Source organism: Pseudanabaena sp. FACHB-2040, assembly GCF_014696715.1.
Classification (GTDB): domain Bacteria; phylum Cyanobacteriota; class Cyanobacteriia; order Phormidesmidales; family Phormidesmidaceae; genus JACVSF01.
The window spans coordinates 112,415-169,451 of the sequence record NZ_JACJQO010000012.1; the positions used below are offsets into that span (position 1 = coordinate 112,415).

General features: G+C 54.9%; 50 protein-coding genes (1 of these 50 only partly in view). 23 read left to right on the forward strand and 27 right to left on the reverse strand.

All coding sequences use genetic code 11. The annotated features are described in order from the left end of the window. Positions 1-86: 86 nt before the first annotated feature. The 3 genes from H6G13_RS15245 to H6G13_RS15255 form a co-directional block, all read right to left on the reverse strand. Entirely contained in the window at positions 87-647 is a 561-nt protein-coding gene (locus H6G13_RS15245; protein ID WP_190484141.1) for a hypothetical protein, read from the reverse strand. 150 nt (positions 648-797) lie between these two features. Further along, on the reverse strand, positions 798-2,645 hold the full coding sequence (gene ilvB / locus H6G13_RS15250) for a biosynthetic-type acetolactate synthase large subunit (RefSeq protein WP_190484143.1): 1,848 nt from the start codon (positions 2,643-2,645) through the stop codon (positions 798-800). Between the two features lie 307 nt (positions 2,646-2,952). Next, on the reverse strand, positions 2,953-3,582 hold the full coding sequence (locus tag H6G13_RS15255; RefSeq protein WP_190484145.1) for a hypothetical protein: 630 nt from the start codon (positions 3,580-3,582) through the stop codon (positions 2,953-2,955). A 636-nt stretch (positions 3,583-4,218) separates the two neighbouring features. Here H6G13_RS15255 and H6G13_RS15260 point away from each other — a divergent pair. Further along, the gene (locus tag H6G13_RS15260; RefSeq protein ID WP_190484147.1) at positions 4,219-4,575 is read left to right on the forward strand and encodes a hypothetical protein; all 357 of its coding nucleotides are present in this window, start codon (positions 4,219-4,221) and stop codon (positions 4,573-4,575) included. Positions 4,576-4,744: 169 nt separating this feature from the next. Further along, positions 4,745-6,400 carry a HAMP domain-containing sensor histidine kinase gene (locus H6G13_RS29170; protein WP_190484149.1) on the forward strand — a complete coding sequence of 552 codons (1,656 nt, stop codon included), beginning with the start codon at positions 4,745-4,747 and terminating at the stop codon, positions 6,398-6,400. 66 nt (positions 6,401-6,466) lie between these two features. Here the strand turns inward: H6G13_RS29170 and H6G13_RS15270 are convergent, their stop codons facing one another. The 3 genes from H6G13_RS15270 to H6G13_RS15280 form a co-directional block, all read right to left on the reverse strand. Continuing rightward, positions 6,467-7,942, reverse strand: coding sequence for an ATP-binding protein (locus H6G13_RS15270; RefSeq protein WP_190484151.1), 1,476 nt, complete (start codon positions 7,940-7,942; stop codon positions 6,467-6,469). Between the two features lie 194 nt (positions 7,943-8,136). After that, positions 8,137-9,651 (reverse strand): UDP-N-acetylmuramoyl-L-alanyl-D-glutamate--2,6-diaminopimelate ligase, encoded by a 1,515-nt coding sequence (locus tag H6G13_RS15275; RefSeq protein WP_190484152.1) that lies wholly within the window; start codon positions 9,649-9,651, stop codon positions 8,137-8,139. Positions 9,652-9,685: 34 nt separating this feature from the next. Further along, entirely contained in the window at positions 9,686-9,970 is a 285-nt protein-coding gene (locus H6G13_RS15280; RefSeq protein ID WP_190484369.1) for a glutaredoxin family protein, read from the reverse strand. Positions 9,971-10,302: 332 nt separating this feature from the next. Between H6G13_RS15280 and cysH the strand changes: the two genes are divergently transcribed. The 5 genes from cysH to opcA all read left to right on the forward strand — a co-directional run bounded on the left by cysH (position 10,303) and on the right by opcA (position 17,554). Further along, entirely contained in the window at positions 10,303-11,034 is a 732-nt protein-coding gene (gene cysH, locus H6G13_RS15285; protein WP_190484155.1) for a phosphoadenosine phosphosulfate reductase, read from the forward strand. A 188-nt stretch (positions 11,035-11,222) separates the two neighbouring features. Then, the gene (mnmG, locus tag H6G13_RS15290; RefSeq protein ID WP_190484157.1) at positions 11,223-13,148 is read left to right on the forward strand and encodes a tRNA uridine-5-carboxymethylaminomethyl(34) synthesis enzyme MnmG; all 1,926 of its coding nucleotides are present in this window, start codon (positions 11,223-11,225) and stop codon (positions 13,146-13,148) included. 246 nt (positions 13,149-13,394) lie between these two features. Beyond that, positions 13,395-14,456, forward strand: coding sequence for a class 1 fructose-bisphosphatase (fbp, locus tag H6G13_RS15295; RefSeq protein WP_190484160.1), 1,062 nt, complete (start codon positions 13,395-13,397; stop codon positions 14,454-14,456). Positions 14,457-14,546: 90 nt separating this feature from the next. Then, on the forward strand, positions 14,547-16,076 hold the full coding sequence (gene zwf / locus H6G13_RS15300; RefSeq protein WP_190484162.1) for a glucose-6-phosphate dehydrogenase: 1,530 nt from the start codon (positions 14,547-14,549) through the stop codon (positions 16,074-16,076). Positions 16,077-16,225: 149 nt separating this feature from the next. Next, entirely contained in the window at positions 16,226-17,554 is a 1,329-nt protein-coding gene (gene opcA / locus H6G13_RS15305; protein ID WP_190484165.1) for a glucose-6-phosphate dehydrogenase assembly protein OpcA, read from the forward strand. 113 nt (positions 17,555-17,667) lie between these two features. Here the strand turns inward: opcA and H6G13_RS15310 are convergent, their stop codons facing one another. The 6 genes from H6G13_RS15310 to H6G13_RS15335 all read right to left on the reverse strand — a co-directional run bounded on the left by H6G13_RS15310 (position 17,668) and on the right by H6G13_RS15335 (position 22,599). Further along, positions 17,668-18,522: a BMC domain-containing protein gene (locus H6G13_RS15310; protein ID WP_190484167.1), complete on the reverse strand. Its 855-nt coding sequence runs from the start codon at positions 18,520-18,522 to the stop codon at positions 17,668-17,670. Positions 18,523-18,560: 38 nt separating this feature from the next. Next, entirely contained in the window at positions 18,561-19,199 is a 639-nt protein-coding gene (locus H6G13_RS15315; protein WP_190484169.1) for a carbon dioxide concentrating mechanism protein, read from the reverse strand. Between the two features lie 15 nt (positions 19,200-19,214). Continuing rightward, a complete protein-coding gene (locus tag H6G13_RS15320) occupies positions 19,215-21,266 on the reverse strand; it encodes a ribulose bisphosphate carboxylase small subunit (RefSeq protein WP_190484170.1) in 2,052 nt (683 codons plus the stop codon). A 231-nt stretch (positions 21,267-21,497) separates the two neighbouring features. Then, a complete protein-coding gene (locus tag H6G13_RS15325) occupies positions 21,498-21,800 on the reverse strand; it encodes a EutN/CcmL family microcompartment protein (protein ID WP_190484172.1) in 303 nt (100 codons plus the stop codon). An 11-nt stretch (positions 21,801-21,811) separates the two neighbouring features. Continuing rightward, positions 21,812-22,150, reverse strand: a complete 339-nt coding sequence (locus H6G13_RS15330; RefSeq protein WP_080806052.1) for a carbon dioxide-concentrating mechanism protein CcmK — start codon at positions 22,148-22,150, stop codon at positions 21,812-21,814. 140 nt (positions 22,151-22,290) lie between these two features. Further along, complete coding sequence (locus tag H6G13_RS15335) at positions 22,291-22,599, reverse strand: carbon dioxide-concentrating mechanism protein CcmK (protein ID WP_190484174.1); 309 nt, start codon at positions 22,597-22,599, stop codon at positions 22,291-22,293. Between the two features lie 672 nt (positions 22,600-23,271). Here H6G13_RS15335 and H6G13_RS15340 point away from each other — a divergent pair. From H6G13_RS15340 to H6G13_RS15355, 4 genes are all read left to right on the forward strand, one after another. Then, positions 23,272-25,107 carry an NAD(P)H-quinone oxidoreductase subunit F gene (locus H6G13_RS15340; RefSeq protein ID WP_190484176.1) on the forward strand — a complete coding sequence of 612 codons (1,836 nt, stop codon included), beginning with the start codon at positions 23,272-23,274 and terminating at the stop codon, positions 25,105-25,107. A 16-nt stretch (positions 25,108-25,123) separates the two neighbouring features. Then, positions 25,124-26,695: an NADH-quinone oxidoreductase subunit M gene (locus H6G13_RS15345; RefSeq protein WP_190484178.1), complete on the forward strand. Its 1,572-nt coding sequence runs from the start codon at positions 25,124-25,126 to the stop codon at positions 26,693-26,695. Continuing rightward, positions 26,692-27,831 (forward strand): CO2 hydration protein, encoded by a 1,140-nt coding sequence (locus tag H6G13_RS15350; RefSeq protein ID WP_190484180.1) that lies wholly within the window; start codon positions 26,692-26,694, stop codon positions 27,829-27,831. Before H6G13_RS15345 ends, H6G13_RS15350 begins: the two co-directional genes overlap by 4 nt. Before the next feature lie 67 nt (positions 27,832-27,898). Then, positions 27,899-28,576, forward strand: a complete 678-nt coding sequence (locus tag H6G13_RS15355) for a Uma2 family endonuclease (protein ID WP_190484181.1) — start codon at positions 27,899-27,901, stop codon at positions 28,574-28,576. A 24-nt stretch (positions 28,577-28,600) separates the two neighbouring features. Here the strand turns inward: H6G13_RS15355 and ligA are convergent, their stop codons facing one another. Further along, positions 28,601-30,730, reverse strand: coding sequence for an NAD-dependent DNA ligase LigA (gene ligA / locus H6G13_RS15360; protein WP_190484183.1), 2,130 nt, complete (start codon positions 30,728-30,730; stop codon positions 28,601-28,603). A 337-nt stretch (positions 30,731-31,067) separates the two neighbouring features. Here ligA and H6G13_RS15365 point away from each other — a divergent pair, with 337 nt between their 5' ends. From H6G13_RS15365 to H6G13_RS15375, 3 genes are all read left to right on the forward strand, one after another. Continuing rightward, on the forward strand, positions 31,068-32,252 hold the full coding sequence (locus H6G13_RS15365; protein ID WP_190484185.1) for a BMP family ABC transporter substrate-binding protein: 1,185 nt from the start codon (positions 31,068-31,070) through the stop codon (positions 32,250-32,252). Positions 32,253-32,335: 83 nt separating this feature from the next. Continuing rightward, a complete protein-coding gene (locus H6G13_RS15370; RefSeq protein WP_190484187.1) occupies positions 32,336-33,421 on the forward strand; it encodes an ABC transporter permease in 1,086 nt (361 codons plus the stop codon). Positions 33,422-33,485: 64 nt separating this feature from the next. Next, positions 33,486-34,436, forward strand: coding sequence for an ABC transporter permease (locus H6G13_RS15375; protein WP_190484189.1), 951 nt, complete (start codon positions 33,486-33,488; stop codon positions 34,434-34,436). Between the two features lie 86 nt (positions 34,437-34,522). Here H6G13_RS15375 and H6G13_RS15380 read toward each other — a convergent pair whose 3' ends face one another. Next, positions 34,523-35,506: an RNA polymerase sigma factor, RpoD/SigA family gene (locus H6G13_RS15380; protein ID WP_190484191.1), complete on the reverse strand. Its 984-nt coding sequence runs from the start codon at positions 35,504-35,506 to the stop codon at positions 34,523-34,525. 933 nt (positions 35,507-36,439) lie between these two features. Between H6G13_RS15380 and H6G13_RS15385 the strand changes: the two genes are divergently transcribed. Next, the gene (locus H6G13_RS15385) at positions 36,440-36,643 is read left to right on the forward strand and encodes a chlorophyll a/b-binding protein (RefSeq protein ID WP_190484193.1); all 204 of its coding nucleotides are present in this window, start codon (positions 36,440-36,442) and stop codon (positions 36,641-36,643) included. Positions 36,644-36,980: 337 nt separating this feature from the next. On the opposite strand, the gene H6G13_RS15390 is transcribed toward H6G13_RS15385, so the two are convergent. From H6G13_RS15390 to H6G13_RS15415, 6 genes are all read right to left on the reverse strand, one after another. Then, positions 36,981-37,349, reverse strand: coding sequence for a hypothetical protein (locus H6G13_RS15390; RefSeq protein WP_190484195.1), 369 nt, complete (start codon positions 37,347-37,349; stop codon positions 36,981-36,983). 86 nt (positions 37,350-37,435) lie between these two features. Next, complete coding sequence (locus H6G13_RS15395; RefSeq protein ID WP_190484197.1) at positions 37,436-38,056, reverse strand: HPF/RaiA family ribosome-associated protein; 621 nt, start codon at positions 38,054-38,056, stop codon at positions 37,436-37,438. A gap of 377 nt (positions 38,057-38,433) precedes the next feature. Further along, positions 38,434-38,874 (reverse strand): hypothetical protein, encoded by a 441-nt coding sequence (locus H6G13_RS15400; protein ID WP_190484199.1) that lies wholly within the window; start codon positions 38,872-38,874, stop codon positions 38,434-38,436. A gap of 256 nt (positions 38,875-39,130) precedes the next feature. Next, the gene (locus tag H6G13_RS15405) at positions 39,131-41,122 is read right to left on the reverse strand and encodes a hybrid sensor histidine kinase/response regulator (RefSeq protein WP_190484201.1); all 1,992 of its coding nucleotides are present in this window, start codon (positions 41,120-41,122) and stop codon (positions 39,131-39,133) included. A 445-nt stretch (positions 41,123-41,567) separates the two neighbouring features. Further along, entirely contained in the window at positions 41,568-42,092 is a 525-nt protein-coding gene (locus H6G13_RS15410) for an orange carotenoid protein N-terminal domain-containing protein (protein ID WP_190484202.1), read from the reverse strand. A 92-nt stretch (positions 42,093-42,184) separates the two neighbouring features. After that, positions 42,185-42,439: a hypothetical protein gene (locus H6G13_RS15415; protein WP_190484204.1), complete on the reverse strand. Its 255-nt coding sequence runs from the start codon at positions 42,437-42,439 to the stop codon at positions 42,185-42,187. Positions 42,440-42,840: 401 nt separating this feature from the next. On the opposite strand from H6G13_RS15415, the gene H6G13_RS15420 reads away from it, so the two are divergent. Further along, positions 42,841-43,374: a Dps family protein gene (locus H6G13_RS15420; protein ID WP_190484206.1), complete on the forward strand. Its 534-nt coding sequence runs from the start codon at positions 42,841-42,843 to the stop codon at positions 43,372-43,374. An 83-nt stretch (positions 43,375-43,457) separates the two neighbouring features. Here the strand turns inward: H6G13_RS15420 and H6G13_RS15425 are convergent, their stop codons facing one another. Continuing rightward, positions 43,458-44,531, reverse strand: a complete 1,074-nt coding sequence (locus H6G13_RS15425; RefSeq protein ID WP_242028341.1) for a succinylglutamate desuccinylase/aspartoacylase family protein — start codon at positions 44,529-44,531, stop codon at positions 43,458-43,460. A 375-nt stretch (positions 44,532-44,906) separates the two neighbouring features. Here H6G13_RS15425 and H6G13_RS15430 point away from each other — a divergent pair, with 375 nt between their 5' ends. From H6G13_RS15430 to H6G13_RS15445, 4 genes are all read left to right on the forward strand, one after another. Further along, positions 44,907-46,028, forward strand: a complete 1,122-nt coding sequence (locus H6G13_RS15430) for a WG repeat-containing protein (RefSeq protein WP_242028342.1) — start codon at positions 44,907-44,909, stop codon at positions 46,026-46,028. A gap of 150 nt (positions 46,029-46,178) precedes the next feature. After that, positions 46,179-46,868 (forward strand): SH3 domain-containing protein, encoded by a 690-nt coding sequence (locus H6G13_RS15435; RefSeq protein ID WP_190484207.1) that lies wholly within the window; start codon positions 46,179-46,181, stop codon positions 46,866-46,868. Positions 46,869-47,141: 273 nt separating this feature from the next. Continuing rightward, a complete protein-coding gene (locus H6G13_RS15440; protein ID WP_190484209.1) occupies positions 47,142-47,420 on the forward strand; it encodes a hypothetical protein in 279 nt (92 codons plus the stop codon). A 388-nt stretch (positions 47,421-47,808) separates the two neighbouring features. Further along, the gene (locus H6G13_RS15445) at positions 47,809-49,242 is read left to right on the forward strand and encodes a cation:proton antiporter (RefSeq protein WP_190484211.1); all 1,434 of its coding nucleotides are present in this window, start codon (positions 47,809-47,811) and stop codon (positions 49,240-49,242) included. Positions 49,243-49,253: 11 nt separating this feature from the next. Here H6G13_RS15445 and H6G13_RS15450 read toward each other — a convergent pair whose 3' ends face one another. Both H6G13_RS15450 and H6G13_RS15455 read right to left on the reverse strand, forming a co-directional pair. Next, entirely contained in the window at positions 49,254-50,048 is a 795-nt protein-coding gene (locus H6G13_RS15450) for a PhzF family phenazine biosynthesis protein (protein WP_190484214.1), read from the reverse strand. Between the two features lie 167 nt (positions 50,049-50,215). Next, a complete protein-coding gene (locus tag H6G13_RS15455) occupies positions 50,216-50,485 on the reverse strand; it encodes a hypothetical protein (RefSeq protein WP_190484216.1) in 270 nt (89 codons plus the stop codon). A gap of 215 nt (positions 50,486-50,700) precedes the next feature. Here H6G13_RS15455 and H6G13_RS15460 point away from each other — a divergent pair, with 215 nt between their 5' ends. Continuing rightward, positions 50,701-52,164 carry an aminotransferase class I/II-fold pyridoxal phosphate-dependent enzyme gene (locus tag H6G13_RS15460; protein WP_190484220.1) on the forward strand — a complete coding sequence of 488 codons (1,464 nt, stop codon included), beginning with the start codon at positions 50,701-50,703 and terminating at the stop codon, positions 52,162-52,164. Positions 52,165-52,199: 35 nt separating this feature from the next. On the opposite strand, the gene H6G13_RS15465 is transcribed toward H6G13_RS15460, so the two are convergent. From H6G13_RS15465 to trpS, 3 genes are all read right to left on the reverse strand, one after another. After that, on the reverse strand, positions 52,200-53,183 hold the full coding sequence (locus H6G13_RS15465) for a M48 family metallopeptidase (protein WP_190484223.1): 984 nt from the start codon (positions 53,181-53,183) through the stop codon (positions 52,200-52,202). Positions 53,184-53,215: 32 nt separating this feature from the next. Beyond that, positions 53,216-54,208 (reverse strand): methylenetetrahydrofolate reductase, encoded by a 993-nt coding sequence (locus tag H6G13_RS15470; RefSeq protein WP_190484226.1) that lies wholly within the window; start codon positions 54,206-54,208, stop codon positions 53,216-53,218. 85 nt (positions 54,209-54,293) lie between these two features. Further along, complete coding sequence (gene trpS, locus H6G13_RS15475; protein ID WP_190484227.1) at positions 54,294-55,304, reverse strand: tryptophan--tRNA ligase; 1,011 nt, start codon at positions 55,302-55,304, stop codon at positions 54,294-54,296. A gap of 109 nt (positions 55,305-55,413) precedes the next feature. On the opposite strand from trpS, the gene H6G13_RS15480 reads away from it, so the two are divergent. Further along, the gene (locus H6G13_RS15480) at positions 55,414-55,716 is read left to right on the forward strand and encodes a hypothetical protein (protein ID WP_190484230.1); all 303 of its coding nucleotides are present in this window, start codon (positions 55,414-55,416) and stop codon (positions 55,714-55,716) included. 387 nt (positions 55,717-56,103) lie between these two features. On the opposite strand, the gene H6G13_RS15485 is transcribed toward H6G13_RS15480, so the two are convergent. Further along, positions 56,104-56,493 carry a DUF3592 domain-containing protein gene (locus H6G13_RS15485; protein WP_190484232.1) on the reverse strand — a complete coding sequence of 130 codons (390 nt, stop codon included), beginning with the start codon at positions 56,491-56,493 and terminating at the stop codon, positions 56,104-56,106. 195 nt (positions 56,494-56,688) lie between these two features. On the opposite strand from H6G13_RS15485, the gene H6G13_RS15490 reads away from it, so the two are divergent. Next, a protein-coding gene (locus H6G13_RS15490; RefSeq protein WP_190484235.1) for a heterodisulfide reductase-related iron-sulfur binding cluster crosses the window boundary here: on the forward strand, positions 56,689-57,037 show its start. The gene runs 1,010 nt beyond the window's last position; only the first 349 of its 1,359 coding nucleotides appear in the window; the start codon lies at positions 56,689-56,691; its stop codon lies beyond the right edge, outside the window.

Sequence of the window (57,037 nt, forward strand, 5' to 3'; positions counted from 1 at the left end):
TTAAAGAGGGGCTTTTTGAGAGAGGGAGAATCTGCAGAACTCGCCATAGCTGAACCAGAAATCCACAAACCGATCTCATTCAAAGCCTAGTAACCGAGAGGGGCTAACTGCGACACTGGTTTGGCCTCTGCCGGGGCCGGTGCCTCAACACTAGAAGGGGTTCGCTGTTGAGCCGGTTTGAGGAAGATCACATTGGCGGGCCGGGGTGGCTGTAGCCCAGTGCTGGGGCGCTCCGCCTGATCTGCCATATAGGTCTTTAGCACCTCGTTCATTGTTGTGAGCTGCTGCCCGTTGCTCTGCAGGCTGTTTAAGCGAGCCGAAGACTCATCCAGCTGCCGGTCTACGTAGACGGTATAGCCGTAACCTCCCAGCGCCGTCACCACCAGCAAGCTAGTCAGCATCGAAATGCCGGTGTTAAAAGCAGCCAGCAGTTGACTGCGGCGAGACCATACCGGAGCAGAGGGTACAGCCTGTAGGTGCCGAGGCGGAGGAACCGCTGCTAGCACAGTGCTGTTAAGCCCCACTGGCCCTGCTGACCGTTGGCCTGTACAAGAAAGATTGGCCAGTGCCGTAACCCGATCCGCTGTCTGCTGGAAATTATGCGGACGGCTTGGGGTTGAAATACGGGGTTTAAGGGCAGCAGACATCGATTCACTCCGCACCACGCGAGAACTGCAGCCAGGATACTGCATTCTGATGAAAATGCATCGCCCATATAAATAAAGTGGAGCGCTATTCAGCACCCCACTTTAAAGGATTGAGAGAATTAGCTTCAAGGCGCTAGAACCGCTCGCCTGCTAGAGTTTTGTGCCGCACTCAGGGCAGAACTTGTTAGTCGAGAGGGTTTCGCTACCACAGCTACTGCACTGGAGCTGCTCCACAGGCCGCCCTTGTTGGGGCAGTACCGGCAGACCAATCATCTGAGCGTTGCTCTTACCAGGAGCCACCATTGGATAGCAGTTTTCGTCTCGGCGAACGTGTACATCCATCAGCACCGGCCCGTCATGGGCCAGCATGTCGGCGACAGCGGCTGAGAGATCGGCCCGATCATGAACGACAATGCCCTTGATGCCGTAAGCCTGAGCCAGTATTTCAAAATTGGGCATCCCGATTTCCATGTTGGAGCAGGAATAGCGCTCCCCATGAAATGCCTGCTGCCACTGACGCACCATACCCTGCCAGCCGTTGTTGACAACAACGGTTTTGACAGCAATGCCGTACTGAGCCAGCGTCCCCAGCTCCTGCAGGTTCATTTGGAAGCTGGCATCGCCACTAATGCAGATGACCGTTTCCTCGGGCAGAGCCGTTTTCGCGCCCATTGCAGCGGGCAGGCCAAAGCCCATCGTGCCCAAACCGGCGCTGGAGATCCAGCGGCGAGGACCGTTCTTCAAAAACTGAGCAGACCACATCTGATGCTGCCCCACGTCAGTTGTGTAGTAGGCCTGGGGAGCCTGTCGCCCCAGCTCTACAATGACTTCCTGAGGAGACAAAATCTTGTCGTAGGAGGGCACGACTAGGGGATAGTCTTGCCGCCAGCGATTGACGCGCTCTCGCCAAGCTAGGGTCTGATCCGGTAGCGGCAGCTGCTCCTCCTGCAGGCGGCGCAGCAGCTCGGTTAAAACTGTTTTGACGTCGCCAACAATCGGCACGTCGGGGGCTCGGTTTTTGCCGACTTCTGCCGGATCGATATCGATGTGAATGACTTTGGCTCGGGAGGCAAACTCGTCTAGCTTGCCGGTCACCCGATCGTCGAAGCGAGCTCCGACGGCAATGAGCAGGTCGCACTCGCTCACTGAGAAGTTGGCGTAAGCGGTGCCGTGCATGCCTAGCATGCCAACTGCTAAGGGATGGTGTTCGTCAAAGGCACCTTTGCCCATCAGCGTGGTGGTCACAGGCATTTGGAAGTGCTCGGCCAGCTGCTTAATTTGCTCATGGGCGTTGGATGCGATCGCACCGCCACCCACATAGAGCAGAGGCCGCTCTGCCTGTCGCAATAGCCGAATGGCGTGGTTAATCTGCCGGGGATTGCCCTTCACAGTAGGCCGATAGCCGGGCAGACGAACCGTGTTGGGGGGCACCGGCTCGTAGTCAAACTCTACCAGGCCAATATCTTTGGGTACATCAATTAGCACCGGACCCGGTCGCCCTGTGCTGGCGATGTAGAAAGCCTCGGCCACAATGTGAGGGATCTGGTGGGCTTCTCGAGCCACATAGGAGTGCTTCACAATAGGCAGGGTGATGCCGTAGATGTCGGTCTCCTGAAAGGCATCACTGCCAATGGCATGCGAAGGCACCTGCCCGGTAATGATCACCATTGGAATAGAGTCCATTTGGGCAGTGGCGATGCCAGTCACCAGGTTAGTCGCGCCTGGCCCAGAGGTGGCAAAACAGACGCCTACCTTGCCGGTTGCCCGCGCATACCCATCGGCTGCATGGGCTGCGCCCTGCTCGTGGCGAACCAGAATATGCTTAACGTCGCCTGCTGCCTCAGCTCGGTACAGTTCATCGTAAATCGGCAGAATAGCTCCACCAGGGTAGCCAAAAATGTGCTGAACCCCGTGACGTTTCAGGCTATCAATCAGGGCAAAAGCACCTGTTGCACGGCGGACAAGAACGTTACTTTGGGCTTGAACGGGAGAAGTCATGGGACAGCAGCTCGACTCTTTAGTGTGACCACCAATACATTAAAAAAATTATTTTTATTTATCATGCCCTGAAATTGGGCTTCCTTGCGACCCTAACAGGGGGCATTTAATCGCTGGAGGCTCTGCAGGGATAGCGCGCCATGGGTGCATCGATATACCGCGTCTTGCCCTGCCTGACTGAATCAGAGAGGACGTGCTTTGGTGGCTTTGCACCCCTTAGCTTTAGGAAAATCAGCCTCAAAATGGCTAGCTGATGTTAATTAATGATGACATTGATCGAATTATTCTATCAGCATCTTGACTTCTTTTAGCATCCTGACTGTGCTGTTGTGGGAGGCAATTTGAGCGCCTGCTCTAGCCAAGTACAGATGAAGTCAGCAGCCGTAGTTGGCGTTCTTGCTAGACTCCATTTGGCCAAGCTGGGATCAGTACCCTGTCCCTGCTGCTGATTTGCCAGATCTAGAGCAGCAGGGCGAATTCTCTGAGAGCCGTTCTCTAAAGGCCAGTCCTTTGACCAGTCTTCAGCAATTGCTTTCTTACCCACCACCTGCCAGCCCAACGCCTCGTGGGGGCTACGCCAAAGATCGAGGTGGGAAACGGGCGGGTCAGCGTAAAAGTCAGTGTGCTGACTGCCCAGAAGCGCTGAAGTTTCGTGGGTAAATCGATCGTGGCTGAGACGGTAAACCGGGAAAGGCTCTGCCAGGGCTACTCCCCAACCATCGACAGCAAACAGAGCGCCAACGCTGCCCCCAAGGGCATACCAGTGGCGGGCCGCCGCTACTGCGCCCAAACAGCCTGCGCTAAAGGACAGGAAGAAGAGGTTAACCGCTGGCGCAGCCTGGCGCAACTCCGGGTCAGTAACCCCGAGAGCCGCCGCTAAAAATTGCCGTACTTGGTAGCCCGAAAGCACACTCCAAGGAGACTCTTGAGTGGGCATGATCTGGATTGACAAACTTCGAAATACAGGGTTGCAGGTGAGGCTACGTAGCAGCGATTGAGTCAGCGCGGGATCATGAAATCCTGGGCAAACAATGAGGTGGTTTTCATCCATCAGTTGAGTGAATCTTTACATCAGCAGGAACAAAGCTCTGAGACTCCATGAACTTAGATTTCAGCAAGTTTATTTTTGCGTAAATCTAGTTTTTATTAGATACAAAAAATTAGCTTTTATCTACAACTAGAGATAAGACGGTACAGGCTTCGACTGAAAATTAAAGCCGTTTTGAAGCCCAAGATAAAGGTAGCGTTTTTCCGATTATGTAGGATTTGACTTACCAAAGAGCCTTTTATTAATGCTTTTTACCGCGATCCCTGTCCTGTTCACAGCAAAAGCTCTTTCAAGACCCATCAAGAGGGATTTGGTATAGAGGGTTACAAGTTGACCTGGAAATCGCTGCTGAATTCGCTGTTTTGAATTCGAGTTAACGGAGCTATGGCTTTCATTGGCTCCATTCTAGTTTAGTGCAGAAGCTTTCTCAAACAAGGTATAGAAGCCGATACAACGCTTGAGTTTTGCTGATTGTCTTTGTCTTAAACAACGTTACTGATGCCCTGACTGGGCTGGAGATCCAAAATGTCGCAAACTATTGTCAACCTGGCTCTACCAGTAGTTACGGAAAAGATTAATGTACTGCTCTTGGGCTATCCTTTTTATCCCTACCAGCAAACCTTTGCTTCCCCTGCCGTGCGTGAGCGTTTAGTGGCTTATGTTTTGAGCCGTATTCCGGGATTTTACGTCAGTATGGACCACGTGGCTGCCTGCTCATTAGAGTCGCCGGGTAACTGTTATTCTGCGGAGCAGCACCAGCAGATTGAGCAGTTAATTCACCAGGGCATTGAGCATTTGCTGAACCCCCGACAGGCTTGGGGCAGTTCCTCTACATTGGATCCCTCGGATTCAGCATTTTTGCCTTCTTCTTGGTTCGGTTGAGAAAACTCTCCGCTGACGTTCGGTTCTACCCATAGCCCAATTTGCAGCCAGGGCGTAGTCTCGTAATAGGTGAACAAACCTAGCCTGATTGTTGCCTTTCACTAGGCGCTGCGGGCATGCCTGGAGTTGGCTAAGCATATGGGTTGCAGAATTGGCAGAGGATAGAACTGTGAATCAAAACTATCCCTCCTTAAGTGAGTTATTGGCGAGCGACGAAGCGGGGGGCGCGTCTTTTTGGCCGGATGCAGCGGCAGCCGGAGTGTGGGAATCCTCGTCTTCGGCGGGAGCATCCTTAGGGCAAAAATCGCCCTCGACCAGCGATCGCAACCAGCAGCGGCTACAGGCTGAGGCCGAGTGGTGGAGTGCGATCGCTGCGCTCACTCACATGCTGCACGCCCACCTCGATCAAGGTCTTAGGGCAGACGAGGAGGGTCTAGCAACTTGGGAAGGCATGGTGTTGTCGGGGCCGCTACCGGTGCTGTGGGACCAGTCCCTAGGCCAGCGGTTGTCAAGTTGGGTGTTGATTCCCCAACCTCTTGAAGGGCTGTTAGCGGTGGCGCGACCCCTGCTGCCCGATGACGGTAAAGGGGGAGGGCACTCGTCAGAAACGCTGCAGACCATTCCGCTGCCCGCTGGTGATCCGCTATCGGCTGAGCGGTTTTGTCTGGTGCTGACCCCAACTTTTAGTCTGTCGCTGGTGTTGGCCAATGGCCCCCAGGGTAGACCCCAGTTTCAGTTTTCCTTTGAGCCCAAGATTAACCAGCAGGTCTGGCAGCAGTTGCGATCGCGCGTGGCCCAGATCCGGCCTCCCCTGCTACCGACGCTAGACAGCGTAGCCGAACCCTTTGCCCCGCAGCCTCCCCACTACCAAGTCGTGACCCAGTTCACCCGGCTACTGCTGACCCAACTGCGGCATCAGTTTAGCACCAGCTCTGCTTCTGCAACAGCGGATCCAGAGGTGCGGCTGGCTTCTTGGGAAGTCCCAGCGGCAGCAACTGCAAACGGGTTTTCCTCGCCCCCAGCCAGCCAGCCCTTGGGCCTGTTGCAGGGGGCAGCCCCGGCCGATGGGGCATCTGCAGAACCGGCAACGGCTGATGCTACTGGCCGTGATGCAGAGCTGCTCAAGGCAATGGCCCACGAGATTCGCACGCCCCTCACCACCATTCGCACCTTCACGCGATCACTCTTAAAACGCAAAGATTTGCCTGAGGAGGCGATTAAGCGACTCAAGCTGATCGATCGGGAGTGCACCCAGCAAATTGACAGGTTCAACCTGATCTTCCGGGCTGTCGAACTTGAAACCGAAGGCCCTAAGCAGCCCCATTCAACGCTCACAGCGATTTCTCTGAGTCAGATCTTTCAGGACTCGATTGCCCTCTGGCAGCAGCAGGCCCAGCGGCGCAACCTGACGCTGGAAGTCAAAGTTCCCTCTCAAATGCCGATGGTGACCAGCGATTCGACCATGCTTAACCAGGTGTTGACGGGCCTGATCGACCGCTTTACCCACAGCCTGCCGCCCTATAGTCACATCAAGCTAGTGGTCAGTCTGGCAGGGCATCAGCTCAAGCTGCAGTTTCAGTCGCAGCCCAAGGCAGAGGCCAAACCGGCTGCGGAGACTTCTACCTGTCAACGGGCTGCAGTATCCCCATTTCGCTCGGTAGGGCATCTGCTCATGTTCCAACCTGAGACGGGCGGCCTGAGTTTGAACCTAGCTGCAACCAAGAACCTCTTTCAGGCGTTAGGCGGCAAGCTGATTGTTCGGCAAAAGCCCCAGCGGGGTGAGGTGCTGACAGTTTATTTACCGCTAGAGACACGCAGTTTGTAGCCGCTAGGGCTACCTGCTTCGGGTAGAGACGCGATTAACTGTGTCTCTACCAATCGTCTTTAGAAATTAGCTCTGGTGCAGCGGTAGACGCACTCGGAAGCTACTGCCGTTGCCGGGCTGGCTTTGAACCAGAATGGAGCCACCGCAGTAGGACAAAAGCTGCTGCACAATCGAGAGCCCCAACCCGGCTCCCTCGGGTACGCCGGGAGGGATATTGCGCCCTCGGTAGAAATGCTCAAACAAATTAGGCAGTTCTGAAGCCGCAATACCGACGCCCGTATCGCGAATCTCCAGTTCGGCAAACTCTTCCTGCTGGCAGGCCGTGACCCAAACTCGCCCGCCCGCTTGGGTAAACTTGATGCTGTTATTCAGTAGATGAATCATGATTTGACGCAGCCAGGCTTCTGGGCAGGCGACCGCCGGTAAATCATTGGAAATGGTGTAAGCCAGCAGGATGCCTCGCTCCTCGGCTAGGGGTTGGTAGGTGCTGACGATAGGCGGTACGGTGTCGGCCAGCCGCAGAGCCTGGGGCCGCACGTGTTCTAGGCTGGTTTCCATTTGCAGCAGGTCTAGTACCCCGCTGATTAGGGAACTTTGGCGATCGCACTCCTGAGTAATCATGTCCATGTACCGCTGTCGCTGGGGCGCTTTTAAGCTGGGGGAATTGAGCAGCGTCAAGGCTGTCTTAATGGTAGAGAGCGGCGTTCGCAGCTCCTGCCCGATCGTGTTGAGAAAGTCATCCTTGAGCCGCAGCGTATTCAGCAGCACTTCGTTTTGAGAAGACAGGTTGGAGGCCGCTAGAGCCTGCTTGCGATAGGCTGCAATGGACTGGCGCAGGTGTTCCTGCTGCCTTAGCTGCCAGCCTAACCAACGATCTAGCAGAGCTGTTCCGGTAGGGCCTTCGGTGGACGGTGGGCAGTACTGCTCCCAGTGTTCTAACAAGTCCTGTATAGCCGTATTGTCGGGGTGCTGCTGCGCGGATCGCTCCACTACAGCTCGAACAGATGTGGTCAGGGCATCGATCAGCTCAGGGTTGACCGAGCAGCAGACTTCTAGATAGAGCGAGTTGTTGGGAAAGCTGCCTTCTGGCAGATCTAAAGCTGGGTCTGATCGCTCTAGATTGTCTTCGGTAGGGCTGGCATGAACTGCAGACGCAGACTGCAGACGATGCACGACCAGCAGCCCACAAAAAGTCTGAGACAGGATGATCAGAAAATACTCGCCTCGCCAGATCTGCGGTCCATCTAGCGGCAAAAGCGCCGTTCCGTAGGGAACGGCTGCTTCTGAGGTGCGGCTAAAGCTGTAGAGACGGCTGCGCCCGTCCATTGCTTGGTAGTACCGCTGAATATCTTCCTGCCAGAGCGCGCCTTTAGGAAATTTCGCCAGCACGGTGCCGCTCACCTGGTAAGTTTCCAGGAAATCGGCGGTTAACTGCAGAATGGCTTTAAATCCCTTGGGCTTGATTTGAATGACGTCTGGGTTAGCGGAGCTGCCTTGAATAATGCGTCGCAGTGAATCTGCTTCATAGCGGTAGGACTGCATGGTGCTTCCGGAGACCGGGGGCCAGGTGTGTTTTGCTACTTTTCATCATGGTCTGTTTGAGTCGGATAGCAAAGGCATTAGATCTGCCCCGACCAAATCACGACAAATACGACCAAAGATGCTAAAACCGCCGATGGGTTTGTTTCAGAGTATCTGGTAAGACCGAAAATTTGGGCCGAAATTGTTGCGCGAGTTCATAAATTGGAGTACCGCAGCATTAGCGCCTCACGGGCCTGTTCGCGATCGTCAAAATGAATTTTTTCGGTGCCTAGGATTTGATAGTCCTCATGCCCCTTGCCTGCAATCAAAATGCCGTCACCAGGCTGGGCTTGCAGGATGGCGCTGCGGATAGCGGCGGCGCGATCGCAAATCACCGACTGCTCATCCAGTTCAGCCGGAATGCCCGCCAAAATGTCTTGCAAGATTTGCTCAGGGTCTTCGGTACGGGGGTTATCAGAGGTGACTACCACTACGTCGGCTAGCTCATAGGCGATGCGGCCCATCTGGGGACGTTTGGTGCGATCGCGATCGCCACCGCAGCCAAACACGCAGATCAAACGGCCCTCAATAAAGGGACGAGCGGCTGCCAGAGAGCTTTTCACACTGTCGGGAGTGTGAGCGTAGTCAACAATCACGCTGATGTCCTGATCTTCGCGGACCTGCACCCGCTCCATCCGTCCGGGCACGCCAGGGAACTGGGGCAGAACCGCCACGATCGTCTCCAGCGCAACGCCCAGCTGCAGCGCCGCCCCTACGGCCGCCAGCAGGTTCTCTAGGTTAAACTGCCCCACCAGCGGTGAGGTAAAGGCGGCAGTGCCTAAAGGCGTGTGGATCTGGCCGCTGACGCCAGTGGCCTGGTATTGCAGGTCGCTGGTATAGAGATCGGCAGCGGTATCAGTGCTGTAGCTCCAGACCTGTTCTGGGCCGAGCTGCTCAATGAGCCTTTGCCCGTAGGAATCTTTTTGGTTTACCAAAGCCCGTCCCCGCAGGTAATGCTCGCTAAACAGTAGGGCTTTGGCTCTGAAGTAACTCTCTAGATCCGGGTGAAAGTCGAGGTGATCTTGGGTCAGGTTGGTGAAGACAGCCACCTTAAAGAGGCAGCCCCAGACCCGCTGCTGGGCCAGTGCGTGAGAGCTGACCTCCATCACCGCCACCGCTGCCCCAGCCTCTTGCGCTGCCGCCAGATCGGCCTGCAGTTCGAGGGCAAAGGGCGTGGTGTGCAGCGCCGTTCTTTGGTGCCCAGGCCAGCGGCTGTAGAGCGTGCCTAGCAGTGCCGTGGGGGTTTGTCCTGCCTGCAGCAGGTATTCAATTAGGTGGGTGGTGGTGGTTTTGCCGTTGGTGCCGGTGACACCTACTAGCTGCAGCTGTCGTGCGGGGTAACCATAAAACGCTGCCGCCAACTCAGCACAGGCTACGACCATATCGGCTAGGGGAATGACGCAGGCCTCAGCGAACTCATCTGCAGGGCGATTTTCGAGGGCCGAGGGAGACACTAGGGCTGCGATCGCACCCGCTGCGATCGCACTAGGCCAAAATTCTCCGCCATCAACTCGCGTGCCTGGCATGCCAATAAACACATCGCCAGCCTGGCAGGCATGGGAGTTGGTACACAGCCCTTTGACCTCAGCCTCTAGTGCGGCGTGGTCTGGAAGAGACTCTAGAGCGATCAGCCTTTCAGGCAAGCAAGCCAACAGTTCACGCAGGTTCATGTCAGCAAATCCTCACAATCACTGAAATTGGATATCATTCTGCCTCACTAGGGTAGAGGCAGGTCTGTATCAAACGCTCCACTTGCGCCAAAGATGCTCGCGGAGATAGGCGAGGTAAGGGTTTTTCCTGCCTGCCGCCCGCCGTTTCTACCACCTGGCACAGCACCGGAATTTCGTACTGATAAGCTCCAAACCAGTCTTCCCGTGTTGTGATGTCACGAATTTCTAAATTAAACGGCAGGTGCGCTAGGGCTGTGAGCTTCTCTTGTAGACCTTCACACAGATGACAACCGGGTTTGCTGTAGAGAACAAGCTGCATAGGTCGTTGCCAATAAACCAAACTACGCTTTTTAGAGCCTGTGCAGGCTTCCCCAAAGCTGTCTGTATTCTCGCTGACGGCTGCGCCCATGACCAGTCAATCCCCCGTTACAAGATCGGCTTTGCCAATCTCAACTTTTTGACCCAGCTAAAATCTCTCGACAACCCATTAAAGCCTCCCTAGCCTGAGAGTGCCAGAGGAACTGTGTAAGCCTCAGCAAACCCATACACACATATCCCGACCGGAATACGTGTGTATCTGGAGTAACATTGGGTGTATAAAGGTGAAAGTCGGGTTTTTCCCGTAAACAGCAGAACAGGTACAACATTGCTATGGCTCAGTGCACTGCGTCCCCTGTCGGAACACCCTCTCTAGATTTCGACTTGGCCCCCTTAAATCAGCAGTTTGACGCTGCCTCTCCCCAGGAAATTTTGTCCTGGTGCGCCGAAAACATTCCTCAAGGGTTAGTTCAGACCAGCGCCTTCAGCCTGCTGGTAGTGACCCACATGCTCTACCGGGAAGTGCAGCCCAACCCCCCTGTGCCCGTCATTTTTCTCGATACCCTGCACCATTTCCCAGAAACGCTGCAAACTGTGGAACGGGCCAAAGCTTTTTATAACCTCGATCTACATGTCTACCGTGCAGCAGGCGTTGACAGCCGCACTGCCTTTGCCGCTCGCTATGGCGATCAGCTCTGGCAGCATGACGTTAATCAGTTTCATTACCTGACCAAGGTAGAGCCGTTGCAGCGGGCCTTAAGCGATCTGGGCGTTCGCGCCTGGATTACCGGGCGGCGGCGGGATCAGTCTGAGGCTCGTCAGGCCATGCCCATTTTTGAGCGAGACAAAGAAGGCCGGATCAAGGTCAACCCTCTAGCTAACTGGAGCCGCAAAGACCTCTGGAACTACACCTACCAGCATCAGGTGATTTACAACCCGCTGCATGACCAGGGCTACACCAGCATCGGTGATGAGCCGCTGACTACTCCAGTTGCAGTTGGAGAGCATGAACGAGCTGGGCGCTGGCGCGGCAGCGTCAAGACTGAGTGCGGTATTCATCTTTGAATCTCTGTTTCTAGGGTTGGCTGTAGGCGCGGGAGCAGACAGACACGGGGACAGGGAGACGCGGGAATGCTGACTGGTTTTATTGTTTTTCCATAGGTGGGTCAGCCTTAACGATCGCATGAGGGTTGGCCGATTACTGGGGCTGAAACGGCTAGAATTGAGGGGAATCCGACAGTACGGGTAGGTTCATGGTTGCGGTTGGTGCTGTTGACTTTCTAGATGAATTTGATGTGGTCGTCGTTGGAGCCGGACACTCTGGCTGTGAGGCGGCTTTGGCAGCGGCCCGTTTGGGCTGCCGCACCCTGCTGCTTACCCTCAACCTGGACAAAATTGCTTGGCAGCCCTGCAACCCTGCCGTGGGAGGACCGGCCAAGTCTCAGCTCACTCACGAGGTTGATGCCTTGGGGGGCGAGATTGGCAAGATGGCCGATCGCACCTACCTGCAAAAGCGCATTCTCAACAATTCTCGGGGTCCAGCCGTTTGGGCTTTGCGGGCTCAGACTGACAAGCGTGAATACGCCACGCTGATGAAGGCTCTGGTGGAGAACCAGGAAAATCTGGCGATTCGCGAGGGCATGGTAACGGATCTGGTGCTAGGCCACAATGACGAAGTCGTCGGTGTAGAAACCTACTTCGGTGTTGCTTTTAAGTGCAAGGCCGTGATTTTGACGACGGGCACTTTTTTGGGCGGCATCATTTGGGTGGGCAATAAGTCGATGGCCGCTGGCAGAGCTGGTGAGTTTGCGGCAACCGGCCTAACCGACACGCTAAATCAGCTAGGGTTCGAAACGGGGCGCTTGAAAACAGGTACGCCTGCTCGGGTTGATCGGCGCTCCATTAACTTCGATGTGTTGGAACCCCAGCCGGGCGATGAAGACGTGCGCTGGTTTAGTTTTGACCCCGAGGTCTGGGTGGAGCGAGAGCAGATGCCCTGCCACCTCACCCGCACTACGGCTGAAACGCACCGGATCATTCGGGAGAATCTGCACTTGTCGCCGGTCTATGGTGGCTGGGTCGATGCCAAAGGCCCCCGCTATTGCCCCAGCATTGAAGACAAGATTGTCCGCTTTGCCGATAAGGAAAGCCACCAGATTTTTCTAGAGCCAGAGGGGCGCGACATTCCTGAGATCTATGTACAGGGCTTTTCCACTGGGCTGCCGGAGAAGCTGCAGCTAGCGATGCTGCGGAGCTTGCCAGGTCTAGAGCACTGCGCTCTGCTGCGCCCTGCTTATGCCGTAGAGTACGACTACCTGCCAGCGACCCAGTGCTACCCCACCCTGATGACCAAGCAGGTAGAGGGGCTGTTTTGCGCTGGCCAGATCAACGGCACGACTGGCTACGAAGAAGCTGCCGCTCAGGGTTTGGTGGCAGGCATCAACGCGGCCCAGTTTGTCGGTGGGCAGGAGATGAAGGTCTTTCCCCGTGAGCACAGCTATATTGGTACGCTCCTAGACGACCTCTGCACCAAAGACCTACGCGAACCCTACCGGATGCTCACCTCTCGCTCTGAGTATCGGCTGCTGCTGCGCTCAGACAACGCCGACCAGCGGCTAACACCGCTGGGCCGAGAGCTAGGCCTGATCGACGATCGCCGCTGGGAGCTGTATCAACGCAAATACGCCAATATTGCTGCCGAGAAAGAACGGCTCTATGAAACTCGTGTCAAAGAGCACGATGCATTGGGCCAGCAAATTACTGCCGATACTGAGCAGCGCATCAAAGGATCGATCACGCTGGCTGACCTGCTGCGTCGTCCAGGCTTTCACTATGCAGCCCTGGATCGTTATGGGTTGGGCAATATCGATCTGCTGCGCGAAGAGAAAGAAGGAGCCGAAATTGATATCAAGTATTCCGGCTACATTCACCGGCAGCAGGCTCAGATCGAGCAAATCAGCAGAAATGCCAATCGTAAGCTGTCTCCAGATCTAGACTATATGTCTATCGATACCCTCTCGAAGGAAGCGCGGGAGAAGCTGATTCAAGCCAAGCCCTTGACTGTGGGGCAAGCCGCCCGCATTGGCGGGGTTAACCCTGCTGATGTTAATGCGCTGCTGGTTCATCTAGAAATTCAGGCGCGACGGACGGCGGAAGAGGCCGCGTTGATTGGTGGGTAAGCAGCTCTAGCCTGCTAATCTTCCTAGCTTTGACAAGACTCTAACGAAGGCTTAGCTCTGGGAAATCCCTGAAAAACCCTCAGTGGAACCCTGGCAAAAGGTAAAACCTCGGCTCGGAGCCGGGGTTTTTTGCTGCTGACTTCTAAAGTGTCTCTAAAGGTTGCTTCCTCTTTGTGGAAAGCCTCTCTAACATAGGGCTAGCAGTGCAGACGCATTGCGATCGCAGTACCGGAGCGAAAAAATCTTATGGATGGAGCGTACCACCCTTCCGAAGCCGCCCATGCGCTAGACCGCGACTGCACCACGCTGTCGCGACACGTTTTGCAGCAGCTTCAAAGCTTTGGCCCCGAAGCTCAGGACCTCAGTGCCCTGATGAACCGTATTGCCCTGGCCGGTAAGCTGATTGCTCGCCGTCTCACCAACGCTGGTTTGCTCGAAGCGGCATTGGGCTTTACAGGGGAAACCAACGTTCAGGGCGAAGCGGTCAAAAAGATGGACGTCTTTGCCAACGATGTCTTTATCTCCGTGTTTAAGCAGAGCGGGCTGGTCTGTCGCCTAGCTTCAGAAGAGATGGAGAATCCTTACTACATTCCAGAGAACTGCCCCATTGGTCGCTACACCCTGCTCTATGACCCCATCGACGGGTCTTCCAACGTCGATATCAACCTGAATGTTGGCTCTATCTTTTCCATTCGGCGGCAGGAGGGAGACGACCTGGATCAGACCGGCGCAGATTTGCTCCAGCATGGCCGAGGGCAGCTAGCCGCTGGCTACATTCTCTATGGCCCCAGCACTGTGCTGGTCTACTCCATCGGACGAGGCGTTCACGCTTTTACCCTAGACGATAGCCTGGGCGAGTTTATCTTGGCCTCAGAAAACATTCGGGTGCCTGAACACGGCTCCAACTACAGCGTCAACGAGGGCAACTTTTGGCAGTGGGACGAGTCCATTCGCGACTTCATCCGCTACGTTCATCGCCATGAAGGTTATTCTGCTCGCTACAGTGGGGCTTTGGTTGGAGACTTTCACCGCATTTTGCTTCAGGGCGGTGTCTTTCTCTACCCTGGCACTACCAAAAAGCCCGACGGCAAACTGCGGCTACTCTACGAAACTGCTCCCCTGGCTTTTCTGATGGAACAGGCTGGAGGCAGCGCCAGCACCGGCACCCAGCCTATCCTAGACGTTGTTCCTAAGGAGATCCACCAGCGTACCCCCCTTGTCATCGGCAGCACCGAAGACGTTAAGTTGGTCGAGTCCTTTATCCAAGAACGCCTGCGCGAAAAAGAATACCTCACCCGCACCTCCTAACCCCTACTTCGCCTCCGCTCCTCTGCCCCCTCGCTCCTCTATCTCCTCTACCCGCGTCTTCTTTCCCAACCCCTTACCTTCAAAACCCCCATGGTTGCACTTCTCGAAAATCCCCTTCGCGTTGGTCTCCAACAAGACCGCATCCCTGAGCCTCAAATTTTGGTGATCTTCGGAGCCTCAGGCGACTTGACCCAGCGTAAGATTGTACCTGCCCTGTACCAGATGCGGCGGGAGCGACGGCTGCCGCCCGAACTCACCATTGTCGGCGTAGCCCGCCGAGAGTGGAGCCACGACTTCTTTCGGGAGCACCTGAAGGAGGGGGTTGAGGAATTTGGTGGCGGCATTGGGTTTGAAGCGGTGTGGGAAGACTTTGCCAAGGGTGTCTTTTACTGCCCTGGCGACATCGACAAGCCCGAGAGCTACGAAAAGCTGAGAGATTTCTTGGCCGAAATAGATCAGCTGCGGGGCACTCGCGGCAACCGGGTATTTTACCTGTCGGTCGCGCCCCGATTTTTTGGCGAGGCCGCCCAGCAGCTAGGGGCAGCCGGTATGCTGGCTGACCCAGAAAAGCAGCGGCTGGTCATTGAAAAGCCTTTTGGTAAGGATTTGGCGACGGCCCAGTATCTCAACCGAGTGGTGCGGCAGGTCTGCAAGGAAGAGCAGATTTACCGCATTGACCACTATTTGGGCAAAGAAACAGTTCAAAACCTAATGGTGTTTCGTTTTGCCAACGCCATCTTTGAACCGCTGTGGAACCGTCAGTTTGTCGATCACGTGCAGATTACGGTGGCCGAAACGGTGGGCCTAGAAGGCCGGGCCGGGTATTACGAAACCGCCGGAGCTCTGCGCGACATGGTGCAAAATCACCTAATGCAGCTCTTTTGCCTGACGGCCATGGAGCCGCCTAACAGCCTGGATGCTGACAGCATTCGTAATGAGAAGGTAAAGGTGATTCAGGCAACCCGCCTGGCTAATGCTGAAGAACTCAGCCTGAGCGCGGTGCGCGGTCAGTATTCTGGAGGCTGGATGAAGGGCCGCCCCGTTCCCGCATATCGGGAGGAAGAGGGGGCTAGCCCTGAATCTACGGTCAATACCTTTGCCGCTATTGAACTGGTGGTGGACAACTGGCGCTGGAAGGGCGTGCCCTTTTACCTGCGAACCGGCAAGCGAATGCCTAAAAAGCTGACGGAGATTTCTATTCACTTCAAAGAAGTGCCTCACCTGATGTTTCAGTCGGCAGCCCGTCAGATGAACCACAATGTGCTGGCCCTACGGATTCAGCCGGATGAGGGTATCTCCATGCGCTTTGAAGTTAAGACCCCCGGCAACTCCCTACGAACCCGGTCGGTAGACATGGACTTTCGCTACGATGCCGCTTTTGGTCTGCCCAGCACAGAAGCTTATGGGCGACTAGTGGTGGACTGTATGTTGGGGGACCAAACTCTCTTTACACGGGCCGACGAAGTAGAGGCCTCGTGGCGCATTATGACCCCATTGCTAGAAGCTTGGGATGCTCCGGCCGCACCAGATGCGATCGCGCTCTATGAAGCCGGTACCTGGGGCCCAGTCGAGGCTGAGCTGCTGCTCAACAAAGAGGGTCGTCGCTGGCGGCGGTTCTAATACAGGCTTTACCCTGGTTGTCTTTCTAGAGTAAAGCTTCGGTAAAAGTCAATTCTTGACCCGTTCGATAGCATAGATATAAGCAGGTCCTTAAGCCCCATCACGCTAGATCGCACTCTGCCTTCTGTTCATCACCTCCCTGGATCCCTATGACGACTACTCCCATCGTTGCGCTCCAAAAACCGAAGGACATTTCCCTTGATGAAATTGAAGCTGAGCTTCGCAATATTTGGCGGAACCAGGACACCGGTAGTACCGCTCCGGTGGCTACCCGGGCTAGCACCTTCAGTCTGGTGGTCTATGAGCCGGAGGAAATTCAGCAACTCCTAGCAGCCTTAGGGCTCTACTCAGGGGCTATCGATGGTATGCATGGTTCTCAAACCCGAGATGCCATTCGGCAGGCCCAAATCAAATACGATCTGCGGGTTACCGGACGAGTTGGCCCCCGAACCCTAGAGCGCCTGCGGGAAGAATATGCCAAGTTGCCCCCAGAGCAGCGGCAGTTTACCAACATGGACATTCGGGGCTTTACGCTAAATGATGCGATCGCAGCCCAAAACCCCTGCCGCGTTATCACCCTCAGCCCCATCCTCGGGGAAGATACCGGCGTGACTGCTCAAGTCTCGGCCTACTGCCCAGTGCAGAAGCGTAATGCCAGCAACCTAATCTGCTGTGAGTACATCACTCTGCGGGGTACCAAGGCGGCCCTAGATCGGGTGGCCGAGCTGGTGTCTTCGCTAGTCATTGGAGATCTGCCCAAGTTTGTTTGGTGGAGAGCCACACCCAATCCGGAACAGGCTCTGTTTCAGAAGCTAGCCCGCTCCTCAAACTGCATCATCGTAGACTCCAGCTTCTTTAGCGACGCCGAATCAGAACTGCGCAAAATGCAGGATCTGGTGGAGGACGGTACCTTTATCGCCGATTTGAACTGGCACCGCCTGGCTCCCTGGCAAGAGCTAACCGCCGCCGCCTTTGACCCTCCTGAGCGGCGCGAATCTCTCAATGACGTCGATCAGGTCAGCATTGACTATGAACAGGGCAACGCGGCTCAAGCCTTTATGTACCTAGGTTGGCTGGCCGGCCGTTTGGAATGGCAGCCCAAATCCTATGTAAAAGAGGGCGGCGACTACGACATTCGCAAAATCATGTTCACGAACCCGAGTGGGCGGGAGATTGAAGCTGAGCTAGCAGCTATTCCGGTGGCTGACTGGGGCGAAATCGTAGGTGACCTAACTGGGCTGCGCGTGACCTCCACCAACCCCGACGCCAACTGCTGCACCATTCTTTGCTCTGAAACCACAGGCTGCATGCGGATGGAGGCAGGCGGCGGCGCTCAATCTTGCCAGGTGGAGCAGGTAACCGCACTCTCTGATCAAAAGGCTGACTTTATGCTGGGCCAGCAGCTCCAGCGCTGGGGTGAAGATGTACTCTACGAAGAGAGCCTAGCTGCCACTACACAGATTCTTCACCTGCTGTAGAGCTCTGTTGAAGGACGTTTGAAGGACGTTCTGCCGTTATCTGAAATTAATCTTTGGGCCTGTAGAGATGCGTTAGCTGCGTCTCTACAGGTATTTTTTTGGATAGTGGTAAATTAGCTGTCTTCGGGCTGCTGTAGAGGCAGTTTCTCCAGTTCGGGCAGCTGGATTTCCTGGACCATGGGTTCGGCCGTAGGTTCTGGCAGGGCCACCAGTTCCTTCTCCTTGTCTTCCAGGTTGAGCGGCAGGCGGATGGGCTGCTCAGGCTCAAGTTCTTCAGCCATTTGAGGTAGAGACTGTTCTAGCTCATCCAGGGGCCGGGGAATGACCATGACCGCATGCAGCTCTCCAATGCGCTCGGCTTCGTGGATACCGGCTTCGATTGCGATCGCAACATTGGGCAGCGATCCCCGAATAATGATCGTACAGAGGCCATCGCCAATGGTTTCGTGGGCTACCAGAGTTACCTCAGCCGACTTGGTCATAGCATCGGCAGCACCTACCATTGCCGGAAAGCCGCGAGTTTCGAGTAGACCAATGGCCTGATTGCTGCTGCGGCCTCGGCCCACCTTAGTTAGTTCATCTAGCTTGGCGCAGATTGGCAGCACTGCTTCCAGGTTGGGTAGCGGTCGGGGAATCACGGTTGAAGAGACGTATTCGCCAAATTTTGCAGCGGTTTCAACTCCCACAGCAACGGCCATGCGAACATCAGCCACGCCACCCCGCACCACAGCTGTACACTGACCGCCGCCCGTTTTTTCGTAGCCCACTAAAAAGACATCTGCCGACTTGAGCATGGCATCGGCGGTGCCGACTACGGCCGGAAAGCTCTCGGTCGAAACTAGGCCTAGAGCGGCCCCTTGCAGCTTGGCCAGTCGATGTCCCCGATCCAGGTTAGGCGGTGAAGCCAGCTTGAGCTCTTGCTTGGCTGCAGCCTGTTTAGTCAAGGCCAATTTAAAATCAGATTGCATAGGTCGAGCCTCTCCTGGATCAGGTCCGCACTTTCATTCTATTCGCTTCTCGGCGAGGAAGTGTCTAAAGCCTGACGGTGAGGAAACAGTGTATTGAGCAGCAGCTGTACCTGCTCCCGGCCATAGACGTAGGAAAGGCCCGCGCCGCCTGAATTCTGGCCGTTATTGTGCCCGTTGCTGTGGCTGTTACCGTGGCCATTGCTGTGACCATTATTTTCAATCGTAGCTTGTGCCTCTAAAGCCTCTGCCCCAGTCGCCGCTGCGTCTAAACTGACCTCATCAGGCGATTCTGGCGATTCTGTTGGTTCTGGTGAGGCTGACGAAGAACGGCTGTAATCGCCGACCAGCGACCGGGGAGCCACCACAGATCGGGGCGACAGCTGAGGGTTGATCAGCGTACTGCCTGACCCAATGCAGGCCTGTGCTCCGATCCGTCCCCAGCCCACAATCAAAACGCCGCTGCCTAGGTTAGCCTCTGGCTCGATAATCAAATCGCCCTGGCGAACATGGATCACCACTTCGGCTCCTAGGCAGGCTCCTTGGGCAATGACCAGGCGGCTGCCCGGCTCTGCTGTCAAAATGGCCCCGGGTGCGATCGCAACCTCCCCAGCAATTTCCACGTCTCCATAGACGTAATAGGCAGGTTGCAAATTGGCATCCGGGGTCATCAAAAGCATTAACCGAGTTTCAAGCTAGGGGCGCTGAATGGTGGTCTCAAGGACCCGTCGCTTCGCCTGCGGATCAATGCCCACCAGACGCACGTAGTTACCGCTGTGCTCTCGCAGCTGCGCTTCCACTGCCGCCAGCACATCGCCCGCCTGACGACCCTGTACAGGGGCTGCCGTCTGCCAGGCCCCGCTGCGATAGCGGCGCACATCAGCAAACTCCAGGCTAATCTTGTAGCCCTGGTTAATCAGCTGTTGAACTTGCTGCGTCAGGTCAGAAGATAGGCTCTTGCTGCCAGAAGAACCATTGCTTCGGGCATTGACCGGCTGTTTAGCCGGCCCAGAGGAGGGAGTATATGACGGCTGGCTGGCAACAGCGGCGGGCCGAGCCCCAGGGCGCTGGATCGTTACCGGAGCTAGGCGGTTCTTGTTCTTCGGATCGATGCCGAAAATTCGCACGTAGTCCTCAGGATGTTCGGCTAGACATTTTTGCAGGGCCGACACGGCTTCCGACTCACGGCCGGCCTGAATCGGTGAGCAGCTCTGCCAAACCCCGCTGCGGAAGTGGCGGGTATCGGCATACTCAATTCCGACCCGATAGCCCTGGCTTACCAGCTGGCGCACTATCTGCGTGGCTTCTGTAGCAGTAGTCCCTGAAGAGGCTTGAGTTTTGGTCCCGCCTGAGGGAGTGCCTCCCTGGCTGCCGCCCTGAGGCGCTTTGTCGTCAGGCCGCTGAATGGTCACCGGAGCTACCCGATTCTTCGCCTTTGGATCAATTCCAAACATGCGAACATATTCCCCAACATGCTCATTCAGGCAGGCTTGTAGGGCCGAGAGTACATCAGGTTCGCGATTAGACTGAATGGGCGAGCAGGTTTGCCAAACACCGCTGCGGTAGCGGCGAGGATCGGTGTGCTCAGTTCCGATCTTGTAGCCCTGCCCCAAAAGCTGCCGGACCTGCTGCACCAGCTGAGGGTTGAGACCATTGGCGCTCGCATAACCACTGGGAGCTGCATGCCCATTTCGGCTGCTGGTAGCTCCTGCAACCGTAGTAGGCGCGACGGCTGTAGTGCCAATGTGAAAGGGCTTACCGTCAGCATGCTGAATCGTGACGGGCGCAATCCGACGCTTAGCCACCGGATCAACGCCAAACATCCGCACGTACTCGCCACCATGCTCAGCCAAACACGCATCCAAAGCCGCCAAGACATCGGCTTCGCGGTTGGACTGGATGGGCGGGCAGGTTTGCCAAACACCGCTGCGGTAGCGGCGCATATCTGCATGCTCGATCCCGATCTGGTAGCCCTGATTCAGATATTGCCGAACTTGCTGAACAATTTCAGGGGTTAAGCGTTGACTTTGCATTGTATTCAATCCATCGCGTTCATTTGACTGCCTGACAGGAGCCTGGCTGGGTGAAACTTTGCCGACAGGGGGGGACTGGCGGGTGGCCCACGGCTGGGCCGAAGTAGGCCGATTAAATTCTGTGGCGGCCACCTCTGGGTGGGTAAAGCGGCGGCTCTCATGCATGCCCATAATTTCCTGGGCCAGTTCTAGATCAGCAGGCTGCACATCCGGCAATTGGTCTGCCTGATCCTGGTGAGTCACCACCATGCCCGACGGCACCAACTTCCCGGGCGGCACCTCTACATCCTGGACTAAGGCATGCATCATGACGACACAGCCTTTACCAAGTCGGGCATTAAAAAGAGTAGAGCGAAAACCGACAAAGCAGCCCTCGCCAACATAAGCAGGGCCGTGAATGAGGGCCTTGTGGGTAACCGAGGCTCCTGCGCCAATCCAGACCGAGTAGACAGCCTGATCGTCTCCCAGCACTCGCCCCTGGCCTAATCCGTGAATGACGGCCCCGTCTTGAATGGCTGCCCCCTCTCCAATAAAAAAGGGAGCACCCCCATCGGCTCGAACCGATGCACCGGGCGCAATCAACACGTTGGCCTCAACCCGAACTGACCCAACGACTTGGGCCAAGGGATGAAGGTATGCAGAAGGATGAATCTGAGGCTCAGCTAGATCCGAAAAACGGGGGGTCGGGGGAGCCGCAACTGGGCGGGCGACCATCAACCAAATCCTCCAACAAATTAGAATGACCCACTGCTCTCACAGAGAGGGCCGACAAGTTAAGTAGCTCTAGCTCAAGAACGGCGACCAGACCAATGAACTGGAAATGCCCGCTTATCTGTGGACGCACAGAGGCACGTCCACAGGTAGGGCCAACACCGTTGTCTAGAAAGAAGCGTGGCGGTTTTGACTAGTTCGAATTGACGAGGAGCGCTGCGCTAGCAGAACTGCCTAACTAAAGTCTTCCCGCTTGTTGTAAAGGTTGCCGCTATCTAAGGACACCGTATCGACAATGGCTACCACAGTGGCATCCACAGGTCGGTCGGTGTACCCTTCATGCTGCCGAGAACCACTGCCCCGGCTAATGAGAACCCACTCTCCTGAGCCTGCCCCCACAACATCAGCTGCTACCTCATAATCTGGCAGGAGTTCGCCAGTTTCGCTGATCAGCTGAACTAGTAAAAGTTTCACACCTCTCAGGCTCGGTTCTTTGACGGTGCTAACCACGGTGCCGCGAACCTTCGCCAAGAGCATTTAGCTTCTCCCTAACGACCGTAGGGGCGGATGCCGCTTACGCTCTCCCGGAATTGTTCAACAGCTTCGGTGTACCGGATGGGCAGTACAAACTCTAGGTTTTCGTGGGGACGAGCAATGATGTGGGTAGACAGCACCTGTCCTCCATTCACCCGCTTAACGTTCTCGATGCCTGCAGCAACGGAAGCCTGAACTTCGGATACATCGCCGCGAACAATTACGGTGACGCGACCGCTACCGATTTTTTCGTAGCCTACCAGGGTCACCCGAGCGGCTTTTACCATTGCGTCTGCAGCTTCCACGACAGCGGGGAAACCTAGGGTCTCAACCATTCCAACTGCGATCGCCATTTGAAAAATTCCTCTTTACTATTAGTGAAGCGAGTGATGACGGACTGATATAGACGAGCCGCCTGCAAGCAATTTAGCGTACAACTGAGCAATATCTACCGATTTAAAAGCGGCTGACCCCTTCAGTTGAGCCTTGAAACCTAGGATCGAAACTGTTCAACCGCCTCGGTATAGCGAATGGGCAGAACAAATTCCAGGTTTTCATGGGGGCGAGCAATGATGTGAGTAGAGAGTACCTCGCCTCCATTCACCCGCTTGGCAGATTCAACGCCTGCAGCAACCGAGGCCTGGACTTCAGACACGTCTCCACGGACAATCACAGTGACCCGACCACTGCCGATCTTCTCATAACCAACTAAGGTTACACGAGCTGCTTTAACCATGGCATCAGCAGCTTCTACAACGGCAGGGAAACCCAGGGTCTCAATCATTCCAACAGCAATGGGCATCGTCGTAATCTCCTCAATCAAGCAGACCTAATTGATGAACCGATTACTGACAGCAATTTAGCGCTTTTGAGGCGCAAAAATAGGCATCTCGGGATTTAACGAGACGGACTTCTGCTATCAATAAAGTTCAAAGAAAAAGCCTGGAAAACTCCTATCGTAAGTCAAGCATAGGTGTTGAAGGGTCCCTTTTGCAATATAAGCCGTAATGATTGTTGCTAATATTTAGCATTATTAAAACTAATGTCGATTTGTTTGGTGAATCGCTATAAATCTTTGGATTCACTTAAGTAGGCACTCACTTGGGCTTTAGTGTCTACCGCCGAAAGGATGTGCTCGGAACAAAATGGTGCTTCTTTGGTGCTTCTTGAAAGTAGCCTGATCGAGCTGTTTCAGAGGGTGCAGCGGATCAGGTAGGATGAAAATGAGTATTAAATTTTTTGGTAATCTTGATTGACTGTGACGATGACTGAGTACCCCTAAAGTCCCTCTACCCTGGCTGTTCAACCTACGTTGTCCCAGGACTGAGGTGAGCTGAATTGGCGTACCTGGAAATCTTAACGGTTGGATAGCTGGCAGTGCCTTTCATAGGGCAGCCCGAAAGCTCTAGCTAGTCATATTAATCGCCTTTAGTAGGCAGAGAAATGTTCTGTCTTGTCGTCAAGGGTCCTGGAAATGGCTCAGTTTTTGATCGAGACGAGTTGGCTACTGCCGGTCTATGGGTTGATTGGCGCGATCGCATCGCTGCCCTGGTCAACTGGCTGGGTACGGCGCACTGGCCCTCGTCCGGCAGCATACCTCAACATTTTCATGACTTTGGTGGCCTTTGCTCACGGTATGGCCATCTTTCGTGGCATTTGGAACCAGGGGTCACAGGAGCTGATCTTTACCTGGTTTGAGGCAGCCGATCTGAAGCTAACGTTTGCCCTAGATCTTTCCGTGGTCAACATGGGGGCGCTGGAGCTGATCGCTGGCTTGAGCCTGTTGGCCCAGGTTTTTGCTCTGGGCTATATGGAGAAAGACTGGGCACTGGCCCGCTTCTTCTCGCTGATGGGCTTTTTTGAAGGAGCCATGAGCGGAATTGTGCTGAGCGGCTCTTTGTTTTTGTCCTACTCATTGCTGGAGATTTTGACCCTCTCTACCTATCTTTTTGTGGGCTTTTGGTACGCCCAACCGCTGGTAGTGACGGCAGCACGAGATGCATTTTTAACCAAGCGCATTGGTGATGTGCTGCTGCTGATGGGGCTGATTGCCCTGTCTGCTTTTGCTGGCAGCCTCAACTTCAATGACCTCTATGAGTGGGTGAAAACTGCTGATTTGGCCCCAATGACCGCAACGCTGCTGGGGCTGGCTCTGATTGCAGGGCCTACCGGCAAATGCGCTCAGTTTCCCCTGCACCTGTGGCTGGATGAAGCCATGGAAGGTCCCAGCCCGGCCTCGATTTTGCGGAACTCTGTGGTGGTGATGTGTGGGGCTTACGTCTTGATTCGGCTGCAGCCGGTAGTGGTGCTGTCGCCAGTTGCCCTACAGGCATTGGTAGTAATTGGGGCTGTGACGGCAGTAGGGGCCTCTCTAGTTGCCATTGCTCAAATCGACCTAAAGCGGACACTCTCTTATACAACTAGCGCTTATTTGGGTCTGGTCTTTATTGCTGTAGGCACCGAGTGGCCTGGGGTGGCGCTGATGCTGCTGTTTACCCATGCGATCGCAAAAGCCCTGCTCTTTATGTCCGTTGGCTCTATCATCCTGACGGCTAGCGGCCAGAACCTGACCGAACTTGGCGGCCTAGCCCGCAAGATGCCGGCTACAACCCTAGCCTTTGTAGCGGGTGCCTTGGGCATGGTAGGCGTGCTGCCGCTGGGCTGTTTCTGGGCTATGCGGCTGGGCTTAGACTTTCTCTGGGGAGATCACCCGCTGCTGGTTGCCGTATTTTTGCTGGTTAACGGGCTAACGGCCCTCAACCTGATGCGGGTGTTTCGCCTGGTCTTTCTAGGGCCGGCCCAGGCTAAAACGCGGCGTGCGCCTGAGGTGGCTTGGCAGATGGCGGTGCCGATGGTCGTCCTCTCGATTACGACCCTGCTGTTGCCTTTGGTGATGCAGCAGATGTCGCTGCTGCCCCCTTGGCGCTACATCAACCCCCCCGCGACTGCTCTGTTAGTCGTCTCTGGCCTCGTGGGGATGGGTTTAGGCATTTGGGTGCCGCTTTCCAAATCGCTCATTCGTTCGCTCAACCGGCCTGTTCGCATTTTGCAGGACCTCCTAGCCTACGACTTCTATACAGAATCGCTCTATCGGGTGACGGTCGTGCTGCTGGTCGGCTCGATGGCTCGCTTTAGCAACTGGTTTGATCGCTATGTCGTAGATGGCCTAGTCAACGCTGTGGGGCTGGTTTCTCTGCTTAGCGGCGAGAGCTTGAAATACAGCATTTCCGGGCAGTCTCAGCTCTATCTCCTGACGATCATTACGGGCGTGAGCCTGTTGGGAATTTTCATGACCTGGTCACTTTGGTAGGTGAGTAGTCGTATCTATGCTCAGTGCTCTGCTTCTGATTCCAATTGTTGGGGCCATTGCAATTATTCTTTGGCCCGGAGAGCTTAAAGCTGCCCAGGCGCGGAGGGCTGCTATGGCAATCTTGGCCTTTAGCCTGATTTGGGTAGTGCTGCTGGCCAGCCGATTTGATATCCACAGTTCGGGCATGCAGTTTGAAGAGGTGCTGGCTTGGGTTGAGCCTCTGGGCCTGACCTACAAGCTGGGCATGGACGGGCTTTCTCTGCCGCTGCTAATCATCAACAGCCTGCTCAGTCTGGTCGCTATCTATGCGACTTCTACTACCATTCATCGGCCCCGGCTGTATTTCTCGCTCATGCTGCTGATCAATGGGGCTGTAGCCGGGGCTTTTCTGTCAGAGAATTTGCTGCTGTTTTTCCTCTTCTACGAGCTAGAGCTGATTCCGCTTTATCTGCTGATTGCCATTTGGGGTGGGGCGCGACGGGGCTACGCTGCCACTAAGTTTTTGATCTACACTGCGCTCTCCGGCATTTTGATTTTGGGGGCCTTTTTGGGGCTGACCTGGCTTTCTGGCAGCAACAGCTTTGACTTTGACCCCAGCATGGCCCAAACCCTCACCCTGACCGAGCAGACTGTACTGCTGGTGACGATTCTGATTGGGTTTGGCATTAAGGTGCCGCTATTTCCCTTTCATACCTGGCTGCCCGATGCCCACGTTGAGGCTTCGACGCCGGTTTCGGTTCTGCTGGCTGGGGTGCTCCTAAAGCTGGGCACCTATGGCCTATTGCGCTTTGGCTTTGGTCTGTTCCCGGAGGCGTGGTTTAGCATCGCGCCGTGGTTGGCTTCTTGGGCTGTGGTCAGTGTGCTCTACGGTTCGCTGGCGGCCATTTCTCAGACTGATATGAAGAAGATGGTGGCCTACAGCTCTGTTGGTCACATGGGCTACGTGCTGCTAGCGGCGGCGGCGGCCACGCCTTTGAGCATTTTGGGGTCTGTGCTGCAGATGATCAGCCACGGTCTGATTTCAGCTCTGCTATTTTTGCTGGTGGGCGTGGTTTACAAAAAAACGGGCACGCGGGATCTGACCGTGCTGCGGGGGCTGCTCAACCCAGAGCGAGGGCTGCCGATCATTGGCTCACTGATGATTTTGGGCGTGATGGCCAGTGCTGGTATTCCAGGCATGGTGGGTTTTATTTCCGAGTTTCTGGTGTTTCGGGGTAGCTTTACGGCCTTTAGCACGCAGACTTTGCTGTGTATGCTCGGCTCGGGTCTGACGTCGGTTTACTTCCTGCTGCTGGTGAACCGGTCCTTTTTTGGGCGGCTTGCGATCGCACCTCCCACTGCGACGACCCAACTCGATGTCAACCTGCCGCCGGTGGCCTGGTCCGACCGATTCCCAGCGGTGGTGCTGGCTCTGATAATTTTGGCCCTGGGCTTGCAGCCAAGCTGGATGACTCGCTGGAGCGAAAACACCACGCTGGCCCTGCACCAGCCCTACAGCGCAGTGGCCCAACTGTCGCACCCACAGGTTTCCCAACTGCCCATTTCGGTTTCCTGCTCTGATATCGCTGATGAGGTCTGCCAGCCATGATCACCCACCCTGCCTCGGTCGATGCCGACATTCACCCGCTGGAGTCGTTTGTAAAGCGGCTACTTCAGGGAGATGCCCTGCTACCCGACACCGAAACCAACGTGCTTGAGGTCGTCGGTATTCTTAAGAGCTACGGGGTCGTGCTAGATGCCTACTCAATCAACCTCTGTTACATGGCCGACCACCAGTTTCTGGTGCTCTTTCCCTTTTTTAAGTACTTCAACGGCGAAGTGACCCTGCAAAAGCTGCTGAAGTTCTGGTGGCATGATCGCATCAATTACGAGTACGCCGAATACTGTATGCGGACAATGCTATGGCACGGCGGCGGTGGCCTTGACAACTATCTTGACTCGCCTGACTTTGCCCAGCGCTGCGAGGCTGCTGTGCAGGCCAAGACCAAGCACAACCCGCCGATTCGGCTGCTACACAAGCTGTGCCCCGATTTCCTACCTGAGCAGGTGCGAATGCTGGCCTATACCAGCGCTTTGGGCCAGTTTTGGCGGGTGATGAGCGATATGTTTATAGAACTGTCCGATCGCTATGACCGGGGCGAAGTTCGTACCATTCCCGACGTAGTAAACCATGTTAAGGCTGGGCTAGTTGCAGCTGCCGCCAACCCCATTACCTATTCGGTGACGATTGATGGCCAGGTTTATGACCTGTTGCCTGAGTCAGCTGGCTTGACCTTCCTGATGGATACCGCCGTACCCTACGTAGAAGCCGTTTTCTTCCGGGGCACCCCTTTTCTGGGAACGGTTTCCTACAATGCTCAGGCAGGGCAAATTCCCGAGGAACAGAACCGCTTTGAGTACGGAGCGCTCTACGCTGATCCAGTGCCCATTGGCGGGGCGGGCATTCCACCGACCTTGTTAATGCAGGACATGCGGCACTTTTTGCCAGAGTATCTGCACGACTTCTACCGCCAGAGCCTGCGGGGTGAAGATGATATTCGGGTGCAGATTTGCCAGAGCTTTCAAAAGTCAATGTTTTGTGTGACCACAGCCGCGATTCTAGGGCTCATGCCCCACCCGGCAGACACGCAAAATGCCGCTGAGCAGCAGGCGAACCGCGACTACCTGCTCAGCTGGATGAATCGATTTATGACCTCCCGCCTGGCTGTCGTTCAGCTGGGGTAGGCCGTTCAGCAGTTCTACGTGGGCTGGCTGATTCTTTAAACTGAAGGTATGCCCAGGAGCAACGACCATGACGGCTGTATCTCCCCAGTTCACTATTCAAACTTATCCGTCTACCGACGGTGAACCTGTGGCAGAAACCTTTGGCCATCTCTATGCCATGCTGATAACCCTAGAGGTGTTGCGGCGGTATCTCACAGGTCAACAGGCTACCGTTCTCAGCAATCAGTTTCTCTACTATGCTCAGGGTTTTCCTAAGCTGAGGGTAGCTCCCGACGTCATGGTAATCTTCGACGTACAGCCCGGAGGCCGTGACAACTACAAAATCTGGGAGGAAGGCAAAACCCCAGCCGTCATCTTTGAGATGACTTCTAAAGCTACCCAAGAGCAAGACCAATCCTTTAAAAAAACGCTGTATCAACAGCTCGATGTCGAGGAATATTGGCTGTTTGATCCCAAGGGGGAGTGGATCCCGGAGCAGCTTAGGGGCTACCGGCTCCAGGGCAATGAGTACCTCCCCATTGCTGACCAAATCAGCCAGCCTCTAAAACTTCGCTTGGCGGTAGAAGGAGAACTCATCAGCTTTTACCGCCTCGATACTGGCGAAAAGCTCCTCATCCCTGATGAAATGGCCACAGCCCTAGCGGAGTCAACCGCTCAACTAGAAGCAGAACGAAAGCGAATCGCAGCGCTAGAAGCAGAGCTAGCCCGATACCGTCAGCAGTACGGCGATATTTTGGAGAATTAGCCTAGGAAATTCTTACAGCAGCGCTTAAGACTCTAATAGGGCGAGTAGGTCAGCTTCGGACAAGATAGAAATGCCCAGAGTTTGGGCTTTAGTGAGCTTAGAGCCCGCCTCTTCTCCGGCCACAACATAGCTTGTTTTCTTGCTGACTGAACCCGTCACTTTGCCGCCCGCCTGCTCAATCAAGGCCTGGGCTTCATTGCGTGAGAGGGTTGGCAGGGTGCCGGTTAGCACAAAGGTTTTTCCGGCTAAGGGGCGGGGAGCCGATTGGCGTTGGGCGATCGCATCTGCATCTGCTGCTAGCTGTAGCCCCTCAGCCTGGAGCCGTTTGATTAGCGTTTGGTTGGCGGGCAGCTGAAACCAGGTATACACGGAGCGAGCGATCTCAGGGCCAATGCCGAATACGGCTGCGATCGCAGCTGGTTCAGCCGCCGCCAACTCATCCACCGTCAAAAAATTCTCTGCCAAAGTTTGGGCATTGACGCTGCCGACATGGCGAATGCCCAGGCCGTAGAGCACACGGGACCAGGGCTTAGATTTGGAGGTTGCGATCGCATCTATTAGCTTCTGGGCTAGCTGCTGGCCCATGCGCTCTAATGGCAGCAGCGTGTCTACCGTCAGGTCGTAGAGATCGGCAACCGAGTGCACCAGACCCCGCTCGACCAGCTGCACGATCCACTTCTCTCCTAGCCCAGCAATATCCAGGGCATTGCGGCTGGCCCAGTGAATAATCGCCCCTTGCACAATCGCCGGACAAGAACTGTTAATGCAGCGGGTGACCGCCTCATCTTCTGGCTTTACCAGGGGCTGGCTACACTCGGGGCAGTGGCTAGGCATGTGCGCCAGCGCTGCCTCGGCTGGCCTCAGCTCAGTCAGCACCCGCACCACCTCTGGAATGATCTCCCCGGCCTTACGAATAATCACCGTGTCGCCAGCATGGATATCCAGTTCAGTCATCCGGTCAGCATTGTGCAGCGTCGCCCGCGCCACCGTCGTGCCTGCCACCTGCACCGGGCGTAGCTCGGCCACCGGGGTCACTGCCCCAGTGCGCCCCACCTGAAAGCTGACCTGCTCCAGCACCGTCGGCACTTCCTCCGCCGGATATTTCAAGGCCACAGCCCAGCGAGGAAACTTTTGGGTAAAGCCCAACCGCCGCTGCAGGTCAAAGTCATTCAGTTTGACCACCACCCCATCAGTCATGTAGGGCAGCTGCAGTCGCTCAGTGTCCCAACGATCGTAAAACTCGCCTACTTCCTGGGCAGATCCACACAGCGTGCAGTTGGGGTTGACCTTAAAGCCCATTTCTTGAAGTTGTTGAAGGGCCTGCCATTGAGATGCAGCGGGGCAGAGAAGTGGGGAAGCGGGGGATTCAGGAACAGCTTTAGTCTCTTTCTGCCCTCCTGCCCCCTTGCCTCCTTGTCCTCCTGCCTCTTTCCCCTCTGGCACCTGCAGCGTGTAAGCAAAAAAATCTAGCTTACGCTCCGCTACCTTGCGAGAATCTAGCTGGCGCAGGGTGCCTGCGGCGGCGTTGCGGGGGTTAGCGAAGCGGGCTTCTCCCTTGGCCTGACGTTCCTCATTGATCTGCTCGAAGACATTGAGGGGGAGAAAGGCTTCTCCGCGTACCTCAACGACGGGAGGCGGATTTTCCAGGGCCAGCCGCAGGGGAATAGAGCGAATGGTCTTCACGTTTTGAGTGATGTCTTCTCCTTCTACTCCGTCTCCTCGGGTTGCGCCCCGCACTAGCAGGCCGTTTTCGTAGGTTAGGGCTAGGGCTGAGCCGTCGATCTTTAGCTCCGCCACGTAGCCAACTTCCCCGGCTTGGGGCTCTAGTCGCCGCCAGCGGTCTTCCCAGACCTGAAATTCGGCCAGGTCAAATGCATTTTCCAGGCTGTAGAGGGGAATATTGTGGCGGACAGAGGTGAACTGGGTCGCGGGTTTTTCGCCAACACGCTGGGTTGGGCTATCAGGGGCTACCAGTTCCGGGTGGGCCGCCTCTAGATCCTGCAGTTCCCGATACAGCCGGTCATAAACCTCATCGGGCAGGATGGGATCGTCGAGGGCATAGTAGGCGTAACTGGCTTTTTGCAGCTGCGATCGCAACTCCAGCACCCGCGTTTCTAAGCTTTGGCGGGAAGGTTGGCCCGTCGAAGTCCCCATGAATTTTGTCCGATGGCTGTTGAGTAAAGTAGCTCAGAGGTTAGTGTAACGCTGTTTGTCGTGGAGATATTTTAGCGAGAACCTGAAAACCGCTAACTCTGATACAAAATGTCAGCGCAATTTTCCCAGATCCTTAGAAGGACGAGTAGAGTAGGTTGTCATCTACCTATGGGAGCGATATCGTCAGCTATTCATAAAATGTAAGCAGCAGTGAGAGCTATAGATCTGACGGTGATAGCTGCCGTTCTGCTTCGCTCCTCTAACGCAGTCTTTAGCCCCAAGGGGCCTTGTCTTCCCTCCCCAATCATCCATCCTTAAATTAGGAGCCTGTTTGAACATGAGCAATCGGAAAAGGCCATTTCATTTGTCCCGCCGTCAGGTCGTTCGGGGACTGTTGGCAACGACGGCCTTTGGCCTGACGGCCAAGCTGAACACTGGTTGTGCCAGCCAGTCTGGCGGCGCTGGAACTGCTGGCGGTAGCGCCGAAGACCTGGTTGTGGGCTTTATTTATGTTGGCCCAAAGGATGACTACGGCTACAACCAGGCGCATGCTGAGGGAGCGGCGGCAATGGCTGCCAATGTGCCCGGCATCCGAATTGTGGAAGAGGCCAGCGTTCCTGAAACGACCGCCGTGGCTGAAACCATGCGGAACATGATCGAAATTGATGGGGCCAAGGTGCTTTTCCCTACTTCCTTTGGCTATTTCGATCCCTACATTTTGGAGCTAGCCCAGGAGTTTCCTGACGTGCAGTTTTTCCATGCGGGCGGCCTCTATGAAGACGGCATGCCCGAAAACGTCGGTAGCTACTTTGGCTACATTGACGAGGCGCAATACATTGCTGGTATCATCGCAGGCAGCACCAGCAAGACAGGCCGACTCGGCTTTGTGGCGGCTAAGCCTATCCCGCAGGTGCTTCGCAACATTAATGCCTATACTCTGGGAGCCAAGTCGGTTAACCCGGAAGCGACTACGCAGGTGATCTTTACCGGCGATTGGGCGCTGCCAGTAAGAGAGGCCGAAGCGACCAACAGCATGGCCGACCAAGGCATCGATGTGGTCACCTCTCACGTCGACAGCCCCAAAGTCGTGATCGAAACGGCAGAGCGCCGAGGTATTTTCTCCACTGGCTACCACGCAAATCAGAGCAATCTAGCTCCCAAGGGCTATCTGACTGGGGCTGAGTGGGACTGGTCTAGTATCTATACCCAGCTAGGTCAACAGTTCACTGAAGGCAAGACCCTGATGAATGGCGACATTGACAATGTCCTGCGGGGCGGTATGGCCGAAAACTTCTGTAAGATGTCGCCCTACGGTGAGGCTGTCAGCGCCGATGCTAGAAGCGCTGCAGACGCTGCCTTAGCCGAACTGAAGAGTGGCGATCCGGTCATCTACGCTGGGCCGCTTAAGAGCAATGATGGCAAAGAAATATTGCCCGCTGGTCAAGACTATAAGCAGACCGACATTGAGCTAGAGAAGATGGACTATCTAATTGAAGGCGTGAGAGGGTCTATCAGTAGCTAAGCTGGCTGTCCCTGTCGGCGTGGGGCTAGGCTTCGTCTCGACAGGGGCTTCCTTTTTGCCTGTTTTCCTTATTGGCTGAACCCATGCTGATATCTCAACCCTGGCGGCGGTCTGCGGAGGCAGTGGTGATCCCGATCGCGGCCATTCTGGCAGCGCTGCTAATTTTCGGTATATTTTGTGCGATCGCAGGGGCCAATCCCTTTGGCGTCTACGGCTCTATCTACCGAGCGGCCTTTGGTAGCTGGAGCGCCTGGCAAAATACGCTGATACGCGCTGCGCCACTAATGCTGACAGCGCTCTGCACAGCTTTACCTGCCCGCCTAGGCCTGGTGATCATCGGCAATGAGGGAGCGCTGGTCATGGGCGGCCTAGCGGCGCTGGTGGTCGGTCTGGCGGTTAATACTGCTCTGCCGCCGCTGCTGGTGCAGATCGCAATGGCCCTGGGCGGCATTGTGGCTGGGGGGCTGTGGATTATGCTGGCCGGGGCGCTGCGGTATTATCGGGGTGTCAATGAGACGATCAGCAGCCTGCTGCTGAACTACATTGCGATCGCATTCATGAACCACCTAGTCGAAGGCCCCCTGCGCGATCCCAACTTTGTCACCAAGCCCTCTAGCTTCGAGCTGGCTCAGGCCAACTGGCTAGGTACCCTGCCCACCACCCGCGTCCACTTCGGCCTGCTTTACGGTCTGGTGGCCTGTATCATTGCCTACCTGCTGATTCAGCGCACCACTTTTGGCTTTGCCGCTCGCACTGCTGGGGGCAACATTCGCGCTGCTCGCATTGCCGGTCTACCCGTCGGCAGGCTGACCCTAGCCATCTGTTTTTTAGCGGGCTCCTGCGCTGGGTTGGCTGGAATGGTCGAGATTGCGGCTGTGCAGCGACGCATTAACGAATCAATTGTGTCTAACTACGGCTACTCAGGCATTTTGGTGGCCTTTGTGTCGCGGCATAACCCCCTGGCAACAGTGCTGGTGGCGGTAATGCTGGGCGGCATTTTGGCTAGCGGCGGCATTCTGCAGCGATCGCACGGGCTGCCCGATGCAACCGTACTGGTCTTTCAGGGAATTGTTTTCTTGTGCGTTCTCTTTAGCGATTCTCTCTACGGGCGGTTCGCATTTTTCCAAGAGCAAACCATTGTGCGGCCCAAAGGTACCGCTGCCGCTTAGTGGTGAGTCACCAGCATAGACAAACAGCTCCGCGTTTCAACAACACCCTGTACTCGGTTTAACTATGGCAGCAGAAGCACTTGGCTGGTGGGGCGTTCCCCTGGGGATCTTGGCAGGCACCCTGCGAGGCAGCGCCCCGTTTCTCTTTGTGAGCCTGGGCGAGTGCCTGACCGAAAAAAGCGGCAAGATCAACCTGGGCCTAGAGGGCACGCTGCTGATGGGGGCGATGAGCGCCTACGGCGTGTCTTTCCTGACTCAAGGCTGGGCCGGACCAGTCTTGGCCCCCTGGCTGGGGGTGCTGGTGGCAGGCATCGCTGGCATGGCAATGGGGGCCATTTTTGGCTGGCTCTCGCAGCAACCCCGCGTTAATGATGTGGCGGTAGGCATTGCCATGATCATCTTTGGCAGCGGCTTGGCTTTTTTCCTGGGTAAGCCTTTCATTCAACCTCAGGCTCCCCAACTCATGACATTTAACCTGGGAGCTTGGAGCAGCCTAGCGCCGGTGCGGTCGGCTCTGCAGATTAGCCCGCTGTTTTTGCTGGGAGTAGCCGTGGTGCCCCTGATGAACTGGTTTTTCCGCTCGACCCGCTGGGGGCTTTATGTACGGGCTGTAGGAGATAGCCCAGAAGCTGCCAAGGCGATGGGCATCTCGATTTTCAAAGTGCGAATGCTGAGTGTAATGGCGGGCAGCTTTTTGTCAGGCATTGGCGGAGCCTGCCTGTCGCTGTACTACCCTGGCGTTTGGACAGAGCGAATCTCTAGCGGCCAAGGGCTGATGGCGGTGGCATTGGTGATCTTTGCCCGTTGGAATCCCACCCAGTGCCTCTGGGCCTCGCTGCTGTTTGGCGGCGCTCAAGCGCTGGGCCCCGCCTTTCAATCGATAGGAATTGACTCCTACTACTACCTGTTCAACGCTGCCCCCTACATCCTGACGCTGGTGATTATGGTTTTGACCTGTTCACCCAAGCGCACTCTAGCCGGTGCCCCAGGTGCTCTGGGTAAAGAAGATTCCTAAACCAAAAAAAAGGAGAGGTCGTTTGACCTCTCCTTTTCACAGATTTCAAATGAATGCTGCCCCTAGTGAGGACAGCTAACCAACTACTAGCTCGCCAAGTATCCATGCATGGAAGACTTGCGGCGGCGCAGGTGCTTGAGGGCCTGCTGCTCAAGCTGGCGAACTCGCTCACGACTGATGTTCATGCGGTTGCCAACCTTGGCTAGAGACAGCTCGTTACCGTCTTCTAGACCGTAGCGCAGGGTAATGACTTCCTGCTGCTGCGGGGTTAGCTCAGCCAGCAAGGTTCTCAGGTCTTGCTTGAGCGATTCCTGGGCTGTGAAGGTCTCGGGAGAGATGCCCTCGTCTTCTAACAGCTCCTGCAGCTCAGTATCTTGGTTGTCGCCAATGCGAACATCTAGAGAGATGGGCTGGCGAGACAGCACCAAGAACTCACGGATCTGCTTGGGCTCTAGCTCTAGCTCATCACCAATCTCGTTGGCGGTAGGAGCCCGACCTAGCTTCTGAGACAGCTCGCGCTGCACCCGCTTGATCTTGTTGAGCTTTTCGGTGATGTGGATAGGCAGGCGGATGGTGCGGGCCTGTTGGGCGATCGCACGGGTAATGGCCTGACGAATCCACCAGTAAGCGTAGGTTGAGAACTTGTAGCCCTTGGTTGGGTCAAACTTCTCGACGCCGCGCTCTAGGCCCAGCGTGCCCTCCTGGATTAGATCCAGGAACTCCAGGTTGCGCTTCTGGTATTTCTTTGCGATCGCAACGACCAGTCGCAGGTTGGCCTCAATCATCTTGCGCTTGGCCCGCTGGCCCTGGCGGATCTGCTTATCGAGATCCTCGACACTAAGCTTAACGGCTTCGGCCCACTGCTCTTGAGTTGGTGCCTCACCCAGTTGATCGACGAGCTGCTCCTGCGCTTCGAGCAGCGTCATCATCTGCATGACCTGCTTACCCAAGATAATCTCTTGCTCATGGGTCAGCAAAGGCACCCGCCCTATCTCATGTAGATAGGTCCGCACAGCATCTGCTGTGTAGAGAGGTTGGCTTTTAGAGATACGGGATTTGGTTTTAGGCATGGACTCACTCGCCTCCACTGACAATGCTGATAACGCCCCAAAACTGACTGAATAGAAAACTGAGAAAGGAGATGCTCCAGTCTACTGATGATTCAAATACTTGGTAAGTAAAAATCAAAAGTTCTGAATGGCCTGAGGTTGACACTGAGGGCTGTCCCAACACGAACAAAGACTGCACTGGTCAACCGGGTTTCGCTGATACATCTTGGGGATAAGGACGGCAACGCCCATCCCTAAAGTTTCAGCTCGCTAGACCTCAAACAAAAACACTACAAGCAACTCCGAGAATCAGAGCCTTAATCAAAACCGTTATGAGTTTATCCTTCCTATACTATAGCAACCTTAAAGTTGCGTAAAGTGCTACAAGCGCAAACCCTGCAATCTACTCATCGAACGGCTGAAATAGGCTGCCGCCAGTATTCTCAGGGAAAATGACGGGACACTGTTGGCTGAACCAACTCCTATATTGTCTCGCCTGCGGCTAAAAAGCCTGTGGGGAAAGCCCCCCCAAACAACCGAACATTGGACCTTTGTGCCGAAAAACCGACAAAACCACCGATTTTGCTAGCCCTGAGGTATTTCTCAGGAGCGTTAAAACTCGACTTTGTGGTTGCATTGCCCGATTGAAAGACCATACTGCCATAGCCATGTTGCTAAGGCATAACAAGCTTGTGGCACCCATGTGACAATAGTGCCTGATCAGCCCCAGACTAACCTCCCTCGATCGGGTCTTAAGCTTTTTTCAATAGGGGCAATTTACACCCTGCCGCAGGGGGGGGACTCATTTAAGTCAATACCTTTCTCTTGAGAGAGCGTAATCGAGTTCACAGCTGTTACATTGCTTAACAACAACACAAAACGTTGTCTTCTGGCGAGCGACAATTTTTCTAATCTGCCTGCTCTGCCCCTATACCACCCTCAGGAGAACAGATTATGACTAGCAATCCTAACCCCGATACCGGTTACGAAAATCAATTTCAACGCAAGTACGGCGAGTTTGGCACCAAATTTGAATTTGGCTCCAACCCCTCCGCTGAACTATGGAATGGCCGTCTAGCTATGCTGGGCTTCCTCGGCGCTCTGCTGATTGAAGCAACCACTGGTCAAGGCTTCTTCCATTGGCTGGGCCTGTTCTAAACAACGGCTAAAGCCAAAGCGTATTCTATATAATCGCACTCAATTCCAAGAAGGGATGAATCAGTTTCATCCCTTTTTTCTGTTTAATCACTTGGCTTGTACCAATTCTCCTAGCTAACTCAACCGCAGTTACAGATCTAGCACTGGGTGCAAGTCTCTGCGCCTCTACTAAGGATCATCTGTAGTCAAACCTTCTATAACGATTTAGTAACCAAGTCAGTGACAAAAACGAGCCAAAAAGAAGCGTTGCTGGATCAACTCTGGCTTCTAGCCAAAAAATTCCTGCAACGCTTATGCTAGGGACCGCCCAACGGCAGCCCCTGAGAAAGTCAATACCCTACCACCAGGTACGCTCGCCATTTTCATCGGTGCGAGCCTGACGAATGACGTCGGAAATCTCATCCGCATCCTTGACGTGGTGGAGCGCCTTTTGGCTGCCGTCGGGTTCATCTACTACGAAGTAGGTGGGCACAACGATATGGTCGCCCGTGATGTCGGGGGCATCAACAGCAACCTGTTGAGATTTCTCCTCTAAAGATTTAGAGTCGTCAATGCGATCTCCCGGGTTGACTGTCATCCTGGGATTTTGGCGCAGCGCCTCGCGGTGCTCGGCCTTTTGCTTTGGATCTACCGCTTCAGGAGTCAGGGGTTGCCGGATCTCCTGGTTGCCGGAGTTATTGTTGTCTGAGCTGTTTTGATTGGTCATAAATACCTCCTGTCAAGCCTCCTGTATCGGGGCAAGTCTTATATACAGTAACGACCAGATGGTTTGAGCGATATCGCTCAAAAGCTTTAAGATTGCCAACCGGCAGGCAGATCAATGGGTGCGCCTTCTGACTTTTCTGCGTTGGCTCCTGGCTTGCTAACAATCTGTACGGTGCTGGCTTGAGGGCCTTCCTCGCCTTCTTGCACAAAGCAGTGGACTCCTGTTCCTAGCGTTAAGCGGTCAAAGTCGTTGTTGAGTACACTGTTGCGGTGAAAGTAGATCTCCTGGCCATCCAAATCTCTGAGAAAGCCATAGCCTTCCTCAGGGAAGAGCTGGGTAACAATGGCTCCCATCTCCTGATCGGGGTGGCTTTTAGTCCGGTTTTGCTGACGATCGACTAGCTTAACCAACTGCTTCCGAGCTGCATCAAAGGCGCTACGAACAACAGATTCTAGCGGGATGTGCTGAGTGCTTTCGGCAGGATTTTTAGCAACTGCCAGTTCGTGTCCGGGGGGGACGGTCAGATCAACTCGTACCCGGAAGGGAGAGCCGTGATCAGGGTGGTCATGAACTTTTTCGACAGCGACCCGACAGCTGCTGATGTGGTCACATACCTCTTCTAGCTTGGCCACCTTTTCCTGAATCAACGTTTCCAGGGCTGAGGTTTTGTCTAGATTGCGGTACGTAACCTCCAATGGAACTTGCATGAAATTTCTCTCCTGCTTAAGGGCTATGCTAACCTGCGTTGCCTTAGTTAACTTCCTAGCAGGTTCGCGTTTATCTGTAATAGCCAATGGCAGGGGCTAGAAACCTCGTTCTAGGGAAGGAAACCTTCGTTCTTAAGGGGTAGGGCCAAGGTTGACATGCTTGCTTGGTTGCCCTATTCTGATTTGTCAGCCTGCTTTATACTAAGAAAAGCCAATAAAAAGACCGGCCTTAACCGGTCCCGAGAGGTAGACAATAACGCGAAATTGCGTCATGGAGTTAGCAGATTTATTGTTGCAGTCGCTTACTGCTCAAGCGTCTACCTGAAGATAGATTGCTGCTGATAGGCAGACCTGTAGGCAAGCTTGCTAACGTGGGGTTAACGGTACTCGCCCTCTGCTACGACCTCCCAGTTTTCGCCATCGGCCGAAATCAGAACCCGCAGTTCATATTGAGTGGGATATGTAGAGTTGGTATCTTCAAGGTAGGGCTGGTAGATGTAGCAGATTTGTGCTTCGGGGTGGCTCTGGTAAAGCATCAACTCGTTACTTACCGAGTCGAATTCGGCGTAGTTTTCCAGGTCGCTAAAGCTAGCATCAAATAGGCATAGGGTAAAGTCTTGGGCTTGAGGGTTCCAGCCGAAGATTTTGAAGGGGAGGCACCCCATTGGGCCATGTAAAGTCTCCCAGCTCCGGTTAGTCAAGATTAAAAAGCTCTGGGTTTGCAGGCCCGCTAAGCCGGGAAAAGGTGCGATCGCACCTCTGGCCTCATCCCATGTGGCTTCAGATGTAATAGCCCTACGACTCGAAAAAGACTGCATAGTTCTTATCCCAATTTGCAGCAACGACGTCAGTCTCAGTTCCTGTCTGCTGTGCCCGGGCCTATCGTTTGCAACAGGCTTAGCGCGTAAGCAATCAGATCCTACAAACTGAGGCTACTCAGGAGTTGACTAGACCTATGAGGATTGGAGCCAGCCTAATTTTTTGCAACTGCCCTCAGCATTTATCGCATGATAGGGCGACCCTAAGTGGCCTTGCAACCTTTACTCTAGAGCTATACCGCTTGGCCAACGAGGGTTAGCGGGTCTCTGTAAGATGGGCGACCGCGCTAGCCAACTGACGCATCTCTACAGGTTTTTGCAAATGCATTTGGTAGCCCGATTCGAGGGCCTGAAGCTGGGTTTCGGGCTGGGTCGATGGGGTAAGTGCGATCGCAGGTAGCGGTTCTTTGAGCCTGCCATCTAGCGCCCGCACCTGTTGAATCAACGTCAAGCCATCGCCATCGGGCAACGCTAGATCGCTGACCAGCACATGGGGCTGAAAAGTCTGCAGCAGAGCCATGGCCTCCTCCATAGAACTAACGGCATTGACCATAGCTCCAGTTCCAGCCAACATGGCGGTATAGAGATCGCGGGACTCGTCTTCCGCTTCTACCAGCAGTACCCGCACCTCATCTAGTTCAGGTTGCTTCTCTGGGCGATCAGGCGTTTGGCTGGGCAAGGAAATCTCAGACGTATCATTACTCACCACCAGTTGAGGCAAAAACACGCTAAAAGTAGACCCCTGCCCCGGACCCGGGCTCTCGGCTCGAATACTGCCGCCGTGAAGCTCGACTAGGTGACGCACAATGGCTAGCCCTAAACCCAGCCCAGTGTAGTTACGCGTGGGGGAGCTATCTCCTTGGTAAAACCGCTCAAACAGATGGGGCAGAAGGGCAGATTCAATGCCTCTGCCGTTGTCTTGCACTTCAATGTCAATATGGCCGTTGATTCGGTTGAGCCGAACATCAATTCGGCCCCCATGAGGCGTAAATTTCACAGCATTAGACAGCAGATTCCAGACTACCTGCTGCAGGCGGTTGCGATCGCCCATCACCAGTCCGACCTGCGGAGAGAAATCAGTCACTAAAAAGATATTCTTTGCCTGCACAGCGGGCAGCATGACCTCAATGGCCGAGAGCACTACAGACCTAACGTCTACAGGTTCAACATTGAGCCGTAGTTCACCTCGCACAATGCGAGACACATCCAAAACATCTTCAATCAGCCGTTTTAGGGCATCTAAGTTGCGTTGAACGGTTTGAAAGGCCTGTTGCGTCATCTTGTCATTCAATTTCCGCCGATGCAGCAGCTGCACCCAGCCCTGCATCGCGTTAAGCGGCGTCCGCAGCTCGTGGGAGAGGGTCGCCAAAAACTCATCTTTAACTCGGTTGGCTGTTTCCGCCTGCTCCCTAGCCGCTTGTTCCCGTGCCAATAGTTCCTCTCGTTCCTGCTCGGCTTTTTTACGGGCCGTAATGTCGCGCCAGGTGACGACCACGCCATCGCCAAATTTAGCTGCTCGCACATCCAGGGCTAGCGCCAGTTGAGCCTGCGCTCCGTAGCCCTCATACAGCAGAGACTCCTTGACCAGCGGCACCCCAGTTTCGACAACTCGGCAATAGGCTTCTAGCAGTCCGGTTTTGGTATGAATGGGAAAGTGCTCACAGAGCAGCTGGCCAGCTTCAACCCTGCCTGCTGCTGCAAACTGCTGAATAGCGGCGCGATTGACATACTCAATGCGAAAATCGACAATCTTACCACTGCTATTGCGCACCGCAGCATAGATGCCAAAGCAGTCTAGCATCGTTTCTACCGACACCCTAAAGCGATCTTCGCTGGCCTTTAGGGCTGATTCTGCTCGCAGTCGGGCTTGCCGCTCCTGCCGCTCTCGCAAAGCTCGTTTAACAGCCAAGATGAGGCGATCCAACCGCTGTTTTAGGACGTAGTCTGTTGCGCCCTGCTTCAGAGTTTCGATGGCTAGCTCTTCGCCCAAAACACCTGTCACCAGAATGAAGGGAATATCTGGATATTGGCTGCGGATAATCTCTAGAGCGGAAAGACCGTCAAAGTAAGGCAGTGAATAGTCAGCCAGAATTAGATCGATTTCAGTATTTCTCAAAACTGACAGAAACGTTTCTCGGGTTTCTACGCAGTAAAACTGCCCAGCAATTCCTGCTCCCACCAGAGTAGAACGAATCATTTCTCGATCAAAAGCAATATCCTCCAGAAGTAGAATGCGTGGATAAGTCATGGGTTCGGCCCTACAGAAGCAATGAGGAACACACTCAGAATGGCTAATCTTCAGATCCTAAGCTTTACCCCTAAGCTCTGCTAATGAACGGAGTAGATTAGCTTAAATACTGAAAGAATTGCTGAAATCTAATGGCAAAACGATTTGAGCTAGGAACATTTCGAAGCAGAATCCTCATCGGTTAGCACCCCTGTAGAATGGCTGATGCAAGCTTGTTTTGGCATCTTCCGGCAGTACCAATCCTTTAGGGTTTTGCCTCTGTCTTTAACTCCACTTCAGCTCATCCCCTTGCCGTACTCATCCGTCAGCCCTGTCTGCTAGAGTAGGGCACTTCCACACGTAGCGCCCCAGCGTAGAAGCGCCCCTTAGGAACGCCTCTATACTGGAGCGCTGCTGCCTTAAAAAGGCAACCAATGGCAGTGGAGGAAGAGACGCTCCCTACCCGCTAGAGGCTAGGCGTGACGCCTGTTTCTGCTTGGGTTGGGGTTGGCTTAACCTGGCTATAGCCCATGCGGCTGGCTGCTTCCCGCAGGAACGAAATCTGCTCCTGAAACTCTAAGCCTTCGATCTGCTTTAGCACCTGCTGAACTGCATCACTAGGGGCATAGTCGCCAGGCATATCTACAACTCGCTTGCCCATTTCTTCTGCCCAGACGTACCAGACCAATAGCTGGTTATTGGGAGACAGGCCACCATAGGTGTGAGATTGGGGGGTGTCGGCTCCGTTGGCAATAGCTCGCATAGTGTTGAGCTGGTCTTCTTGAGACTGGCCGTACAGTTCTTCGATCAGGGGCTCAGCTAGATTGAGATCGGTTGCTTCGGGGGCGGCTGGGGTGACAGAGCCGCCCATTTTCTCGTAGATATAGTAGAGCAGCGCTAGCTTGTCATCGGTGCCTAAATCGCTGTAGTGCTTGAAGAGATCCATGACGGACTTAGACTGAATCTGTTCAAAGTTGGATTGTTGGGGCATAACAGTTTTCCTCACTAAATAAATAATTTCAAAACAAGCTAATTAAACAAAGCATCAGCAAATGCTTGTAAGCCGATCTAGCTGAACTGGGGTTAAAGCTCAGACTTAGAATCAGGCGCAATTTCAATGCCGCCTGAGGATATTACACGCTGTTGCTCAGTGATTAAATCTTCCAGCGACTGAACTTTAATGCCGAGACCGCTGCAAGCGGTTCTAAGCGCGTCTAAAAACCGGTTGGTATCGGTACCAAAGCCGCACTGGTGGGATGCGATCGCAAGTCCGTGTTCAGCGTTTGACTTGGCGCAGTCCACTAGCTCTATGCCCGTCAAGGGTTGGGATGAGGCCATATTGATTGCAGATGATAACTTCTTTTCCTTTGTCTCCCTAGCCAATTCTCAGGTACTAATCTTTAGCAGCTAAGTTGATTAGATGGATTTTGGATTTGTAGGCGTTGACGAAACTCAGCCTTCAGCCTTAGCCTTACGGGTTATAGATAGTAAGACTAAGCGTTCTAGTTCAGTCAAATGCATTAGTAGCAAATTGCCATCTAACCAGAGGAACATTCCGGTTCTGCTCACTCGTCTTTGTGCCTTTTTACATACCTTTGCATACCCCTGTTGTTAATCGACCTCTGCCGATCGAATCCTTGCTGTGGGCGAAATCACAGCAGAAATCCATCATCGGACGGATGGGTAAAAAGCCTCTATTTTGTTCAACTGGGAAGGGTGATTTAGGAAATCTAAACAGTATGCGCCCCCTCAATATTGGACTCTCCGAAGAACAGCGGAACGGTGTAATTCAGCTATTGAATTCTGACTTAGCTGATGCTTATCTGCTGCTGATCAAAACCAAGAAATACCACTGGGATGTGGTAGGTCCTCAGTTTCGGACCCTGCATCAACTGCTAGAAGAGCATTATCAAGCGCTAACTGAAAGCATTGATGCGATCGCAGAGCGGGTTCGGGCGCTGGGCGGCTATCCTCTAGGAACCGCAGAGAGCTTCCTGAAGTCTGCCTCTTTGAAGGAGCACCCCGGCGATCTGCCCAACGGTAATCTGATGGTCGAGCGCCTTGCCTCTGACCACGAGCAAGTTATTCGGAACTTCCGTCAGCACGTTGACCAGTGCTCTGAAGAGTTCCATGACGAAGGCACCGCTGACTTCCTGACCGGCCTGATGGAGCAGCATGAAGAGATGAACTGGATGCTGCGCTCCTTCCTCGAAGGCGAATCGCTTCAACCCTCGGGTGGGCGTGAGTCTGCCAACGATTTGGCAGGCGTCTAAATCTAACTCCCGAATCTACCTTTAATTCATCGCCTCACATTGCTTGAATAATGACTGCCGTAGAGACGTTCATGACTGCGTCCCTACGGCTTTTTGTCTGTAGAGGCAATATGAACCAGCGCATCCCCCTGGTTGACCAGGGGATTTTGACCGTGCCCAATCACCAGACCCTCAAGCGGGCTATGAATTGTGGCCAGACGATCGCCAAACGTATCCGAAATAAAGCCCATTCGCTGCCGTTTCTGGACCGGTTCGCCTAATCTAACCTCACGGTGCCAAATGCCCCCTCGCGAGGCCCGTACCCACTTTGTCTGGTGAGACTCAAGCTGCATAACAGGATCTGGTAGGTTCGGCGTATCGTACATGCCCAGGTAGGTCATCACTCGATTAATGCCCTCAACCCCCATCTGAATAGCGCTTTCGTTAAAACGCAGCGCTTCACCGGCCTCATACAACAGCGTCGGAATGTTGCGCCGGGTCGCCGCCTGCCGCAACGACCCATCCCGAACTGAAGCGTGCAGCATGATCGGTGCCCCAAAGGCTTGAGCAAAGGCATAGGTGGGCGGGTCGAGCAAATTGGCCCGAATCTGGGGCAGGTTGATGCGGTGAATAGCGGCAGTGTGCAGGTCAATACCGTAGTCACACTGGCTAACCACTTCCCGCATAAACAGAGCCGCTAAACGGGCTGCTAAAGAACCGCGCATAGACCCTGGAAAAGAGCGGTTTAAGTCGCGGCGATCGGGCAGATAGCGAGACTGCTCTAGCAAGCCAAAAATGTTGACAACCGGCACTGCAATGACGCTTCCACAAAGAGCTGTAGGCTTTACCGATTTAAGCAGGCGGCGAATAATCTCTACCCCATTGAGTTCATCGCCATGAATAGCTGCACTGAGCCATAGCTTAGGGCCAGGTTTGCGGCCGTTTAGCACCGTTACCGGCAGAGACAGCAGCGTACCAGTCGGCAAGCGCGCCACCGGAATGTCTATCTTGCGGCGCTTACCGGGCAAGACAATCTCCCCCGCCACTGTAAGCGGCCCGACAATATAAGCTTGCTGCGGCACGGACGACTGGAGAGCCTGCTGCTCCTCCATGCCCGCCGCTGCCCCAAGCTGAGCCAACGGCTCCTCGGCATCTTTCAACGGTGAGTTAACCTCCAAGGCAACTCCACTGCGCTCAATATAGCGGAGGGGGAAGAGGGGTGGATGGGTAAATGGTGTGGATGGGTAGGGGGCAGCTTGTGCTTGCGTATCCCTGTGTACTCACTACTGTCACTTCTTTGATTTTCCCCACCTTCCCCGCGTCCCTGTGGCTCCTTGGATTGCGTCTTCAGAAAGAGCTAATTTCTGCCGGTTGACCGACGCAGAGCCGGGCTCAGCCTCACCATAGTGGTAGTAGGGTTAGCGGGCTAACCTAACAATCTTGGACAGAATCGAAACCTTTCCTGTCTTTTTGCTGCTTTTGGCTGGAATTGGGTCATGTTGAAGCAATAGCAGGCTGGGGGCTCGTTCTTTCTTTTTAACTTTCGGGGCTCTATGATGCTGACGTTAAAACAGGGCAAGGCTCAGCTGTGGGCTTGGGTTGGCTTGCCGCTTTTGGGCTTAACGGGCTGTGGTTTGGAGATGACGGAGCGTTATCCTGACCAGGCGGTGTCAATGGTACAGTTCATAGAGCCTAACCTTCAGCATTTGAGCCTCATGACCAGTCCTTTGTTGTTTGACGCCGCCAGTGACTTTTCGGGCGGGGTGGCGATGGTGCGTGCAGGCGAGACCGTTGGCTATATTGACCACAACGGCAGCCTGGTCATCAGCGTGGCGGATCAGAACGTGACAGTGGCCACGGATTTTGCTGAGGATTTGGCGGTAGCTCGGGTGGGAGAGTACTACGGCTATATCGATCGGGCTGGAGACTGGTCGATTGAGGTGCAGTTTCGACAGGCTAAGCCTTTTTCGGAAGGGTTGGCTGCTGTGCAGAGAGGTAATCAGTACGGCTTTATCAACCGGGCTGGGGAATGGGTGATTGAGCCTCAGTTTGACCTGGCGGAGAGTTTTTCTAACGGCCTGGCGATGGTTAAAACTGGCGGGCTTTATGGCTATGTTGATCCGACGGGCAGGCAGGCAATTCCGGCCCAATATCAGGATGGCTGGAGCTTTTCGGAGTCGCTGGCTGTGGTCAAGAGCCGGGGGGATGGACAGTATGGCTATCTCAGCCGGGAGGGCAGAGTTGCGATCGCACCCGCCTACGATGGAGCCTTTAATTTCTCAGAAGGGCTAGCCCGCGTGCGGCAGGGCAACAAATTTGGCTATATCGATGCTGCTGGCAAGACGGTTATTGACTTTACCCTCGACTTTGCCGCCGATTTTTCGGAAGGGCTGGCGGTGGCGCTGCTAGATGGCAAGTGGGGCTATGTGGATACAGCTGGAAATGTGGTTATTCCCCCGCAGTTTGACTATGCGGCTGACTTTTCTGAGGGGCTAGCGGCTGTGCAGATCGACGGGCTTTACGGCTTTATCGACAAAACTGGGAAGTGGGCTATTCCGCCCAAGTTTACCAATGTGGGCCGCTTTTCAGAAGGCCATGCGCGAGTGCAGATGGACAACCGCTGGGGCTTTATCGACCCCGAAGGCAACTTGCTCACCGGGGCAACTTCTCGATAGGCCCGTAATTTTTAACCTGTAGTTTTTAATAGGTGAATAGCGGTCAAGAATTGCCTAGCATGATGTAGCATTCTGCCATGTTAGGGAGGTCTAGTTTGGGCTATGGTTCATCCGCAGATCAGTATTAGTTGTCTTAGTCTGACTTTGCTTTTGAGCACCAGTCTGGTGGGATGCAGCCGCACAGCGCAGTCGCCCGATGCAGCGATCGCAACCCCTGTGGCGTCTACCCCCACTCAGACAGAAGTCTCAGCCGCAACCCTTCTGCAGCCAGACGAAGGCACCCCCATCAACCCACCTCGGGCGGCAATGCTGACGGGTGAGGAGGCCGATGCCGAGGTGAACTTGCGATCGCAGCCCACCACCCAAGCCGATGTCCTTGGGGTGGGCACTGTTGGGGAACAGGTGCAGCTATTACGGTTGGTCGTGGGGGAAGGCGGCTACACCTGGTATTACGTCAATTCCCCGGCGGCCAGTGCCGCTGGCTGGGTGCGGGGCGACTTCATCAATCTGGGCAACGCCGCCAGCGCCCTACCCGATACTGCCGCTGCCAGCCCGACCACCTGTGGCCAAGAGAAGCAGGCCGCCTTCTTTGAAACCAAGACTTTTTTGGTCTACATCTGCGAGACGGCTGACGGTCTACGCTACCTCAGCACCAATAAGCAAACCCGCGAATCTCTTGCCCTAACGGAGGTGCAGGAGAGTCAGGGCACCTATGTCGCTATCAACGGCAGCTACCAGTATCACGTTAACGACGGCACCTTGGCGCTTTACCAGGTCGATAAGGGTGAGTACACCCAAATGGCCGGGGAGGCCGTAGTTAAGCATGAGCGGGCGAAATAAGAGGGTGAGAATGTATTAATTTTTACTTGTCTTTGAGGATCAGATGATCTACTATCAATCCTCATAGCTGTGTCTGTGCAGCTTGTTTTTCCCCGAAAACCTGGTCTGACGCTACCGGAAGGTGATTGGACCCACCCACCGATAGCTGACCCGACAGCAGATCCACCTGCTGTACGGGCTGCCTTAATTTTAGGCTGCCCTACTGCTTGCTCATGTCTGGCGTGACCCGTTTTTCGGGGATTCCTATCCACCGCGTTAAGGAATCCCCTTAAAATGCTGCAAATTCAATACTTCCTGTCGTCTCCTTTAGGGGAGGCGACCCTGCCGCCTGCGCCGGTCAACCCGCCAGTGCAGCCGGGGCGCAGACGCTTGCGCCTATACCTCGTCGGCTCCGAAGCCGATACTCAAAGCGCCATCGACACTCTCCATGTGCTGGGCTACGCCGAGCGCTTCGAGTGGACTCAGGTGATCGACCTTCCCTCAAATGGTTTTGCGGTCTACCCCTATCCAGGGGACGTGCTGCGGTATTTGAGACGCGATCGCAAAGTCTAAGAGATCCGGCGTTGGCTGAGCGAATTTAACCTGTTTCTTGAGCGGGGCTGCTGCCTCCCCAGAGGGGCCAGGAAATCCAGCGTTGGCTCCGCTCAGCCGACGTTCTCTGAGCGACGAAGTAAGGTGCCGCTGTCGCTTTAGGGCAAAGCACCGATGCTACACGAAACAGACAACCGGCTTTGCTTTAAACACTGAGCCAAGCTATTGATCCTGAGAAGCTGATGCAGGCTTGAGTAAGCCATTGCTAAAAAGCTATGCTACACAAAAAATGTATTTGTATTAATCTATGAATTAGGGAGACTGCTTGGCCCAAGCTGAAATTTCTGCTGGCCCTATCGCACTATCTCTCGGTTTGACACTTCTGCAAATCTGACAAGGCACTACATCCATGACGACCTTAACGATTGTCTGGCTTGTCCTGCCCCTAATGGCGGGACTGATGGCTTACTTGCTGCCCCGACTGGCTCGGAGCCTGGGAATAGGGGTTGCGATCGCATCGATCGCCTATGGTCTCGCCCTCATCCTGCGTCAGACACCCTTCTCGCTAGAGCTGCTAGACAGCTTTGGCGTTACTCTCATGGCTGACCCCCTGAGCGGGTTCTTCATTCTCACCAATGGGCTGGTGACGGCAGCCGTAATTCTGTATTGCTGGAGCGGTCAGCGGTCAGCCTTCTTCTTTGCCCAGCTCTACATTCTCCACGGCAGCCTTAACTCCGCCTTTCTCTGCGCCGACTTCGTAAGTCTCTATGTGGCCCTGGAAGTGATCAGCATTGCCGTCTTTTTGCTGATTGCCTACCCCCGCACCAATCGCTCCATCTGGGTGGGGCTGCGTTACCTCTTTGTCAGCAATACCGTCATGCTGTTCTATCTGGTGGGGGCGGTGCTGGTGTATGAGGCCAACCAATCCTTTGCCTTCAGCGGGCTGGCCCAGGCTGCTCCAGAGGCCCAGGCGTTGATTTTGTTGGGTCTGCTCACCAAGGGAGGCGTGTTTATTTCGGGCCTATGGCTGCCCCTGACCCACTCCGAAGCGGAGGTGCCGGTGTCAGCCATCCTGTCGGGAGTCGCCATCAAGGCAGGGATCTTTCCCCTGGTGCGTTGTGCTCAGATGCTCGACAGTGTTGACCCCATCATTCGCCTGTTTGGCCTGGGTACAGCCTTTCTAGGGATATCCTTTGCCCTGTTTGAGAAGGATATCAAACGCATCCTTGCCTTCAGCACCATTTCCCAGGTGGGGTTTGTGCTGGCGGCTCCCCCAGTGGCAGGCTTCTACGCCTTGGGCCACGGTTTAGCCAAGACAGCCCTGTTTTTAACCGCCGGTAGCCTGCCCAGCCGCAACCTCGACAACCTGCGGCAGCAGCCTATGGCCACCCCCGCCTGGGCGACGATCACGGCGGGGGGGCTATCCCTGGCAGGTATGCCGCTCCTCACGGGCTTTGCGAGCAAAGCCCTGACCTTAGAAAACCTGCTCTCCTGGCAGGTCATAGGTATGAATACCGCCGCCATCGGCAGCGCCATTGTCTTTGCCAGAGTGATCTTTCTACCCCATCAGCCGACCTCTGAGCAGAAAATGGCCCCAGGGTTCTGGCCTGCGATTCTGCTCCTTGGGGCAGCACTGGTAGCGGCAAATGCTTTCTATATCGAGGCCTATTCCCTGACCAAGATCACCAAAGCCCTGGCGATCATTGCGTTGGGATGGCTCATTTATTTTGGGGTGATCCGCCGGATGGCGCTGCTCCTGCCCCGCACTCTGGAGCTGTTGGAGCACCTCATCGGCGTCATGAGTTTGGCGCTGATAGGGCTGTTCTGGCTGGTTCTAGCTTGAGCAAGATTTCATCATCCGACCAACTCTCCGCGCATGACGGTGACGGCTTGGCCGCTAAGAAAAACGCGATCGCAATCACAGCGCACCTTTACCACGCCGCCTCGGGCCGAGGCTTGATAAGCCAGAAACGCCGACTTGCCGAGCTTTTCCTGCCAGTAGGGGGCTAGGGAACAGTGAGCCGCACCCGTCACCGGATCTTCGTTGATGCCGATGGTCGGGGCAAAAAAGCGGGAGACAAAGTCAAACTCAGATCCGTCTGCCTGGCTGGTGATAATTACCCCTTGCATGGGCAGAGATGCAATCAGGCTAAAGTCAGGAGCCAGTTCTCGTACGGCCGCTTCCGACTCTAGCTCGACCAGGTAGTGCTTGGCGTCCTTACCGGTAAACTTCACCGGCAGGTGCCGCAGTCCGGCCTGTAGCGCCGGAGGCAGTTCGGCAGGTTGAACGGGGTTGCTAGGAAAGTTTAGGGTAATCCAGTCATCGCTGAGGGTAGCGGTTAGTAGGCCGCTGCGAGTGTGAAAACGGGCTTCTTGGTTAGGCTTCAGATGGCCCTCGCTCCAGAGGGTGTGGGCCGAGGCCAAAGTGGCATGGCCGCACAGATCAACCTCAGCAGCAGGGGTAAACCAGCGCAGATGGAAGCCGTCTTCAACGGGGTACAAAAAGGCGGTTTCAGAAAGGTTCATCTCGGCTGCGAGGGCCTGCATCCAGTCAGCATCTGCTGCCTGAGACATGACGCAGACAGCCGCTGGATTACCGGCAAACAATTGGTTGGTAAAGGCATCAACTTGAACGACGGTCTGGGCCATTTTTCAATTACCAATGCGCTAAGTCTGGAGGGATTGTAAGTGGGTCGGGGGAACGCTCAGAGAAGCGGCAGCAAATTTGCCTCTGATCCTGGTTTAAGGATCATCACCCAAGGATGGCAGGAACGCTATAGACAACTTAAAGGCTTACCCATCGCTGAAACCGATGGCTACCGGTAGTACCGCTGCTCCAGCCAGATTCGCACTTCTTCTTCTGAGACAAATTGGTGGGTAGTGCGGTCAACCGGATCATACACTGACCAGGCAGGCTGTCCCTGGCGTGTGGTGTAGCAGCGAATCCGGGGCTGTTCGTGGGGAGACAGGGTATTTAGCACACTTTCTAAGAGGCGCTGAAACAGTGAGCTTTTGGGGGCTGCCTCATGCTTGAAAGGGATAGGCAGGGGCTTTGGCTGGAAGGGCCGGGCATTGAAGGCATTCATTGGGATGAACTCCAACGGGGACTTCTCAACTGTGGTCCAATGCCTCTAGTTGGAGAAGGTACAAAAGAGCGCAATTCATCTAGTACAGTTTCAAAAATGTAATCTGTACCAGGCAAACTGTTGAAAACTGTACCATCTCCCCCTGTAGCAAGTCGTCTAAAGTGAGCACAAGCTTCTGCTGCTCTCTCCGTTTACTGTCATCGTGAGGTGATCCTGTGAAAGTCGCCGTTGATCGCCAGTCGGCCGAACCCGTTTACCTGCAGCTCCGCAACAGTATTAGCCACCTGATTTGCTCGGGCGGTCTGCAGCCTGGAGATCGCCTGCCTTCAATTCGGCAGATGGCTGAAGCCGCTAGCGTCAACAAGCTCACGGTGGTAGAAGCCTACAGCGTGCTAGAAGCCGATGGTTTGATTCAGGCTCGCCAGGGCGCTGGTTTTTTTATTACTCAACCGGCGCAGCGCAGCCCCAAACGGCCTTCGACCTTTGCGCCTGACCAACAGGTGATTATTCCCTCAGCCGAAAGGGCTTTTTTAGGCACTAGTGCCGACCTGCTGCAGGCAAAAGCCATGCCAGGCGTGATCCAGTTCAGCTCGGGGCTGCCTTCTGCGACTAACCTGGACGACCTGCAGCGGATCGCCCGTAGGGCTGTCAAAGAGTCAGCAGACAAATTCTTTTGCCTAAACCCGCCTCAGGGAGATCCGAAGCTGCGATCGCAAATCGCCCAGCTTCTCGTCCAGCTAGGTCTAGCCACCACACCCGAGAACCTGATGATCACCAGCGGCTCCATGCAGGCCCTGTCGCTGATTACGCAACACCTGATTCAGCCCGGCGACTGGGTTGTGGTCGAGTCGCCCACCTTCTACGGCTACCTGTCTTTGCTGCAGCAGGCCGGAGCCCGCATCATCGCCATTCCCATGACCGCCAGTGGCATGAATTTAGAGCTGCTAGAGCAGTATCTAGCCAGCCATCGCCCTCGGCTGATTTACACCATTAGCACCCAACACAACCCAACCGGCATCACCACAGATCTAGCCCATCGCCGCCAGCTTTTAGATCTGGCCGAGCAGTATGACTGCCTGATCTTGGAGGACAACGCCTACGAATGGCTCAGCTATGGCCCCACACCGCCGCCGATTAAAGCTTTAGATCAGTGCGATCGCGTGATCTATGTGGGCACCTTCTCCAAAACGCTGATGCCTGCCCTACGAGTAGGCTACGCCATCATCACTGGCGACCTCTATCAGCCGCTGGTAGAGCGCAAGCTGCTGCACGACCTGCACGTGTCGATTGTCTCCCAGGCCATTATTAGCGAGTACCTCACCTCCGGCCATTACCGCCGCCACCTCAACCTGAGACGAACCAGCAACCAGCAAAACCGAGACATCATGCTAAAAGCGATGGAAACCCACTTCCCTGAAGAAGTTAGCTGGACAGTGCCCCAGGGCGGCATCTTTCTCTGGACTCAATTGCCTGATGGCATCGATTTAGAGGCGATTTGCCGACAGGCCGCTGAGCAAAAAGTGCTGGTAGCGCCTGGGTCTGCCTTTTTTGCCGACAAGCAAGGCTACCCAGCTCTGCGACTGAGCTATTCCCAACCCCTAGAGGTGATTGAGCGGGGAATCGTCATTTTAGGCCAGGTGTTGAAGCAACAGTTGAGGCACCGCTCCCTCTCTGCCTAATAATTTCGCTGAGCGGTAAGGGGTCGAGCAGCTATTCAACTGGAGCGATCATCTCGCCGCAGCTGGTCTAGCTGCTGCTGCAGCTCAGCCAGTTCCTGCTTCAGCTGATTAACTTCTTCAGGATTGCTCGACTTACTGGGGGAAGCCTGGGTATGCACAGCGCCCTGAGCTGGAGCGCGACGATAGTTTCCGACCTGGATCTGGCGGTATTCCTCAGAGTTGGCCCACTGTTTCAGATAGTGCAGCCGCTCTACTGGAAAGGGATGGCTCAAAAGTGCGTTGGGGCCGCCGTTGTAGAGCAGGAATTTATAGACCTGGTTTAGCCCGTCAGCATCCAGATTTCGGTACTGTTCAGCCTGCCGCTCAAATTCCTCAAAGCTCAGCTCGTGGGCAAAGCGGCGGCTGCCGCCCGATACCTTCATCATGGTCTGCATCACCTGCCGCCAGTCGTCCATGACCAGTAGGGCAGCGCGATCGCACGATAGTTCCGCCATTCGCCGCCATTCGTAAAAAGCGTAGACTAGACCACTGCTGACCACATTGCCCAGCCCAAAAGTTAAATCGCCAATGATTGAAGCGGTATTCATCGCCCACATGGCCATCTGCGTCAGGGTGGTATGGCCGCACTTGATGTGGCCCAGCTCGTGGGCGATTACGGTTTTGATTTCCTCATCTCCCAGCAAATCTAGCAGCCCTGTATGGACCACCACGCAAGGATTCTCTTCTCCCAGGGAGTAGCTGTTGACCTCCGGGTTTTGCACCACAAAGAGAGTCGGCTCAGGCCGCAGATCGAGAGTGTGCACGCATTCTCGAAACAGGTGGTAAATCGTGGAGTACTGGCTCGGCCCTACCTGCACGGCATTGCCTAGTAAATAGACATACTGAGGCCGCTCATAGACCAGCTCAATAAACTTGCGGGCCGCTAGGTCAAACCCAGGAACGCTGCGCAGCGCCTCTTCGGCCTGGCGATCAAGGGGATGACGAAAGGCATCGCTGGCAATTCCCGGATAGTAAGGCATGGGTGAGGGGGCGAGGGGTTGTCTTTTCTAGGCTAGACCAAATTTTTAACAGGTTGAATGAGAGGATCAGCATGGTTGCTGCTGCCATTGCGGCTGCTAGGGGTGACAGCGGCAATGCCTGCTCGATCTAAAATCTGGGGAATCAGGTCTTCTCGGCGCACGGCCATCAGGTGGACGCCTTGGCAGAGCTGCTGGGCTGCCCGCACTTGCTCGGCGGCGATAGTGATGCCTTCCTGCAGTGGATCGGGGGCGGCGGCGAGGCGATCGATAATGGCTTGGGGAATTTCTACACCAGGCACATTGCGGTTGATGAAGTTGGCGTTTTTGGCTGATTTCAGTAAAAAGATGCCGGCCAGGACGGGGCGATCGCAACCCGCCGCGACCTTATCCATAAAAGTAGCTAGCTGATCAAAGTCAGAGATCAGCTGGCTCTGGAAAAACTGGGCTCCGGCTTCTAGCTTGCGCTCAAAGCGGCGCTGCAGGCCAGACAGGCTGCGGCATTGAGGGTCAACTGCGGCCCCAGCAAAGAGGTCTAGCGCGCCATCGGGCAGGGCCTGATCGCGGCTGTCGGTGCCCTGATTGAGCTGGCCGATCAGCTTCAGCAGCCGCACCGACTCCAGCTCAAAAACGCTCCGCGACTCAGGATGGTCGCCCGCTTTAACCGGGTCTCCGGTCAGGGCAAGTAGATTGCGAACACCTAAGGCATGGGCTCCCATGAGGTCGGCCTGTAGGGCAATGGCGTTGCGATCGCGACACGCCATCTGGCAGATCGCCTCAATTCCTTCCTGCTGCAAAATCACGGCTGATGCTAACGACGACATCCGCAGCACCGCTCGGCTGCCGTCAGTAATGTTGATCGCGTGGACTCGCCCCTTCAGCCGCTTTGCCATCTCCACCATATGCTGAGGATTGCCCCCCTTAGGCGGCATGACTTCAGCAGTAATTAAAAACTCCCCTGAGCTGGCAGCGCTACGGAAGCGGTAACCTAGGGGCGAAGCAGACAGGCGATCCGAAAAAACAGACATTTATTAAGTGAGAAAAATCAGGTGAGATGGCCAGCAGGCACACAGACCTTTTTGAAAGCCAGTTTTGGTCAGTATATCGTGCTTGCTACAGCGGCTTGGAGTACCCTAGGGCATCTTTGACCTTAGCTAAGGTTTGAAATGCGATCGCACCTGCCCGCTCATTCCCCTGTCTCAATACTTTTTCCAGATAGGTGCGATCGTCCATTAGCTCGCTGTAGCGAGTCTGAATCGGTCGCAGCGCCTCCACTGCCGTCTCCGCCAGCAGCGGCTTAAACTGGCCCCAGCCCATCTCCCGACATTCCTCTGCCACAGCCTGCTTCGATTTGCCTGCCAATAAAGCGTAGAGGCTCAACAAGTTGTGGCACTCGGGCCGCTCTGGGTTGTCAAACTCTAGGCCCCGCAGCGGATCAGTCTTGGCTCGCTTAAACTTGCGGATAATAGCTTCTGGGGCATCGGTCAAGTCAATCCGGCTTTGGTCCGACGGATCTGACTTCGACATTTTCTTGGTGCCATCGGTCAGGCTCATCACCCGCGCGCCCACCTCCCGAATCAGCGGCTCAGGGATTTTTAGAATCGGCGCTTTCTCAGTGCCAAACTGGTGATTCAGCCGGGCCGCAATGTCTCGCGTCAGCTCTAGGTGCTGCTTTTGGTCCTCACCTACAGGCACGCGATCAGGCTCATACAGCAAGATATCAGCGGCCTGAAGCACCGGGTAATCGAGCAGGCCGATGCTGACATTCTCCCCCTGCTTAATGGCCTTCTCCTTGAACTGGATCATCCGCTCTAGCCAGTTGAGGGGCGTGATGCAGTTAAATAGCCAGGCCAATTCTGCATGGGCCGATACATGCGACTGCACAAAAATAGTCGCCTTCTCAGGGTCAATGCCGCAGGCAATGTAGGTCGCCGCCACCTTGTAGGTGTTTTCGGCTAACTGGGCTGGGTCGTGGGGCACCGTAATAGCGTGCAGATCGGCCATGAACAAAAAGGCCTCATATTCCTCCTGCAGCTCCACCCAATTGCGGATGGCCCCCAGGTAATTGCCCAGGTGCAGATTGCCAGTCGGCTGGATGCCGGAGAGAATGCGCTGCTTGCCCATGTGAGTGCGTCGGTGTAAAGTTTGTCGAGTATACGTCTCTTGTGAAGATTCTATAAGAACACCGGAAGCTTCAAGCCCCTGTTTTTCCTACTCTTGTAAAAAATCACCGATGAAAAGCACCCTTTTCCCTACCCTAACCGAATCTCTTCAGGAAGCCATTCAGCTGGCCCAGTCCGTCAACTCTCACCAGGAAGCCCAAGCCACTTTCGAGCGCCTGCACCAGGAGCTAGAAACCCAGAACCCCCAAGCCGCTGACCTCCTCGCCCTCCTCTGGCGGGAGTATCTAGGTTCCCAGCGCTCAGCCACCTTTTGGAAAGAGCTGTGTCAGGTTGAGAAGCACCTGTCAGATCGCCTAAGCGAAAGCCATCTGCAGCTCAAGCAAAATTACCTTCGCCTAATGCAAGAGCAATAGAAGTTGGGTTTAAGGCTTTGGCAACCCCAACAGGCTCTCCAAAATGTTGGGTTTTTACCTTGTTCAACCCGACCTACAAACTACAAATCTAGATTCTGCATTGTGTGCAACTGGGCGCATGGGTGTGCGCCCCTACCAGACAGACTCTCTTTGACCAGAGTGTAGATCCTCACTTGGGCCGCCTTCGGCTTATCCGCAGCCTCAAATACAAAAAAGGGCGATTCGACAATCGCCACAGCGAACTAATGCTAACAGAGCAAGATTTACCCGATGTTTCAGAAGGTAGGCTCTAGCCTGTGTCTATGCTGCGGCCCGTTGGTGGAGTTGGGAGTGCGATCGCACCTCAGGCTTGGGAGCCGCCCCGAAAGCCATATTGCACCCCAGACCCTATCCCAGATAAAACGCCGTCAGAAATGCCTCCTGCGGCTTCTGTGGATTCACAAAGACTTCAGTTCGGTCACCCCGGTTTAGCTTAATCCAGTTGCGCACAATGTAGTTACCGCGTTCGTAGGCCACATCGTTGTACTGGTAGGTGTAGCGCAGCAGCCATTCTCCCTGGGCCGATTTCTTGCGAGTAATCAGGGCCGTGACAGAGACCCCCTTGCTAAACACATCGCGAATCATGGTTACCCGTCTGAACATCAGAACTGCCGCCACCACAGAGACGGGAACTGTAAACACCAGAACACAGAAGATCGCCCCTGTAATCGCAACGCAAAAGAGCGTGCAGCACCAGAAATCAGTAAAAACAACCCTAAAAAAATCAGGTCGTTTCATAGAGCTAACCTAAAGTCGCAAAATCAACACTCTAGGATTGCCCAAAAATGACCCAAAAACAAACAGGCTTCACCCTAAATTTTTCAATGGTTAAGCCTGAGTATTAAATTTTCGACCCGAAGCAAGACAGACGACACCCTCAATGCCCTATCCCTGCAAGGTAACCTGGAGAATAGATGACCTACGCGCCTACCCATGCAAACGTCAGACAAGCCGCTCAAACTAGATACCAGCCTGGCCACTAATAGCGATGGGTTTGACCCCCACGATCCACCCAATCCAGACCTGATCGATGCCTGTGTCCACTGCGGCTTTTGTTTGACCACCTGTCCCAGCTACCGGGTCATTGGCAAAGAAAACGACTCCCCTCGGGGCCGCATTTACCTGATGGATGCCATTAATAAAGGGGAAGCGCCTCTGTCCCCGGCTTCCGTTCAGCACTTTGACTCCTGCCTGGGCTGCCTTGCTTGCACCACCGCTTGCCCCTCAGGCGTGCAGTACGACAAGCTGATTGCCGCCGTGCGCCCTCAAATCCAGCGCAACC

What these genes read in the sequence shown, in the direction of transcription:
- cysH (WP_190484155.1), top strand. Translation starts at nt 10,303, where the DNA reads ATGGCTCAGTGCACTGCGTCCCCTGTCGGAACACCCTCTCTAGATTTC.
- H6G13_RS15320 (WP_190484170.1), bottom strand. Translation starts at nt 21,266, where the DNA reads ATGGTCGCCCGCCCAGTTGCGGCTCCCCCGACCCCCCGTTTTTCGGAT.
- zwf (WP_190484162.1), top strand. Translation starts at nt 14,547, where the DNA reads ATGGTTGCACTTCTCGAAAATCCCCTTCGCGTTGGTCTCCAACAAGAC.
- H6G13_RS15420 (WP_190484206.1), top strand. Translation starts at nt 42,841, where the DNA reads ATGCGCCCCCTCAATATTGGACTCTCCGAAGAACAGCGGAACGGTGTA.
- H6G13_RS15445 (WP_190484211.1), top strand. Translation starts at nt 47,809, where the DNA reads ATGACGACCTTAACGATTGTCTGGCTTGTCCTGCCCCTAATGGCGGGA.
- H6G13_RS15450 (WP_190484214.1), bottom strand. Translation starts at nt 50,048, where the DNA reads ATGGCCCAGACCGTCGTTCAAGTTGATGCCTTTACCAACCAATTGTTT.
- H6G13_RS15255 (WP_190484145.1), bottom strand. Translation starts at nt 3,582, where the DNA reads ATGCCCACTCAAGAGTCTCCTTGGAGTGTGCTTTCGGGCTACCAAGTA.
- H6G13_RS15275 (WP_190484152.1), bottom strand. Translation starts at nt 9,651, where the DNA reads ATGAACCTGCGTGAACTGTTGGCTTGCTTGCCTGAAAGGCTGATCGCT.
- H6G13_RS15430 (WP_242028342.1), top strand. Translation starts at nt 44,907, where the DNA reads ATGATGCTGACGTTAAAACAGGGCAAGGCTCAGCTGTGGGCTTGGGTT.
- H6G13_RS15385 (WP_190484193.1), top strand. Translation starts at nt 36,440, where the DNA reads ATGACTAGCAATCCTAACCCCGATACCGGTTACGAAAATCAATTTCAA.
- H6G13_RS15375 (WP_190484189.1), top strand. Translation starts at nt 33,486, where the DNA reads ATGGCAGCAGAAGCACTTGGCTGGTGGGGCGTTCCCCTGGGGATCTTG.
- H6G13_RS15280 (WP_190484369.1), bottom strand. Translation starts at nt 9,970, where the DNA reads ATGCAGCTTGTTCTCTACAGCAAACCCGGTTGTCATCTGTGTGAAGGT.
- H6G13_RS15480 (WP_190484230.1), top strand. Translation starts at nt 55,414, where the DNA reads ATGAAAAGCACCCTTTTCCCTACCCTAACCGAATCTCTTCAGGAAGCC.
- H6G13_RS15410 (WP_190484202.1), bottom strand. Translation starts at nt 42,092, where the DNA reads ATGCCCCAACAATCCAACTTTGAACAGATTCAGTCTAAGTCCGTCATG.
- H6G13_RS15325 (WP_190484172.1), bottom strand. Translation starts at nt 21,800, where the DNA reads ATGCTCTTGGCGAAGGTTCGCGGCACCGTGGTTAGCACCGTCAAAGAA.
- H6G13_RS15355 (WP_190484181.1), top strand. Translation starts at nt 27,899, where the DNA reads ATGACGGCTGTATCTCCCCAGTTCACTATTCAAACTTATCCGTCTACC.
- H6G13_RS15485 (WP_190484232.1), bottom strand. Translation starts at nt 56,493, where the DNA reads ATGAAACGACCTGATTTTTTTAGGGTTGTTTTTACTGATTTCTGGTGC.
- H6G13_RS15390 (WP_190484195.1), bottom strand. Translation starts at nt 37,349, where the DNA reads ATGACCAATCAAAACAGCTCAGACAACAATAACTCCGGCAACCAGGAG.
- H6G13_RS15405 (WP_190484201.1), bottom strand. Translation starts at nt 41,122, where the DNA reads ATGACTTATCCACGCATTCTACTTCTGGAGGATATTGCTTTTGATCGA.
- H6G13_RS15350 (WP_190484180.1), top strand. Translation starts at nt 26,692, where the DNA reads ATGATCACCCACCCTGCCTCGGTCGATGCCGACATTCACCCGCTGGAG.
- H6G13_RS15465 (WP_190484223.1), bottom strand. Translation starts at nt 53,183, where the DNA reads ATGCCTTACTATCCGGGAATTGCCAGCGATGCCTTTCGTCATCCCCTT.
- H6G13_RS15380 (WP_190484191.1), bottom strand. Translation starts at nt 35,506, where the DNA reads ATGCCTAAAACCAAATCCCGTATCTCTAAAAGCCAACCTCTCTACACA.
- H6G13_RS15370 (WP_190484187.1), top strand. Translation starts at nt 32,336, where the DNA reads ATGCTGATATCTCAACCCTGGCGGCGGTCTGCGGAGGCAGTGGTGATC.
- H6G13_RS15330 (WP_080806052.1), bottom strand. Translation starts at nt 22,150, where the DNA reads ATGGCGATCGCAGTTGGAATGGTTGAGACCCTAGGTTTCCCCGCTGTC.
- H6G13_RS15470 (WP_190484226.1), bottom strand. Translation starts at nt 54,208, where the DNA reads ATGTCTGTTTTTTCGGATCGCCTGTCTGCTTCGCCCCTAGGTTACCGC.
- H6G13_RS15345 (WP_190484178.1), top strand. Translation starts at nt 25,124, where the DNA reads ATGCTCAGTGCTCTGCTTCTGATTCCAATTGTTGGGGCCATTGCAATT.
- ligA (WP_190484183.1), bottom strand. Translation starts at nt 30,730, where the DNA reads ATGGGGACTTCGACGGGCCAACCTTCCCGCCAAAGCTTAGAAACGCGG.
- H6G13_RS15310 (WP_190484167.1), bottom strand. Translation starts at nt 18,522, where the DNA reads ATGCAATCTGATTTTAAATTGGCCTTGACTAAACAGGCTGCAGCCAAG.
- H6G13_RS15400 (WP_190484199.1), bottom strand. Translation starts at nt 38,874, where the DNA reads ATGCAGTCTTTTTCGAGTCGTAGGGCTATTACATCTGAAGCCACATGG.
- H6G13_RS15365 (WP_190484185.1), top strand. Translation starts at nt 31,068, where the DNA reads ATGAGCAATCGGAAAAGGCCATTTCATTTGTCCCGCCGTCAGGTCGTT.
- H6G13_RS15335 (WP_190484174.1), bottom strand. Translation starts at nt 22,599, where the DNA reads ATGCCCATTGCTGTTGGAATGATTGAGACCCTGGGTTTCCCTGCCGTT.
- fbp (WP_190484160.1), top strand. Translation starts at nt 13,395, where the DNA reads ATGGATGGAGCGTACCACCCTTCCGAAGCCGCCCATGCGCTAGACCGC.
- mnmG (WP_190484157.1), top strand. Translation starts at nt 11,223, where the DNA reads ATGGTTGCGGTTGGTGCTGTTGACTTTCTAGATGAATTTGATGTGGTC.
- H6G13_RS15340 (WP_190484176.1), top strand. Translation starts at nt 23,272, where the DNA reads ATGGCTCAGTTTTTGATCGAGACGAGTTGGCTACTGCCGGTCTATGGG.
- H6G13_RS15440 (WP_190484209.1), top strand. Translation starts at nt 47,142, where the DNA reads ATGCTGCAAATTCAATACTTCCTGTCGTCTCCTTTAGGGGAGGCGACC.
- trpS (WP_190484227.1), bottom strand. Translation starts at nt 55,304, where the DNA reads ATGGGCAAGCAGCGCATTCTCTCCGGCATCCAGCCGACTGGCAATCTG.
- H6G13_RS15455 (WP_190484216.1), bottom strand. Translation starts at nt 50,485, where the DNA reads ATGAATGCCTTCAATGCCCGGCCCTTCCAGCCAAAGCCCCTGCCTATC.
- H6G13_RS15395 (WP_190484197.1), bottom strand. Translation starts at nt 38,056, where the DNA reads ATGCAAGTTCCATTGGAGGTTACGTACCGCAATCTAGACAAAACCTCA.
- H6G13_RS15245 (WP_190484141.1), bottom strand. Translation starts at nt 647, where the DNA reads ATGTCTGCTGCCCTTAAACCCCGTATTTCAACCCCAAGCCGTCCGCAT.
- H6G13_RS15260 (WP_190484147.1), top strand. Translation starts at nt 4,219, where the DNA reads ATGTCGCAAACTATTGTCAACCTGGCTCTACCAGTAGTTACGGAAAAG.
- ilvB (WP_190484143.1), bottom strand. Translation starts at nt 2,645, where the DNA reads ATGACTTCTCCCGTTCAAGCCCAAAGTAACGTTCTTGTCCGCCGTGCA.
- H6G13_RS15415 (WP_190484204.1), bottom strand. Translation starts at nt 42,439, where the DNA reads ATGGCCTCATCCCAACCCTTGACGGGCATAGAGCTAGTGGACTGCGCC.
- H6G13_RS15270 (WP_190484151.1), bottom strand. Translation starts at nt 7,942, where the DNA reads ATGCAGTCCTACCGCTATGAAGCAGATTCACTGCGACGCATTATTCAA.
- opcA (WP_190484165.1), top strand. Translation starts at nt 16,226, where the DNA reads ATGACGACTACTCCCATCGTTGCGCTCCAAAAACCGAAGGACATTTCC.
- H6G13_RS15315 (WP_190484169.1), bottom strand. Translation starts at nt 19,199, where the DNA reads ATGCTTTTGATGACCCCGGATGCCAATTTGCAACCTGCCTATTACGTC.